General features: G+C 45.9%; 48 protein-coding genes and 1 pseudogene (1 of these 49 cut by a window edge). 34 read left to right on the top strand and 15 right to left on the bottom strand.

The annotated features are described in order from the left end of the window. Positions 1-453, bottom strand: the 5' portion of a protein-coding gene (locus KCO92_RS00285) for a spermine/spermidine synthase domain-containing protein (RefSeq protein ID WP_104695031.1). Its footprint begins 267 nt before the window's first position; the window shows 453 of its 720 coding nt (coding positions 1-453); its start codon is at positions 451-453; the stop codon falls past the left edge of the window. Next, the gene (ggt, locus tag KCO92_RS00290) at positions 453-2,126 is read right to left on the bottom strand and encodes a gamma-glutamyltransferase (RefSeq protein ID WP_411709977.1); all 1,674 of its coding nucleotides are present in this window, start codon (positions 2,124-2,126) and stop codon (positions 453-455) included. The genes KCO92_RS00285 and ggt overlap by 1 nt, the downstream gene beginning before the upstream one ends. 106 nt (positions 2,127-2,232) lie before the next feature. Here ggt and KCO92_RS00295 point away from each other — a divergent pair, with 106 nt between their 5' ends. The 6 genes from KCO92_RS00295 to KCO92_RS00320 are packed head-to-tail and all read left to right on the top strand — an operon-like array spanning position 2,233 to position 6,968. Beyond that, positions 2,233-3,678 carry a DNA polymerase III subunit gamma/tau gene (locus KCO92_RS00295; protein ID WP_104695029.1) on the top strand — a complete coding sequence of 482 codons (1,446 nt, stop codon included), beginning with the start codon at positions 2,233-2,235 and terminating at the stop codon, positions 3,676-3,678. After that, a complete protein-coding gene (gene tsaE, locus KCO92_RS00300) occupies positions 3,675-4,100 on the top strand; it encodes a tRNA (adenosine(37)-N6)-threonylcarbamoyltransferase complex ATPase subunit type 1 TsaE (protein ID WP_104695028.1) in 426 nt (141 codons plus the stop codon). Before KCO92_RS00295 ends, tsaE begins: the two co-directional genes overlap by 4 nt. After that, positions 4,093-4,815 (top strand): LPS export ABC transporter ATP-binding protein, encoded by a 723-nt coding sequence (gene lptB / locus KCO92_RS00305; RefSeq protein ID WP_104695027.1) that lies wholly within the window; start codon positions 4,093-4,095, stop codon positions 4,813-4,815. Before tsaE ends, lptB begins: the two co-directional genes overlap by 8 nt. Continuing rightward, a complete protein-coding gene (locus KCO92_RS00310; protein ID WP_104695026.1) occupies positions 4,815-6,098 on the top strand; it encodes an RNA polymerase factor sigma-54 in 1,284 nt (427 codons plus the stop codon). The genes lptB and KCO92_RS00310 overlap by 1 nt, the downstream gene beginning before the upstream one ends. A 39-nt stretch (positions 6,099-6,137) precedes the next feature. Then, complete coding sequence (locus tag KCO92_RS00315; RefSeq protein ID WP_104695025.1) at positions 6,138-6,632, top strand: tetratricopeptide repeat protein; 495 nt, start codon at positions 6,138-6,140, stop codon at positions 6,630-6,632. Positions 6,633-6,641: 9 nt separating this feature from the next. After that, positions 6,642-6,968 (top strand): SEL1-like repeat protein, encoded by a 327-nt coding sequence (locus KCO92_RS00320; RefSeq protein ID WP_104695024.1) that lies wholly within the window; start codon positions 6,642-6,644, stop codon positions 6,966-6,968. Here KCO92_RS00320 and KCO92_RS00325 read toward each other — a convergent pair. After that, entirely contained in the window at positions 6,951-7,304 is a 354-nt protein-coding gene (locus KCO92_RS00325; RefSeq protein WP_104695023.1) for a hypothetical protein, read from the bottom strand. The genes KCO92_RS00320 and KCO92_RS00325 overlap by 18 nt on opposite strands. Positions 7,305-7,431: 127 nt before the next feature. On the opposite strand from KCO92_RS00325, the gene alaS reads away from it, so the two are divergent. From alaS to KCO92_RS00380, 11 genes are all read left to right on the top strand, one after another. Continuing rightward, entirely contained in the window at positions 7,432-10,050 is a 2,619-nt protein-coding gene (gene alaS / locus KCO92_RS00330) for an alanine--tRNA ligase (protein WP_104695091.1), read from the top strand. Continuing rightward, on the top strand, positions 10,050-10,247 hold the full coding sequence (ccoS, locus tag KCO92_RS00335; RefSeq protein ID WP_104695022.1) for a cbb3-type cytochrome oxidase assembly protein CcoS: 198 nt from the start codon (positions 10,050-10,052) through the stop codon (positions 10,245-10,247). The genes alaS and ccoS overlap by 1 nt, the downstream gene beginning before the upstream one ends. Before the next feature lies 1 nt (position 10,248). Further along, entirely contained in the window at positions 10,249-11,205 is a 957-nt protein-coding gene (locus tag KCO92_RS00340) for an NAD(P)-binding domain-containing protein (RefSeq protein WP_104695021.1), read from the top strand. Positions 11,206-11,269: 64 nt separating this feature from the next. Continuing rightward, positions 11,270-11,842 (top strand): YbhB/YbcL family Raf kinase inhibitor-like protein, encoded by a 573-nt coding sequence (locus tag KCO92_RS00345; protein ID WP_199766066.1) that lies wholly within the window; start codon positions 11,270-11,272, stop codon positions 11,840-11,842. A gap of 67 nt (positions 11,843-11,909) precedes the next feature. Beyond that, positions 11,910-12,407: a 3-hydroxyacyl-ACP dehydratase FabZ gene (gene fabZ / locus KCO92_RS00350; protein WP_104695019.1), complete on the top strand. Its 498-nt coding sequence runs from the start codon at positions 11,910-11,912 to the stop codon at positions 12,405-12,407. Further along, complete coding sequence (gene lpxA, locus KCO92_RS00355; RefSeq protein ID WP_104695018.1) at positions 12,404-13,204, top strand: acyl-ACP--UDP-N-acetylglucosamine O-acyltransferase; 801 nt, start codon at positions 12,404-12,406, stop codon at positions 13,202-13,204. Before fabZ ends, lpxA begins: the two co-directional genes overlap by 4 nt. Beyond that, entirely contained in the window at positions 13,201-14,553 is a 1,353-nt protein-coding gene (gene clpX / locus KCO92_RS00360) for an ATP-dependent protease ATP-binding subunit ClpX (protein WP_104695017.1), read from the top strand. Before lpxA ends, clpX begins: the two co-directional genes overlap by 4 nt. A 13-nt stretch (positions 14,554-14,566) precedes the next feature. After that, positions 14,567-15,604, top strand: a complete 1,038-nt coding sequence (locus KCO92_RS00365) for a rod shape-determining protein (RefSeq protein WP_104695016.1) — start codon at positions 14,567-14,569, stop codon at positions 15,602-15,604. Between the two features lie 7 nt (positions 15,605-15,611). Next, positions 15,612-16,472, top strand: coding sequence for a rod shape-determining protein MreC (locus KCO92_RS00370; protein ID WP_199766148.1), 861 nt, complete (start codon positions 15,612-15,614; stop codon positions 16,470-16,472). A gap of 149 nt (positions 16,473-16,621) precedes the next feature. Then, the gene (locus tag KCO92_RS07710) at positions 16,622-17,944 is read left to right on the top strand and encodes a methyl-accepting chemotaxis protein (protein WP_104695015.1); all 1,323 of its coding nucleotides are present in this window, start codon (positions 16,622-16,624) and stop codon (positions 17,942-17,944) included. After that, the gene (locus KCO92_RS00380; protein WP_104695014.1) at positions 17,945-19,063 is read left to right on the top strand and encodes an aminotransferase class I/II-fold pyridoxal phosphate-dependent enzyme; all 1,119 of its coding nucleotides are present in this window, start codon (positions 17,945-17,947) and stop codon (positions 19,061-19,063) included. 97 nt (positions 19,064-19,160) lie between these two features. Here KCO92_RS00380 and KCO92_RS00385 read toward each other — a convergent pair whose 3' ends face one another. Further along, complete coding sequence (locus KCO92_RS00385; protein WP_104695013.1) at positions 19,161-20,264, bottom strand: HP0729 family protein; 1,104 nt, start codon at positions 20,262-20,264, stop codon at positions 19,161-19,163. 167 nt (positions 20,265-20,431) lie between these two features. Beyond that, entirely contained in the window at positions 20,432-20,635 is a 204-nt protein-coding gene (locus KCO92_RS00390; protein ID WP_104695012.1) for a 2-hydroxymuconate tautomerase family protein, read from the bottom strand. Between the two features lie 153 nt (positions 20,636-20,788). Between KCO92_RS00390 and KCO92_RS00395 the strand changes: the two genes are divergently transcribed. The 4 genes from KCO92_RS00395 to radA all read left to right on the top strand — a co-directional run bounded on the left by KCO92_RS00395 (position 20,789) and on the right by radA (position 24,175). Beyond that, positions 20,789-21,418, top strand: coding sequence for an NAD(P)H-dependent oxidoreductase (locus KCO92_RS00395; protein WP_104695011.1), 630 nt, complete (start codon positions 20,789-20,791; stop codon positions 21,416-21,418). A gap of 95 nt (positions 21,419-21,513) precedes the next feature. After that, complete coding sequence (locus KCO92_RS00400; RefSeq protein WP_233710421.1) at positions 21,514-21,969, top strand: hypothetical protein; 456 nt, start codon at positions 21,514-21,516, stop codon at positions 21,967-21,969. A gap of 3 nt (positions 21,970-21,972) precedes the next feature. Then, positions 21,973-22,842 (top strand): signal recognition particle-docking protein FtsY, encoded by an 870-nt coding sequence (ftsY, locus tag KCO92_RS00405; protein WP_104695010.1) that lies wholly within the window; start codon positions 21,973-21,975, stop codon positions 22,840-22,842. Further along, positions 22,835-24,175: a DNA repair protein RadA gene (radA, locus tag KCO92_RS00410; RefSeq protein WP_104695009.1), complete on the top strand. Its 1,341-nt coding sequence runs from the start codon at positions 22,835-22,837 to the stop codon at positions 24,173-24,175. The genes ftsY and radA overlap by 8 nt, the downstream gene beginning before the upstream one ends. Positions 24,176-24,217: 42 nt before the next feature. Here the strand turns inward: radA and KCO92_RS00415 are convergent, their stop codons facing one another. The 6 genes from KCO92_RS00415 to KCO92_RS00440 all read right to left on the bottom strand — a co-directional run bounded on the left by KCO92_RS00415 (position 24,218) and on the right by KCO92_RS00440 (position 30,166). Beyond that, positions 24,218-24,724, bottom strand: coding sequence for an isochorismatase family protein (locus tag KCO92_RS00415; RefSeq protein ID WP_104695088.1), 507 nt, complete (start codon positions 24,722-24,724; stop codon positions 24,218-24,220). A 23-nt stretch (positions 24,725-24,747) separates the two neighbouring features. After that, positions 24,748-26,472 carry an OmpP1/FadL family transporter gene (locus KCO92_RS00420; protein WP_233709784.1) on the bottom strand — a complete coding sequence of 575 codons (1,725 nt, stop codon included), beginning with the start codon at positions 26,470-26,472 and terminating at the stop codon, positions 24,748-24,750. An 11-nt stretch (positions 26,473-26,483) separates the two neighbouring features. Next, a complete protein-coding gene (locus KCO92_RS00425; protein WP_104695086.1) occupies positions 26,484-27,053 on the bottom strand; it encodes an HP0838 family lipoprotein in 570 nt (189 codons plus the stop codon). Positions 27,054-27,101: 48 nt separating this feature from the next. Further along, positions 27,102-27,662, bottom strand: coding sequence for an LPP20 family lipoprotein (locus KCO92_RS00430; RefSeq protein ID WP_233710425.1), 561 nt, complete (start codon positions 27,660-27,662; stop codon positions 27,102-27,104). A 150-nt stretch (positions 27,663-27,812) separates the two neighbouring features. Continuing rightward, positions 27,813-29,180, bottom strand: a complete 1,368-nt coding sequence (locus KCO92_RS00435; RefSeq protein WP_104695007.1) for a Na+/H+ antiporter NhaC family protein — start codon at positions 29,178-29,180, stop codon at positions 27,813-27,815. 428 nt (positions 29,181-29,608) lie between these two features. Further along, positions 29,609-30,166, bottom strand: coding sequence for a nucleoside phosphorylase-I family protein (locus KCO92_RS00440; RefSeq protein WP_104695006.1), 558 nt, complete (start codon positions 30,164-30,166; stop codon positions 29,609-29,611). 52 nt (positions 30,167-30,218) lie between these two features. Here KCO92_RS00440 and KCO92_RS00445 point away from each other — a divergent pair, with 52 nt between their 5' ends. The 8 genes from KCO92_RS00445 to KCO92_RS00480 all read left to right on the top strand — a co-directional run bounded on the left by KCO92_RS00445 (position 30,219) and on the right by KCO92_RS00480 (position 38,833). Then, entirely contained in the window at positions 30,219-31,826 is a 1,608-nt protein-coding gene (locus KCO92_RS00445) for an inorganic phosphate transporter (RefSeq protein WP_104695005.1), read from the top strand. Between the two features lie 76 nt (positions 31,827-31,902). Then, positions 31,903-33,192 (top strand): hemolysin family protein, encoded by a 1,290-nt coding sequence (locus KCO92_RS00450; protein WP_104695004.1) that lies wholly within the window; start codon positions 31,903-31,905, stop codon positions 33,190-33,192. Positions 33,193-33,247: 55 nt separating this feature from the next. Continuing rightward, positions 33,248-34,675 carry a TolC family protein gene (locus KCO92_RS00455; RefSeq protein ID WP_104695085.1) on the top strand — a complete coding sequence of 476 codons (1,428 nt, stop codon included), beginning with the start codon at positions 33,248-33,250 and terminating at the stop codon, positions 34,673-34,675. Positions 34,676-34,683: 8 nt separating this feature from the next. Continuing rightward, positions 34,684-35,673 (top strand): HlyD family secretion protein, encoded by a 990-nt coding sequence (locus KCO92_RS00460; protein ID WP_104695003.1) that lies wholly within the window; start codon positions 34,684-34,686, stop codon positions 35,671-35,673. A gap of 44 nt (positions 35,674-35,717) precedes the next feature. Then, entirely contained in the window at positions 35,718-36,743 is a 1,026-nt protein-coding gene (locus KCO92_RS00465; protein ID WP_233710418.1) for an ABC transporter permease, read from the top strand. Then, complete coding sequence (locus KCO92_RS00470) at positions 36,644-37,840, top strand: ABC transporter permease (RefSeq protein WP_247598866.1); 1,197 nt, start codon at positions 36,644-36,646, stop codon at positions 37,838-37,840. The genes KCO92_RS00465 and KCO92_RS00470 overlap by 100 nt, the downstream gene beginning before the upstream one ends. Continuing rightward, positions 37,824-38,495 (top strand): AzlC family ABC transporter permease, encoded by a 672-nt coding sequence (locus KCO92_RS00475; protein ID WP_199766147.1) that lies wholly within the window; start codon positions 37,824-37,826, stop codon positions 38,493-38,495. The genes KCO92_RS00470 and KCO92_RS00475 overlap by 17 nt, the downstream gene beginning before the upstream one ends. After that, positions 38,492-38,833, top strand: coding sequence for a branched-chain amino acid transporter permease (locus KCO92_RS00480; protein ID WP_104694999.1), 342 nt, complete (start codon positions 38,492-38,494; stop codon positions 38,831-38,833). Before KCO92_RS00475 ends, KCO92_RS00480 begins: the two co-directional genes overlap by 4 nt. On the opposite strand, the gene KCO92_RS00485 is transcribed toward KCO92_RS00480, so the two are convergent. Next, positions 38,830-39,495, bottom strand: coding sequence for an outer membrane beta-barrel protein (locus KCO92_RS00485; RefSeq protein ID WP_233709787.1), 666 nt, complete (start codon positions 39,493-39,495; stop codon positions 38,830-38,832). The genes KCO92_RS00480 and KCO92_RS00485 overlap by 4 nt on opposite strands. Positions 39,496-39,574: 79 nt before the next feature. Between KCO92_RS00485 and KCO92_RS00490 the strand changes: the two genes are divergently transcribed. Genes KCO92_RS00490 through KCO92_RS00510 form a run of 5 tightly spaced genes read left to right on the top strand, consistent with a single transcriptional unit; the run spans position 39,575 to position 44,619 of the window. Beyond that, the gene (locus tag KCO92_RS00490; RefSeq protein WP_233709788.1) at positions 39,575-40,684 is read left to right on the top strand and encodes an MlaE family lipid ABC transporter permease subunit; all 1,110 of its coding nucleotides are present in this window, start codon (positions 39,575-39,577) and stop codon (positions 40,682-40,684) included. Positions 40,685-40,691: 7 nt separating this feature from the next. Next, positions 40,692-41,474: an ABC transporter ATP-binding protein gene (locus KCO92_RS00495; protein ID WP_104694997.1), complete on the top strand. Its 783-nt coding sequence runs from the start codon at positions 40,692-40,694 to the stop codon at positions 41,472-41,474. Beyond that, a complete protein-coding gene (locus tag KCO92_RS00500) occupies positions 41,459-42,334 on the top strand; it encodes an MlaD family protein (RefSeq protein ID WP_104694996.1) in 876 nt (291 codons plus the stop codon). The genes KCO92_RS00495 and KCO92_RS00500 overlap by 16 nt, the downstream gene beginning before the upstream one ends. Next, positions 42,331-42,909, top strand: a complete 579-nt coding sequence (locus KCO92_RS00505) for a hypothetical protein (RefSeq protein ID WP_104694995.1) — start codon at positions 42,331-42,333, stop codon at positions 42,907-42,909. The genes KCO92_RS00500 and KCO92_RS00505 overlap by 4 nt, the downstream gene beginning before the upstream one ends. A 9-nt stretch (positions 42,910-42,918) precedes the next feature. Then, complete coding sequence (locus KCO92_RS00510) at positions 42,919-44,619, top strand: tetratricopeptide repeat protein (RefSeq protein ID WP_104694994.1); 1,701 nt, start codon at positions 42,919-42,921, stop codon at positions 44,617-44,619. On the opposite strand, the gene waaF is transcribed toward KCO92_RS00510, so the two are convergent. The 3 genes and pseudogenes from waaF to KCO92_RS00525 all read right to left on the bottom strand — a co-directional run. After that, on the bottom strand, positions 44,602-45,597 hold the full coding sequence (waaF, locus tag KCO92_RS00515) for a lipopolysaccharide heptosyltransferase II (protein WP_104694993.1): 996 nt from the start codon (positions 45,595-45,597) through the stop codon (positions 44,602-44,604). The genes KCO92_RS00510 and waaF overlap by 18 nt on opposite strands. A 91-nt stretch (positions 45,598-45,688) precedes the next feature. Next, positions 45,689-46,543, bottom strand: a complete 855-nt coding sequence (locus KCO92_RS00520; protein ID WP_233710417.1) for a glycosyltransferase — start codon at positions 46,541-46,543, stop codon at positions 45,689-45,691. A gap of 23 nt (positions 46,544-46,566) precedes the next feature. Then, positions 46,567-46,890 (bottom strand): annotated as a pseudogene (locus KCO92_RS00525) (glycosyltransferase family 4 protein); the annotation flags it as partial.

The raw sequence follows: 46,890 nt of genomic DNA on the forward strand, positions 1-46,890 counted from the left end.
ACTGGGGGCTGTGGAAACCATAAAACCTTTGGGAGCTAGCATGCGCTGCAGCCCATCCACTTGATGAGCCGTGGGAGTGCTCAATAAAATGATGATATCATAGGGTTGCAAGTCTAAATCGAGGATTTTACTATAGAGCTTGAAGCGGGCATGGGTTTTGGTCTCTTTAAACTGAGGTAGAAAAGCGTGCAAATTCTCCAGCATTGCATGGTCTTCCTGCACAAAATCCACATGTATGTCTTCATGTTTGAGCAATTCAAAGGCGATTTGCGTATCAAACCCCCCAGTAATGAGCACGCGCTTTGGGTTAGGGTGCACACACGCACTCCCATGCGCTAACAACTCACTCTGGATAAAGGGGTAACTTTGAAAAAACATCCACTCTTGCGTGTTATTGCGCACAATCCCCACCTGCGCACAATCCGTTCCAACGATTTCTAACTGGTGTGCCATTAGAACTCTTTACGGGGGTCTTGCGCCCCATACATCACACGACTTTTCTGATCGACAACAATCGCATTCACATCACCCATCACGGGTTTTACCACAATTTTATAACCCATCTTCTCCAAATTCTCTTGTACATCTTTGACCATGCCAAAGGGCTCCGTGCGGATTTCATCAGGCAACCACTGCATGTGAAAGCGCGGAGCACTCACCGCTTGAGAGATATTCATTCCATGGTCGATCACATTGCTAATCACCTGTAAGACCGTGGTAATAATGCGCGCTCCCCCAGGACTGCCCACCACCATAAAGACCTTATTGTGTTTGAGCACAATGGTAGGCGACATGGAGCTAAGGGGGCGTTTGCCCGGCTCAATAGCGTTGGCATCGCCCCCGATTAATCCGTAGAGATTGGGTACACCGGGTTTAATGGAGAAATCATCCATTTCATTATTGAGCAAAAAGCCCGCTCCATTGATCGCAGCCGCACTGCCGTAGTAGTCGTTCACGGTGTAGGTGATGCTCACCGCATTGCCCCATTTATCTGCGACAGAATAGTGCGTGGTATTCTTGCCCTCATGGATCTGTCCTAACCCTGGTTGTACTTTGGCACTATCAGTAGCCTTGTTGGGTAAAATATCCTCATAGATTTTCTTCGCATAAGCCTTGCTAGTGAGCTTTTCGGTGGGAACGGTGGTGAAATCTGGATCGCCCATAAAAACCGAACGATCTGCGTAGGCTTGGCGCATGGCTTCTGCCATGACATGGATTGTTTGGCTGGAGCCAAAACCTAACGCGCTAATATCAGCGTTTTCCATCGTATTGAGAATTTGAATAATGTGCGTACCCCCTGAACTGGGAGGAGCCATAGAGATGATTTTATAGCCTCTATAGCTGCCTTCAATGGGTTTACGCCACACCACTTTGTATTGGGCCAAATCCTCTTTAGTGATAATCCCCCCATTCTTCTTCATGTCTGTTGCAATCAAATCTGCGATTGCACCCTTATAAAATGCCTTTGCGCCCTCATTCTTGATGAGAGTGAGGGTTTTAGCTAAATCCTTTTGCACCAAGAGATCTCCAGCACTATAGGCAACTGAACCCTTTTTGAGGAAGTACTTGCGACTACTAGCATACTTGGCAAAGCGAGGCTTGGCATCTAACATAGTTTCCCCCTGCCGTTGCGTGAGTCTAAAACCCTTTTGAGCCAAGTCAATGGCGGGTTGAATCAAGGTTGCTAGTTTACGCGTGCCGTATTTCTTTAGCATGGCATCCATGCCAGCTACGGTGCCAGGCACTCCTGCAGCCAAATAGCCATCGGTACTTAATTTGGGAATTACATTGCCTTCTTTGTCTAAATACATATTTCTAGTTGCTTTGAGTGGAGCTTTTTCTCTAAAATCTAAAGTGATATTCTCCCCATTGGCTAGATGAATCACCGCAAAGCCCCCACCCCCTAAGTTACCCGCTGCTGGATGCACCACCGCCAACGCATAGCCCATTGCTACTGCTGCATCGATCGCGTTCCCCCCCTCATCTAAGACGCGTTGGGCAATTTTATCAGCCAGAGGATGACTAGAGAGAGCTAATGCCTTGCCCTTAATAGGAGGCAAGCTCGCCGCAAGCGCGCTGGAGCTAAGCCCGATGCCCACACAAAGCACCGCCAACACACGCCACATTTTAACCATATAAAAACTCCTGATATCTAAATGCGCTATCCTAACATGACTAGACTTACAGCCAGCACAATTAGGTTATAATAGCCCAAATTGATAAAGGACGCTTGTGGTCTTGGCTCTTAAATACCGCCCTCGGCATTTCAAAGATTTAGTCGGGCAAGAAAGCGTGTCTCAAACCCTGAGCTTGGCTTTAGAGCAGGGGCATTTAGCGCATGCTTATCTCTTTAGCGGACTCAGAGGCTCTGGTAAGACCTCCAGTGCGCGCATTTTTGCCCGTGCCTTGCAATGTGAAAAAGCTCCCACCAGTGTTCCCTGCGATGTTTGCACAAATTGCATCGACGCGTTACAAAATAGACATGTAGATATTATCGAGATGGATGGCGCATCTAATCGCCGCATTGAAGATATCCGTGATGTGATTGAACAAACCAAGTATAAGCCTAGCATGGGGGCTTATAAAATCTTCATCATCGATGAAGCCCACATGCTCACTAAGGAGGCATTCAATGCACTCCTAAAGACCTTAGAAGAACCTCCCGCGCATGTCAAATTCATTTTAGCTACCACAGATGCCCTCAAATTACCCGCGACGATTTTAAGCCGCACCCAACATTTCCGCTTCAGAAAAATCCCTCTCAAAGCCATTGTAACGCACTTACAAAGAGTCTTAGAGGTTGAGGGTGTGAATTATCAGGAAGGGGTATTAGAGATGTTGGCTAGAAGTGCACAGGGGAGTTTGCGCGATACTCTCACTCTCACGGAGCAGGCCATCAATTACTGCAACGCTAGCTTGACCATAGAAGCTACCGCGCGGATGCTGGGCATGGTGGATAGCAAGGTATTAGGAGATTTTTTTGAGGCGCTTCTCAATGAGTCTGCGCGCGTGCACACCCTCCTACAAACCTTTAATAGCTACGATCCTCATACGGTCTTAGATGAGATGGCGCTCTTTCTTAAAGACGCACTCTTAGAGGAGAAATTCCCCCTTGTCTTGTTAGATCGCTGGATGGGTATTTTAGCCCAAGCCAAAAGTCTCTTGCATATGGGTGCAGATGGGGATTTTGTGCTGACCCTAAGCGCACTCAAAATGCAAGCTACCCACAATCCTCCCAGCACTCAGGCTATGTCTGCTCCTACAGCCTCTAAAGTAGTAACACCTCCTCCTGCTCCAAGAGTAACTCTTGCCCCGCAGGCAGCCCAACAGCCGCCCTCCGCCCCCAAAGAGTTATTTCATCAGCTCGTCGCTAAACTTTACGCGCATGATCAAGAGTTAGGCACACTCTTTCAAAGACATATACATTTCTGTAGTTTTCAAAATAAAACCCTACAATGGCAATCGGATGCACCCCCGCATGTAAGGGAGGTGTTTAAGAAACACTATGATGCGATGAGGCAAAAGGTACAAGAGGTTTATGGCAGTGGTGTGGAGATTCAAGCGGTTAGAACAGCCTCCACACCCCCCTATGCACCTTTAAACTCACCCCACCAGGATATTATAGGGGCGGTGCGTGAACACTTGGGCGTTATAGAGGTTAAGGTGGAGGATTCGTGAATATCCAAGCCAATTTAGCACAACTAGATTCTGTGTTAGTGCGTCTTGACTCCTGGATCGAACGCCACGCTCTGCCCGTGATTATTCTTTTACAAGGCACGCTAGGGAGTGGTAAAACCACTTTGGTGCAACACTTCTGCCAAACCCACCACGCCCCGCAAGCTACCTCACCTACCTTCAGCCTTATGCATACCTACCCCGCTGAGGATTTTTGCATTTACCATTACGATTTTTATCTCAAGGAAATCCATGAGCTCTTGGAGATGGGGGTGTTGGAAAACTTGGAATGTGAGGGGGTACACTTTGTGGAGTGGGGTTCTGAGGCACTTAAAGAGATGTTGGTCAAGTTGGGTTTTAGTGTGCTCACACTGAAGCTACAAACCCATCAAGAAATGCGCACTTATAGGTTTAGTGATGGATAAACTCAGCGCGATTCACTTGAGCAAACAGATCAAAAAGACCATGATCGTGCATGATGTTTCCTTAGAAGTAGAGAGCGGGCAGGTAGTGGGTTTGCTAGGACCTAATGGAGCAGGCAAAACCACCACCTTTTATATGATCTGCGGGTTATTGCGTCCTAGTGGGGGGAGTGTGGCGCTCAATGATATTGATCTCTCCAACTACCCTCTGCACAAACGATCCAATTTAGGTATTGGTTACCTGCCCCAAGAGTCGAGTATTTTTAAAGATTTAAGCGTGTTAGACAATTTGATGCTAGCTGCCCAAACCACTTTTAAAAGCGCTAAAGAAGCGATGCAGCGCATTGAAGAGATGTTAGAAGCATTCAATATCCAAGCGATTCAAAAGCGCAAGGGCATGTCTTTGAGTGGGGGGGAGCGCCGACGCGTGGAGATTGCGCGCGCACTTATTAAAAGTCCTAAATTTATTCTGCTCGATGAACCCTTCGCAGGAGTTGATCCCATTGCGGTGTTAGATATTCAAAAGATTATCGAACGCCTTGTAGAGATGAATATCGGAGTGCTCATCACCGATCACAATGTGCGCGAAACCTTGAGTGTATGCCACCACGCCTATGTGATCAAGAGCGGCACTTTGCTGGCCAGTGGTAGTAGCGATCAAATTTATGAAAATGAATTGGTCAGAAAGCACTATTTGGGCGAGCATTTTAAAGCATGATGGCAGTCCTACGCCCCAAACTCGCGCCTAAGAATAAACTATCTGCTACTCTGAAAAGTTGGCTACCCATTTTACAGAGTGGACCACTCGAAATAGAAGAGACTTTGCAAGCTTATGCAAAAGATAATCCTTGCGTGCAAGTGCAAAGTGCTTTGAGTGCGGATTTTAGCACATGCCAAATGCATAAAGTCGCCCGCTCCAATACTCCCAGTCTTAAAAATACGATGAGTGATAAGATTGAGAGCTTGAGCGTGCGCGAATCTACGCTTTATGAAACTTTAAACCAACAGCTCTTACCTCCCCTCTTTCCTACAGAGATTTCTGTGCAAATTGCTCAAGACATCATCGACAACATCAATCAAGAGGGTTATTTTGAAGGCGATGTGTGCGATTTAGCTTTGGCTTTAGGTGTTTGCGTAGAAGATTACGAAAAGGTACGCCAACGCTTTGCCTACCTAGACCCTCCGGGCGTGGGCGCGCGCGATCTGCAAGAGAGTTTTTTCTTCCAACTAAGCCAACATAGCGAATTGGACGCGCCTATTTACGAATTATGCACTCAAATTTTGGACGATCTAGCACAACATAGAGAATACAGCCATGTTGCTGGCTATGCGCAAGCCATGAAGATCATCACCTCTTTTAAAAACCCTCCCGCCCTAGATTTCCACGACCCCTCACCCTTGGTAATCCCTGATATTTTGGTGCTCGAAGAACAAGGGGAAATTTCCGTGCAACTCAACGATAGTTACTACCCTAAAGTGGTCATTGAAGAACCTAAAATTAAAGAATCCCATGACTATCTCAAGGAAAAACTCAAAGAAGCACGGGATTTAATTGACGCCTTGCAGATGCGCCAACAGACTATTTTAAAAATTGGCTTGATGCTGGTGGAATACCAATACGATTTTTTCAAGGGCAAAGAGATCAAACCCATGCGTTTGGTGGACATTGCTAATGAGTTCGGCTATTCCCCTAGCACGATTTCCAGAGCCATCTCCAACAAATATTTAGAGTGCACGCGCGGGATTTTCCCCATTAAGAGTTTCTTTACAACGGCTCTGGAGGGCGATATTTCCAATGCCTCAATCAAGGATTTTATCTTAGAGCGTATCAAAACCGAAGATCCTTTGAAACCCTTGAGCGATCTGAAGATTTTAGAGCTCGTAGAGGCTAAGTTTAATCTTAAGATGGTGCGGCGCACCATTACCAAGTACCGCAAGCTTTTGAATATTGCCAGCTCTTCAGAGCGTAAAAAACTCTATGGCATGCGCGCCAAGCATTAAGCCTAAGCGTGCTAGAATACTCCTTCCAAAAGGAGGCGCATGGTACCCATTCAGCGTAACACTAGAACGCGTGCAAACCACCATTCTTTGAGCGATGATGCACTGCTGGAGATGTTCCATCTTTACAATGCCACCTCCCAGGATCAGCTTGCTCCGCACCGGCTCCACAACTATTTGAAAGCCTTCAAGCTCTATAAGCAAATTATTCTAGGAAAAATCGCGCATGGAAAGGTCTTTTATCATTTAGCACAGATGTATGAAAAAGGGGAAGGCGTGCCTCAAAATGAGAAGAAAGCTTTGGATTGCTACAAAGGGGTTGTACAACATAGTCCTACAACCCAATGGATTTACATCAATGCGCTTAACAAGCTCATCTATGCCTACGAGACGGGTTGTGGAGTGCCTCAGGACACACAAAAAGCCCTAGAATACAAGAGCAAACTACAGACCAGTAAGTCTGAAGTGATGGGTACTCTATTGCGCCTCTACCTTAAAAAGGGTGCACCCAAAACCCCCAAGAAGATTTCATATTAAAGGACACGCATGCCAAATAACTTGAAACAACTCAGCGACGACGCACTGCTCGCTCTCTTCAACCGCTACAACCAAAATGCGCAGTTGGGCGCGCCCCACCAAGTACATGCCTACCTCAACGCTTTTGGGTATTTTAAGTGTATCGCACTGGGCGAGACGGACTTTGGTTACGAGTTTTACGCACTGGGCAAAGCCTACGAAGAGGGCCTGGGCGTACCTCAAGACCCCTCCAAAGCCCAAGCCCTCTACACCGAAGCCATCAAGCACTACCAAGTCTACGAGGGCGACGAGGACAAGCACTTAGAGGTCATTCGCCTCCTAGAGAAATGGCTCTGAAGTGCCGTCATGACCTTGACCTTTCTTATGGCGGTGTGTACGCCCGTGCTCATGTCCATGTTCGTTGTGTGTCCTATGATCCCGCTGATGCGTATTGAGGGGATCGTAGTGGGAGTTACACATTCTACTAGGTTGCCTGTGGTGGCCACTGGACTCTAGCCTTGCACCTTCTTGTGGGACGGGTGTCGCGCCATCAGTAGGCGTGTTAGCAAAGACTTCCAAATGATCGCATGGTGTGTGTGCGACCAATACCTCCAAAGAACCCTCCAACCTCTCCGCGAGTTCCTGAAAGGCTTTGAGGTCTTCTTGTTTGATGTTTTGGATCAAAATATCCATACAACCTCCTTGATGGACTGGAGTTTAGCTCCAGTTACACTGAATATTAGTCTATAAAAAATAATTAATCCTTAACCACACCAGCCCTAAACATGCTATAATGCGCGCATACGATCGCGGAGAAAATATGGATATCAAGAGTGCCTTTCTGCAACATTTTGAGCATTTAAACCATGTGCGTGTGCCTAGCTCTAGCCTTGTGCCCGATGATTCCAGCTTGCTTTTTACCAATGCAGGCATGGTACAGTTTAAAGATATTTTCCTAGGCAAGGTCGCGCCTTTTACCCCGCGCGCCACCAGTGCCCAGCTGTGTATGCGCGCTGGGGGCAAACATAATGACTTAGAAAATGTGGGCTATACCAACCGCCACCATACTCTCTTTGAGATGTTGGGAAATTTCTCCTTTTTTGATTATTTTAAAGAAGAGGCAATCGCTTATGCCTATGATTTTGTGCATAAAACTCTAGGCTTTCAAAATAAAGATATTTACATTAGTGTGCATGAAAAGGACACGCAAGCTTATAAGTTGTGGCAAAAATTCGTGCCTGAGAGTCATATCAAGACAATGGGGGATAAAGACAATTTTTGGCAGATGGCAGATACAGGGCCTTGTGGGTATTGCAGTGAGATTTACATCGATCAGGGCGCGCAGGCTTTCCATTCTGATCAGGATTATTTCGGGGGCGAGGGGGATCGCTTTTTAGAAATATGGAACTTAGTGTTCATGCAATACGATCGCTCTAAAGAGGGTGGGCTCACCCCTTTAAGTCAACCTTGTATTGACACGGGCATGGGATTAGAGAGGGTGCAAGCTCTGCTAGAGGGCGTGCAAAATAATTTTGACAGCTCTTTATTCAAGCCCTTGATGGCGTGCATTGGAGAGGTCTTTGAGTTGCCCTACAGCGCGCATAAGGAATCCTTTAGAGTGCTGGCCGATCACGCTAGAAGCGTGGCGTTTTTATTAGCTATGGGGGTGTATTTTGACAACACGGGGCGGGGCTATGTCTTACGCCGTATTTTACGCCGTGCACTAAGGCATGGCTATTTGCTCGAACATGCCAAGGGGCGCGAACTAAACGAGCCCTTTTTCTATAAAATCTTGGGGAGTGTGTGCGCGTCCATGCGCGATTATTCCATTCTCCAGGAACAGCAAGAGAGCTTGCAAGCCGAATGCAAGGCAGAAGAAGAGTTGTTTTTAAGCACCTTAGAAAAGGGCATGCACCTTTTTGAAAGCGCGCTGGCAGAAAGCAATGAGATTTTCAGCGGAGCAGTGGCATTTAAACTCTATGACACTTATGGATTTCCCCTAGATTTGACCATGGACATGCTTAGAGATAAGGGAATCGAGGTCGATTTAGCCGGCTATGAGGCGTGTATGCAGGAGCAAAGAGCGCGTTCACAATTTAAACAGAGTGGAGTAAAAGACGGCTTAAAAACTTTGGATTTGAGCAAATTAGAGCCAAATGCTTTTGAGGGTTACCACCACGAGAGCTTGAAAGCGAGCATCCGCGCGCTGTATGCGCCCGATGTGCAAGGGGGGTTAGTTTCTGTGCAAAGTGTGACACAAGATACAAAAGCCTATGTCGTGCTGGACAAAACCCCTTTTTATCCTCAAGGTGGGGGGCCCATTGGAGATAAGGGCGTGTTGTTAGACTTGGAGCACAACCCCATCGCACATGTACTAGACACCCAAAAGGTGGGTGCGATCAATATTAGTCTTGTGGAGTTTAAAAGGGAGGTGCGTGTGGGAGATTATGTGGTCGCGCAGGTGATTGATCGCGCTGAGATTGCCAAACACCACAGCGCGACCCATCTATTACACCTAGCCCTTAAGGAAGTTTTGGGCAAAGCAGCACAAGCTGAGGGTAAAAACGCCCAGATTCAGCAAAAGGGGAGTCATATAGAAGCCACGCGCCTACGCTTTGACTTTAGTTTCTACCGCGCCTTGAGCGATGCGGAGATAGAGGCGGTGGAAGAGTTTGTAAATACCCAAATTAGCATGGGGGCTGGCACTGATATTGAGCACATGGGAGCAGAAGCTGCTAAACAGAGCGGGGCAGTGATGTTGTTTGAAGATAAATATTTAGAAGAAGTGCGGGTGGTGCGTATTGCCGATAGTTTGGAGGCATGCGGAGGGGTGCATGTGCGTGATAGCGCACATATTGGAGGCTTTGCCATTACCAAGAGCTCGAGCGTGAGCGCGGGGGTAAGACGCATTGAGGCGGTGTGTGGGAAGGCGTATTACCAATTCATCGCTCAAGAGCGCGCCACCCTCAGACAAGCGCGCCAAAAGTTAAAAACCTCTGATCTGCTCAAGGCTTTAGATGTTAAAGCGCAATCTGTTACACCCAAACCAAATTGTGCGCACTTGGTGCAATGGCATTCTATCCACGATAAACAGCTTGCCCTTTTACACGCCCAAAAAGAGCATCTTAAGGAGTTTTTCGCGCTTGTGGATGAGCATAAAAAGCAGCAAAAGAACTTGGTCGCGCTTTTTCTTTATCCTAATTTACAAAAACAGGGCTTGGAGTTGTCGCTTAAATCTGTCGGGAATGAGGATATGTTAGCTCTGTTGACTCTCTTGAAAAGTCAGCTAGAAACTCTAGGTTATGGACATAAAGGAGGAGGCAAACGCGATTATGTGTCTTTGCTCATTCAAAAGCAAGAGGGTGCGCTCACCTCTGAGGAAATTGACCATTTAGTCCAAACACTCAAACAAAGCACTTTGGAGTTTATGGCAGGCTGATGCATACTAACACGCTCTTTTTGATGCTCTTTGTCTCGCTCATCTTGGGATTGGTTGGGTTGCTCATCTTTTTATGGGGGCTCAAAGGCAAGCAGTTTAATGATGAAAAGAAGATGTTAGAAGTCTTGCTTTATGATGGCCCTAGCGATCTGCGCACTGCCAAACAAGAGGAAGTTAAGTCTAGAAAGAAAGGATAACATGGGCGAGTTGTATGATGTAGTGGTAGTGGGGGCAGGCCCTAGCGGAATTGCCACAGCTGTGGAGTGCAAACTCAATGGAATCCCTAAGGTACTCTTATGTGAAAAAGAGGTACAGAGTTGTGGCATGATACGCAAGTATTACAAGGCCAACAAGCGCGTGGACAAGGATTATCGCAAGCAAGTTGTAGACATTAAAGGACATATCCCCTTTAGCGACACTGACAAGGAAGGTGCGCTAGAGGTCATGGAAAAGGCTCTACACGAGCATGCCATTGAAGTGGCCTACCAAACCAGTATTGAGGGCGTGGTCAGAAAAGACGGTCACTTTGAGGTGGTGAGTGGATCTAATCAGGTTTTCAAGGCTAAAAGTGTGGTGATCGCCATTGGTAAGATGGGGCAACCCAACCGCCCCTCTTATCCCATCCCCGTAGAGGTGATGCGCCAAGTGGTTTATACGATCAATGATTGCAGAGAAAAAGAAGATGTTTTAGTAGTGGGTGGAGGCAATTCGGCCGTGGAATACGCCATCGCGCTCTCCAATACCAATAACACCACCCTCAACTACCGCCAGACCACTTTTAGCCGTGTGAATGAGGACAATTTGAGGAATTTAGAGGAAGCCTTTGAGAGGAATTTGAATCAAAAATTGGGCGTAGATATTGAAGGCTTGAGTGGACTCGAGGGAAAAGTGCAGGTGCATTTTAAAGATGGAACACAAGCCCTCTTTGATCGTGTTCTCTTTGCCATTGGAGGCTCAACTCCCCTAGAATTTCTCAAAAAATGTAAAGTTGCCTTGAGCGAGAGCAATTTACCCCTTGTGAGCCCTGAACATGAAAGCAGCATTGCTAATTTGTACATTGTAGGCGACATTGTCTACAAATCAGGGGCGAGCATTGGGATCGGACTGAATGCGGGCTTTGAAGTGGCACAGGTGCTCAAAGAGCGCTTGATTTAGTTTGCTCAAAGCTCTTTTTTTGGCCTGCGCTTTAATAGGGGCTGCGAGCTCTCAGTCGCGTGCCATGACGACACAATACAAAGGAGAACGGATGCAATTTTTTAAAGTTTTTGTCAAAACAGATGCGCAGGGTTTTTTGGACCTCAAATTCGGAGGCAATGCGAGCGCAGAATTTTTAGATCAGGGCTTACCTAAACGATCGCCTGAGATTAGCTGGGAAGCCGTGCCTGGAGCTAAGAGTTATGCCCTAGAAATTGTGGACGATGATGCCACTCCCGTGGTGGGTAAACCCTTTATCCACTGGGTGGTGGGCAATATCACAGGCACTAAGTTAGCTGAAAATGCCTCTTTAGAAAATAAACAGATCGTTCAAGGGATCAATTCGCTCACGGAAGGGTATTTGCGCTCTTCCTTGAGTCCAGAGGAAAAACGCGCCTCCAATTTGGCCAATAGCACCTATATTGGACCCATGCCCCCCAATGCCGATCATCACTATTTAATCCAAGTTTACGCTTTGGACATTGTGCATGTTGATTTAACCCCTCCCTTTTTTATTAACGATCTGCACGATGCAATTCGCGGACATATCCTCGGCTTGGGACGCGTAGAGTTCAAATACCCTCAAATGCGTCGCTAATGGAGTTTTAAACTTGGACATGTTAAAGTCGGGGCTTTATCCGAGTTCCATGCAAAGGCCCTAAGACATGCAAGATTGTGTGTTAGAGATGGATATTCATGCCATCGCTCAGATCCTCCCCCACCGCTACCCATTTTTGTTGGTGGATCGGGTGGTGTGCCTGCAAACCTATAAGCAGGTGCATGCTTATAAAAATATCACTTATAACGAAGAAGTGTTCACCGGGCATTTCCCTAGCAAGCCCATTTACCCTGGTGTGCTCATTGTAGAGGGCATGGCGCAGGCGGGTGGGCTTTTAGCATTTGTGAGTCTTTTTGGAGTCGATCCAGAAGTGGCGTGCACAAAGCTCGTGTATTTCATGACCATCGATCGGGTAAAATTTAGAAATCCTGTTGCACCCGGCGATCAACTCCATTACCATTTAGAAGTGCTCAAATACAAGGGTATGATCTGGCAGGTAGGGGGTGTAGCTAAAGTGGATGACAAGGTCGTGGCAGAAGCGGAGCTAAAGGCCATGATTGTAGATAAAGAGAGTGGCAAACGGGGTGTGGGGGAGGCGCAATGATTGCATCCACAGCTGTTATCGATCCTAAGGCCTGCATTGCCCCTTCTGTACGCATTGGGCATTTTTGCGTGATAGGACCCAATGTAACCTTAGGAGAGGGCGTAGAGCTTTACAATAATGTAACCATATTAGGGCACACTACGATCAAGAGAGATAGCAGAATTTTTCCCTACACCACTTTGGGCACAATCCCTCAGGATCTGAAATATAGCGGAGAAGAGACACAACTTGTCATCGGAGAACGTAACCTGATTCGAGAGTATTGCATGATCAATCCGGGCACTCAGGGCGGGGGGGGTGTTACGTGTATAGGTGATGATAATCTCTTGATGGCATATGTGCATGTGGCCCATGACTGCCAAATTGGCAGTCATTGCATTTTGGCTAATGGCGTAACTCTAGCAGGGCATGTTGAAGTGGGGGATTATGTCAACATCGGTGGACTTACAGCCATCCACCAATTTGTGCACATCGCCAAGGGTTGCATGGTGGCTGGAGCCAGCGCGCTAGGTAAGGATGTGCCCCCCTATTGTATTGTAGAGGGGAATCGTGCCTTCATCAAGGGGATCAACCGCCACCGCATGCGCAAACTCTTACAGGGAAATGAAATCGATTTTATCAATGCACTTTACAAGCAGCTTTTTATGTGTACGAACACCTCGATTCGCGATAACGCCACCAAATTACTTGAGATGTATGCAGACAATCCCCATGCGCAGGAAATCTGTGGCTTTATTTTAAAAAGTGAACGCGGCGTGGCTTTCAAGGCTGCATATTTGACCCAGGAGGATATATGAATACCCGTTATTGTAGCTTTTGTAATAAACCTGAGAGCACTTTGGGTTACCAGCGTCGCCTCGTGTTTTCCTCTAAGAAATCTGGTAAGGATACCCATGTGTGTGAGTATTGCATCGAATATCTTTACAAGGAGCTCCACACCGATTTGCACCCCAATGTGTTAGATAATCAGAGATTAGAGCTTATCGAGAGTGCGCTTCCCAAAGTCAATAAGAGTGTGAGTGCGACTCTCGTGCCCTCTCCAAGTGTGCTCAAGGAGTATTTAGACAATTATGTAGTGGGACAGGAGGAAGCAAAGAAGGTCTTTAGCGTCGCTGTTTATAATCACTATAAACGTCTTAGTCATCAGGAAAAACAAAAACAAAAACAGAGTAACAGAAGTGCTGATTTTATTGAGAGTCATTCCCTCGAGGATGTGGAGATTTCTAAATCTAACATTTTATTGGTGGGTCCGACAGGAAGTGGTAAAACCTTGATGGCCCAGACTCTAGCGCGTTTTTTGAATATTCCCATTGCTATTAGCGATGCAACTAGTCTTACAGAAGCAGGTTATGTGGGCGAAGATGTGGAAAATATCTTAACGCGTTTGTTGCAAGCTAGCGATGGGGATGTAGAACGCGCTCAAAGGGGAATCGTTTTTATTGATGAGATCGATAAGATTGCACGCCTCTCAGAAAATCGCTCTATCACACGCGATGTCTCCGGTGAAGGGGTGCAACAAGCCCTCTTAAAGATTATTGAAGGGAGTGTCGTAAATGTCAGCCCTAAGGGTGGGCGCAAACACCCCAATGAAAACTTCGTCCAAATTGACACGACCAATATCCTCTTCATATGCGGAGGGGCTTTTGACGGGATTGTTGACATTATCAAGCGGCGGATCCATAGCAATGTTCTAGGCTTTGGGAATGAGAAAAAGACCAAGGAACAATTAGAGGACATTTTGCACTTGGTGGGCCCAGAAGATTTGATCGGTTATGGTCTCATTCCTGAACTCATTGGTCGTTTGCCCGTTATCTCCACGCTCAAGCCTATTTCTAAAGAAGCTATGGTGGACATTTTGCTCAAACCCAAGAATGCACTGATCAAACAATATCAACAGCTCTTCAGGATGGACGGGGTGGAGCTGATCTTTGAACCTAGCGCGATTGAAGAGATTGCTAATCTCGCCATCAAACGCAAGGTGGGCGCGCGAGGCTTGCGTTCCATCATCGAGAGCTTTAGCATGGATGTGATGTTTGATTTGCCTAATCTTAAAGATTACCAGGTAATCATCACTAAAGAGTGCGTTTTACAACAAGAGAAGCCTCTTTACATTAAGAAGAATAAACCTCTGCCCATGCCATCTTAACAGAAAGAAGTCTATGATACTGGATAAACTAATCGGCGTTTTCTCGCATGATGTTGCCATCGATTTGGGAACAGCTAACACGGTGGTGTCCGTTAAGGGACAAGGGATCATCATTAATGAACCCTCCATTGTAGCGGTTAAACTGAACAAATACGATCGCATGGAGGAAGTGCTCGCGGTGGGGAGTGAAGCTAAGGAGATGATTGGCAAAACCCCAGCCGGAGTGCAGGCGATCCGTCCCATGAAAGACGGGGTGATCGCCGATTTTGACATCACTGAGAAAATGATTCGCTATTTCATTGAAAAAGCCCATCAACGCAAGACTTTGATTCGTCCGCGTATCATGGTCTGTGTGCCCTATGGTCTGACAAGCGTGGAGCGCAAAGCAGTCAAAGAGAGTGCAATGAGTGCGGGTGCGCGTGAAGTTTTTTTGATTGAAGAACCTATGGCAGCAGCCATAGGGGCGGGTCTACCCGTTAAAGACCCGCAGGGAAGCTTGATTGTAGATATTGGGGGAGGTACGACGGAAATTGGCGTGATCAGTCTTGGCGGGCTTGTGGTGAGCAAGAGTATCAGAGTGGCAGGCAATAAATTAGATGCAAGCATTGTGGATTATGTGCGTAAAACCTACAATCTTCAAATTGGCGAGCGCACCGGTGAGGAGATTAAAATTGCCATTGGTTCGGCGATCGAGCTCAACCCTCCTTTGACAATGGAGGTGAGTGGACGCGATCAGGTAAGTGGAATTTTAAATACTATTACTCTGAGCAGTGAAGATGTGCGTGAGGCTATTAAAGAACAAATCCGCGAAATTAGCAATGCGCTCAAGGCGGTCCTAGAAGAGGTCAAGCCTGATTTAGCAGGAGATATTGTCGAAAATGGGGTGGTGCTCACGGGTGGAGGTGCGCTTATCCGAGGTTTGGATAAGTATTTGAGTAATATCGTCAAACTCCCCGTCTTTGTAGGCGAAGAACCCCTTTTAGCCGTAGCACGAGGCACGAGTCGTGCCATTGAAGATTTAGATTTATTGAGCAGTTTAGGGGACTTATAAATTCAGAATGATTAGCAAGCGCACGGTGCTGATCCTAGTTGTATTGGTGTGTGCGCTGTGGGTGCTAGATATCAGGGGCTCGCGCAGTTTTGTGAGCGATAAGGTTAAGATTGCGTTTTTAAATCTCAAGGGCGCGATAGTTTCCGCCTATCAACGCCATTTTGATCAAGCCGATACCATCGCGCGTTACCAGAGACAACTAGAGGCCTACCAATATTTGCAGTTTTCTTATGCTGACTTGGATGCGCGTAACCAGGCTTTAGCCCTAGAAGTACAGGACTTAGCCACCCTTCAAGCTGCTACGCCCGCACCCATCCAAACTCCAGATGCCATGTCCCTTTTCTCCAGCTATACTCCTGCCACTTGTGCACCCGATCCCAAACTAAGCACACTCTATACCCCGCCCAAATTTACCCTCACACGAGTCTATGGTTTTGCTCAACTCAATAATACCCACGAGGTGCTTTTAGATGTTCAAAAACCCTATCCGCAGGATAAAATTTTAGGAATGGTGGCTTTTGAGCGCGCAATTGGAATTGCGGTGCAAAAAGAAGGTCGTTTTATCGGGCTTTTACACGGCGATGCGCGCGCGAGCTACAGCGTCATGATTAAGAGCGGGGGTAAAGTGTACTATGGCTTTATCACTAATCAAAACTTTAAAACCTATGTTAACTTTTTACCTGCTTACGCCCCCATTAAAGCCGGAGATACAGTGTTAACCAGCGGTTTAGATGGAATCTTTAGCGCGGGCATTTATGTGGGCACGATTGCCGATGTGGAAAATCACTACACCTATAAAAAGGCCCTGCTTAATTTAGAAGAGCTCAAGAGCATGCTCTTTTACACCATCTTGGTCTCAGTGCCCTAGTTTGTTTAGTGTATCAGTCCTCTCATGAATAAGATTGCTCTAATAAACCTAATGTCTTGAGCATTTGGACACCTTGCTAATGCGAATCCCTATCAAAAAATTAAGTTAAACTGCTATATAATGAGGATGATAAAATATAAAGGATTGGTATGTTTTTTTCTAAAGAGAAAAACAGGCAAATGGATGATAAAGACGCGCAAATTCGCTCCTTGCAGAAGAAATTAGATATTTACAAACAGCTCGTGGAATTATGCGCTTACGAAGGGTTGATCGGAGTTAAGGATGGTAAAGTCGTATTCAAGAGTGGGGCTGTGGCTGGGGCAGAGGATTTGGAGCAGAGGGCGGGCGCTCTGACACAGGTTGATAAGGATTTTAATTTCAATAACCGCCTTTATAAACTCAGGAGTAAATGTGTTGAGGACACATTCTACTATGCTTTAAGTCGGGATTTTGAAACTCTGGTGGAATTTGGAAAGGATAACATCTTTAACATCTATTACAATAGCATGAAATCTGGCGTGGAAGGAATCCAGCAAACTTTACAGAGTATTCTCGAGGACTCCAATACTCTAGTAGAAGGGGCCAGCAATGGTAGTAAGCACTCTCAAGAGACTTTAAAGCAGGTGGCTAAGACGAGCGAGAAGATTGATACTCTCTATGATAAAATGCAAAACGCCATCGTGCTTGCTGATTCCCTCAACCAGCGCAGTAGCGAAATTACCCAAGTTATTTCTCTTATCGATGATATTGCTGAACAAACGAATTTATTAGCCTTGAACGCTGCCATTGAAGCTGCGCGCGCAGGTGAACATGGAAGAGGTTTTGCTGTGGTAGCTGATGAAGTACGTAAATTGGCCGAAAAAACCCAAAAGGCTACCAAGGAGATTGCCGTGGTAGTTAAATCCATGCAACAAGAAGCTAGTGATATCCAAAGCAACACACATGACACCAATGGTATCGTGGGAAGTATTAAAGACGATGTGAGCAATATACAAGTTTTTGCACATAATAATAAGATCGTGGCCAATGCGGCATTGTTTTCCATTGAAAATTCTAACAACCGCGCTTTTTGTGGATTGGCCAAAGTGGATCATATTGTCTACAAAAGTAATCTTTATGGTTTGGTTTTTGGAGTGCCCAATGCCTTTAAGGTCATCAATGGTAGCGAGTGCCGTCTGGGTAAGTGGTACCATGAAGGCAAGGGTAAGGAGCATTTTTCTAACACGCCTAGCTATCGCGCGCTGGAATCTTGCCATAATGGGGTGCATAACGAGGCCAATGCCTTGGCTAGTCTGCTCAAAGAATCTGATAAGGCCACTCCTAGTAATATTGAACATGGAATCCGTGCAGTGGAGCAGCACGCTCAGGTTGTGCGCGACACCATTGATAAAATGTTTCATGAAAAACAAGATGAGCTCAATCAGAAGGTTGCTGCGCTGCTTGCAGAGATTAAAGAAGTTTCCGAGCACTGATTGGCGCCTTATACATCTGCGCTGCGCGCGCTTGAGCGTGCGCACCTATATCGAAAACGCCATCTCTACTCCCCTCATTTGATTGACTTTGCCTCCAATGACTATTTAGGTTTGAGTGCGCATGCTCAGCTCCTGGAACAGACTTTTGAAAAAGTGCGCACACACACATGCCATGCCCCCAAAGCCTCCATGTTGCTCAATGGCTACCATCCCTTGCATGTAGAGCTTGAAGAGTTTTTACGCGCGCATTTAGGTTATGAAGCTTGCTTATTGGTGGGTAGTGGCTTTTTGGGCAATATTGCTTTGATCGATGCGTTAGTGCGTAAGCAAGATGCGCTTTTCATGGACGCACACTATCATGCCAGTGGGCAATTCTTGGCCAAAAAAATGCCCAATGCCTACTTTTTTACCCATAATGATGTGCAGAATCTGTCTCAACAACTTCAAAAATACCGCAAACAGCATGCCAAGGGACGGATTTTTATCGCCATTGAGGGGGTGTACTCAATGGAAGGACAAGTTGCCCCCAAGGAATTTTACCACCTAGCCCAAGAGTATGAGGCCTACTTGATTTTAGATGAAGCCCATAGCTTGGGTGTCCTAGGGCAGGATTTAGGAGGGTACTTGAGCTATTATCATTTAAAACCATTTCCTCGTCTCATTGTCCTAGGCACTTTATCGAAGGCCTATGGGAGTTATGGGGCTTTCATTGGAGCGGATATACAAGTGGTAGAATTTTTATGCAACCGAGCCAAGAGTGTCATCTATACAACGAGTCTATCCTTGTTGGATAGTGCACTGGCTTTAGTGCATCTGCAATATCTCTATGCGCATTTGTCTAATTATGTTGCCATGCTAGATCGCATGCGCGCCCTGTGTGCGCAAGTGTTGGGCTTTAGCACGCCTAGCAATATCTTAACACTTTCCTTTTCAGATGTACAATCCCTCCTAAAGGTGCATGCAAAGTTGCTCGAGCAAGGTTTTCTATGCGCCCCTATCCGTCCCCCGACCACTCCAAAACCTCTCCTGCGGGTATCTTTGAATATACAGCCTCAAAACACCTTAGCAAAACTAGATGCCTTGTGTACTTCTTTAGAAAGCGCATTGCACGACGCGTGATTAACCACCAGTGGACGGACTTAGTGACGCACTCCTCACAGCTGAAAGCTTGTGGGCTTTAGCACGCCGGTAACAATATTGCAGATATGGAAAGCAATCAGTGTGAAGGGGCGTTATTAGCCAGCTGAACGCGTTGGATAAGGAGGTTTTTGACTAAACTGGGCTGATCTACACCTAAGATAATGTTGCGCGCTAAGCAGGCTTCTTCAAGCGTGGTCGGACATTCCCCATGAACTCCATCGTTACGGATTTTTCTAAATTTATTCAGCAATTCACCCATGCGGGTGAAATGAAAATGAGAGAAATAATCTTCGTATTGGGTGAGCTTGTGAGTCAACAGAATTTGATAGGAGAATAAGGTAGGCTTGTGCTTATCTAGATCAGCCAGCGTACACGTATTCCTGTGTGAAAGGGGATAATTTACACTTAACACTTCAGGGTGGTCTATACAGATGCGTGCCACCACACTTTGGATAAATAAAAAGAGCTCCTGTTCCAACATCTTGGAGTATTTAGCAACGACACTGCCAAAGTCATAAAGGGGGTCCTGCTTGTTATGTTGGTATTCCAGCTCGGCGTATACAATATTCTCTAAACTCATATGGTGCATCGCATGGGTGAGTTGTTGGCCGAAGACAAATTGAATTAAATACTTGCGGGTGTCAATGAACTCGTCCTCTTTAAACACATTGGGGTAGTGAAGTTGTCCATCGTCAAAGTGATCAATCTCGTTTTTCATATCGATGATCAGAGGGTAAACATAGTTGCTGCCATAGATAGCAAAAGTATGGGAGCCGTAATTAGGGGTGGTAAAATTTGGAAGGTAGTGCCTGCGCACCTCTTCAAAATCATTTCTAACCAATTCCCTAAGGTCAGCAAGAATAAACCAATGTTCCACTTCAATCCGATCATTTTTGTAATAGTATTCTGGGGCTCTAGCTTGGGTGAGCGTGGTTTCTACTCCAACCACTTTAGCGACAAACAAGTTGGCATAATCGCTCAAAAAAAGTTGTAAGGTATGGTTGGGGTTGGTTTGTGCATAGATAGCCTCCAGCATTGGGGTGTACTGATTCACAATGTTTTTAGATTTTGGCTTGAGCTTGCCAAAGGCAACTTTCTTGTCTTCTTTCAGAATCGCCAAATGATCCTTGATCACACTTTCATTGTAGTAGGGATTATAGAGAATGAGTAAATGGGACATGGAAAACCTCTCCTTGTGATTTTTCAGTCTTATCTTTCAATGAAAACTAGTCATGAGCAGAGTAACATACCTGTCTATCAAAGTCCACAAGAGGTGGAACTCCAGTGCAAGCACAGATTAGACCCGCAGAAACAAAGTGCGCCGCACGCTTCGCGCAGATCAATGTGTTACGCTTGCTTACGCACTTCTGTAATACTCTTGCCTCCCAAGCCGTAATTATCCGTATCAACTTCTTCGATGATCACCACCGTAGACGCTCTATTTCTATGCGCCACTCGGGCCAACAAGTCTGTAACTCCCGCAATCAACGCTTCCTTTTGCTCTTTAGTAGGCCCATTTTCTTTCGTGATCTTAATATTGACAAAGGGCATGGAAACCTCCATTGTAAAGATTACAAGTAATCCGAAGCATAATCCGTTCCTGCAAGCTGATCCGTTCAGGTTCGCAAGCTTTGGCACATAGGTGGCAAAAATGGCATTTTTGTATTATAATGTGCCCTTCATATACGAACATAAGGAGTTCTTGTGAGTCATGCATTCTTGAGTTTGGATTCTGTGCACGCGCTCTTGCACCGCCGTTTTTCTTCTAAGAAATTTGACCCCCATTACCACCTACCCAAAGAGCTGTTGGAGGAAATCCTCGAAGCGGGTAGACTAGCCCCCAGCTCTTATAATACACAGCCTTGGGAATTCTTGGTCTTACAGGGTGCGCTAAAAAATCAACTCGTACCTCATGTTTACTACAATGATCAACTAGTGCAAGATGCCAGTGCTCTAGTCGTCGTAGGTTATATGCATCCTAGCGCACTCAACGCGCATTATCTGACAAGTTTTTGCAAACCTCAATACCACGAACGGGTGGTCAATGGCCTCAACGCTCTTTTTAAAACCAAGTTTCGGGGTGATGAAAAACTGATTGATGCCTATCTCAAAGAACAATGTTATATTGCCGTGGGGCAAATGTGCTTGAGCGCTACCTTATTGGGAGTGGATACATGTATTTTAGAAGGGTTTGAACCTGAGGCAGTCAAGCGCGTGCTCAGTGCACATTGCAATCCACCTAAAATTGCCTGTCTGATTGCTCTTGGCAAAACAGCTATGACTATTACCCGCAAGGCGCGTAAGTCTAAAGAGAGCACCATTAAGTGGCTTTGACAAAATACATTGGATTTTTTGTTTTTTTGTTGCTGCTAGGTTGTTCAGATCAGAAACATAAAGATGATCAGGGGCAAGCTCCTCAGAAAGCTGACATGTCTGCTCCAAAAGTCCCTAAAGTCTGGGAGTTTTTAGACCAAAAAAGCGGGCATATCCATCTTGAGCACACGCCAAAGGGTTTGAGTATCCAATCCTTAACCCCTGCACCCATGTTAGTAGCATTTTTAAGTCTAGACTCTCAGTTTGCGCCCTATAGTGCACTACTTAATCACTTGGAGAGCATGTTCAAGGGAATGCGGTTTGTGGCCGTGTTAGATAAACCCTATCCTCAGGAACAATTTGAAAGCTATGTGAAAGCGCATGCACCCAAGTTTATCTTGCTCAATCCCACCAGCGATCTTGGGACTTTAAGCATGGTGTTGCAAACAAGTACTTGGACACTACCCTACTTTTTACTTTATAGCCAAAATGGTGTTCTGCAGCAAAGCTATCGCGGTGCAATTGTAGAGGAAATGCTGACCAAAGACATTCAAGACTTGCTAAAGAGGTGAGTTGTGTTTAACTTTTTCAAGAAAACTGTGCAAAATGTCGCCTCTTTGTTAAAAAGTAAGAGTGTTGTCTTCAACAAGGAGGAGCTGGAGGAAATCTTGATTGCCTTTGATGTGCAATACGATCTAGTGGAGAGCTTATTACTCCATCTCCCCGAACAAGTCAAGCGTAATCACTTGGAGGTTGCGTTGATGCGCTTCTTGCGTAAAGAAAGTTACTATGACAAAGTGACTCTCAAGAGTATAGAAACGCGTCCCCTTGTAGAGTTAATCGTGGGTGTAAATGGCGCAGGTAAAACAACTACCATCGCTAAACTTGCACAGCAATACCTACGCCAGAAGCAAAGTGTGATCTTAGGAGCGGGCGATACCTTTAGAGCTGCGGCCACCAAGCAATTACAATTGTGGGGGGAAAAGTTGGCACTGGAGGTGATCAGCGCTGCTCCTAATAGCGATCCTAGCGCGCTGGCCTATAACACTATTCAGGCAGGAATTGCGCGCCGTGTCGATCATATTCTTATCGACACGGCGGGGCGTTTGCACAACCAAACCAATCTCAAAAATGAATTGATTAAAATTAGTAAGGTTTGTAGTAAGGCTCTTAATGGAGCACCCTACTACAAGTTGTTAATTTTAGATGGTACCCAGGGAAGTTCAGCCTTAGAGCAAGCTCGGGTATTTCATGAAAGTCTTGATCTAGATGGAGTGATTGTAACTAAGTTAGATGGCACAAGCAAGGGGGGGTGTATTTTGAGCATTCTCTACGAGTTGCAATTACCCATTTTGTATTTAGGGCTGGGTGAAAAAGCCTCCGATTTAGTTGTCTTTGATGAACAAGCGTATGTGCAAAACTTACTAGATGCCATCTATGGCTAAACGCACGCGTGTCTTTGAGTGCCAACATTGTGGTTTTAGTAGCCCCAAATGGATGGGCAAGTGTAGTAATTGCCAAAGCTGGGAGAGCTTTGTAGAGCTCGCTTCTGATGCGCAGGTGCGTTTTAAAAACGCTAATAGCGTGCCTGAAAATGCGGCCGTGCGCATTACAGAGGTGGAATATGAAAGCGTGGTGCGCTTTAGCTCCACGCAAAGGGAATTAGACATTGTTTTAGGGGGGGGAATTGTCCCGGGGGGATTGTATCTTGTGGGCGGAAGTCCGGGCGTGGGGAAGTCCACTCTGCTCTTAAAGGTTGGGGGAGGGTTGGCTTTGCAGGGGCATAGAGTGTTATATGTGAGCGGAGAAGAGAGCGCGGGACAAATTCGCCTGCGTGCAGAACGCTTAGATTGTATGCAAGAGGATTTGTTTTTACTCAACACCATCGACCTAGAACAGATCAAGGCACATCTATGCACACAAACCTATGGTGTGTGTGTCATCGACTCGATTCAAACACTCTATTCTAGCAATATCGGCGCAGCTCCAGGCTCAATCTCGCAGGTACGCGAAAGCACCTTTGAACTCATGCGCCTAGCCAAACAGCAAAATCTAGCGATCTTTATCATCGGACACATCACCAAAGAGGGTTCTATCGCGGGACCTAGAGTGTTAGAACACATGGTAGATAGCGTGCTCTACTTTGAAGGGGACCCTAGTAAAGAATTGCGTATCCTGCGTAGTTTTAAAAATCGCTTTGGGGCAACTAGCGAGGTGGGGATTTTCCAAATGCGCTCAGAGGGTTTAGTGAGTGCTAAAGAGGCTTCTAAACTTTTTTTCTCGCAACAAGAGAGTTTAGCAGGCAGCGCTTTAAGCGTAGTGTTAGAGGGGTCCAGGGCATTGATTTTAGAAATCCAAGCCTTGGTGTGTGAGAGTAATCTCAATAATCCTAAGCGTTTAGCTACGAGCTTTGATACTAATCGCTTGCACATGCTCTTAGCTTTGCTAGAGAAAAAACTAGAAATCCCCTTGAATCGCTACGATGTCTTCATCAATGTTGCAGGTGGCATTAAAATTACTGAAACAAGTGCGGATTTAGCGGTGATTGCGAGCATTCTTTCCAGCTTAAGAGAACGCCCCATTAGCAATAAAACCGCCTTTATTGGAGAAGTGAGCTTGAGTGGTTCGGTGCAGGAAGTGCCTGATATCAATATGCGTATCAAAGAAATGGAAAACTATGGTTTTCTCAAGGCGATTGTGCCCAAAAAACCTACATTGGCAACGACCATCACATGTTATGAAACAGCAGAAGTGTCCAAAATTTTGGAGTGGATGTAGCGCTGTTTGGGACTAGCAGAACTTTAATTACAAGGCAATAGACTACTTAATGATTTGTGAGATTGTCTTAAAGTTAGGGTGTGTGTAGGTTTGCATGCACTCAAAGGCAACCATCTCTATGCTCACAATATGCACCCCGCGATTTTGTAAATCTGTCAGGGCAAGCTTCTTATTGTGCGTATCGCGAGAGCTAGTGCAATCTTCTAAAACACTCACGGTAAAACCTGCTTGCAAAAAATCCTTAGCGCTTTGGTAGACGCATACATGTGCCTCAATGCCCAGCAACACCAAGTGGGCTTGGGGTGGCAACATGGATATAAGCACAGGAGCTGCGCTAAAGTGTTCTTTGACATAGGGACTACCAAAAAAAGCTCGTAGAGGTGTTATGCTTGAACCCAGCTTAATCGGATTTTGTTCGGTAGCGTGGATGGGCAGTTTTAAAATTTGAGCAATGCGCAGAAACTTCAGACAATTAGCCAATAGTATATCAGACTCTGCCATGGCGGGGAGCAATTTTTCTTGTATATCAATCACAATAACATGAGGCATGCGCAATCCTTTTTGAGCCAATTCTACCATCGATACCCTAATGAGGCTGAAAAAATACGCAATTGCCCAATATTTTTGGATTGGTAGTAGCTATCACGATTGCTTTTAAAGGTGAATGTGCCTCCCCAACCAATGTCAAAACCCCTAAAATTGTATTTGGCTCCAAAAGCAATAGAGTAGCCATTGGAATCGGGGATTCCAATGGCATCTTGGGGGCTGGGAGCTTGATCGAAGCTCAATGCGCCCATTAGGCGCAAACTTCTACCCATGTAGGTTGTGCCAATCCTAAAGGTATTGGTATCGCGCCACCCATTGCCCATGTTCATCACTCCGCTAAAATCTGCCAAACCCACCATTTCTTTAAGCGTAGACGCGCTCAAAAACTGCACCGTGCCCCCTATGCCTTGATAAGATGCGTTGGCAAAGTCAGGGGTTACTAAAAACTTATTCCCCTGGGACCAAAAAGTGCGCTCATACACACCCTCCACCCGCAGGCGGTGCTTGAAAAACTCGTGCGCGTAAGCGATGTTGATCACCTGGGGTAGAGAAACATTGATATTTAAGTGTCCCCTAGTGAGCACATTCCCTAGACTTGGTCCTAGCTTAGTGAGCGCAGTTAATCCCCCCCGCATATTAAAGGTCACACTGCTGTTATAGACGACAGAAAACATGCCGCTCTCAAACACGCGCATGCTCGCCCCGATCTTATACCCCCCTCCCCACGAACTTCCATTACTTTCTTGAACGACTTGGGAAGTGCCATAGAGGTCTGAAACTGCTTTTTCTAATCCGCTATAGCGCATAATCTGTTTGAGGCCGTTGTAGTAGGTTTCGCACACTGGGCTATTTTGATCCATAGTAGCGGTGCATTGTTCAGCAGGACGATAACCGATGCTGGCTAATTGGTCGCGCATGGAACTGGGCACTTGCTGGCTAAAAACATTATTGGGCAAGCCTACAATCTGGCTGCCTTTGAGCGTAGATGCGCCATGCAGGGGCACATAGACGGTGTTATTAAATTTGCCTGTCGCATAGAGCCCACGCCCACTCACTCCTACAGAAAAGCGATCGCTAATGGTATAACTCACACTAGGGGCAAGCTCGACCATCATGATAAAGACATTTTGTAAAAACTCTCCCCCCTGCCCATTCCACTTCATTCCCAAGCCAGAGGGAGCGGTAAAACTCCCCCCGAAGGTGAAGCCATTATGGTTGCGTGTCTTGTAAAAGAATTTAGGTAGTACGAAATTAGTCGTGCCCGTCCACCCGCTTACTACCTGCGCGCTGGGCATGGAGGCCACTGTCGTCACCTTTTTGCTAGTCAGTCCTTCCAGACTATTGATCAGCTCTTTGAGAGCGGGAATGCCTCCATCAATGAGTTTCTGGGCTGCAGAGGTGGCGACCCCTCCTAGGCCTAGAATATTGATGATGGCTGCATTATTGCGCTGACCACCCATCACTAAACTGGTCGTGGAATATAGGCCTTGGTTGGTGCTAGGAACCATGAACTTAAAAGCAGGGATATTGATCACGGTGCTGGTCACTTCAAACTCGCTCTCATTCTCGCCCCAATCATTGTCAAAACCCATGTTAGCGGGGTTATAATAGGCTGCATCCGCGCCCCGTGCTCCAGCAATATAAGCAGAATTGAGCGCAGTGCCGTTCAAACTTTGCTCAGAAATCTTAAAACCATTGGCCTGTGCCAGCACAGGTGCCAAAACTACCAGTGATCGCCACCACAAATGCACACGAGCCTCACTTAAGGATGGTATTGTTGAATCACAATTGCCGTGCCCGTGCTCATGTTTTGGAAGAGGATTTTATCGGGTTTACGCTCATAGAAGATCAGTTCACCATTTTGCATAAAACGCTGGATAACAGCACCACTGGGTTCAATGCGTTTGCCAACACCCTGGAAAATATCGCGCCCCAGCACAATATCATCAAAAAGGTCGCCATAACTCACTTTCCCGAAGAGATCCCTAGCCGCACTCCACTTCGCCGAACAAATGCCAGAAAAGCAGAGGTAATTTTTCTTAATCAAAATCTCCCCTGCCTTCTTGCTCAGCTGGTAGAGCACAATCCGCAGATCGCCCTCTTTAGTGTGCTCAATCGTCCCATAATCGTAAAAACGCAACACGGGTGTATAGATGTAGATAAGTTTAAATTGTTCCAAAGCTTTTTTACGCGCGGCCTCCGCCTCTTGTTTGCGTTGCGCCGCGCTCTTGGCGATAAACAATTTCTTGTGAGTACTCTTAGGCTCGGGAGTTTTTGGCTTTTTGTGTCCACAAGAAACTAAAAAAAAACCTAGAAAAAGCACCCCCAAAATCTGCAGGGTGCGCTGCCACTTAACTAGCAAAGCGATCACGCAACAAGGCTATCCTCTTGCCTGGTTGAAGACACTGTACCAAATGCGCCCATCTAACTTGAGCTCCATGCTCACTTGACATAGCCCATCTTTATAGATGGTCTCGGTAATCTCCGCATTGCGAATCAAGGCATTGACCTTGGTTTTAATCACGGAATTTTGCAAGATCATATCTTTCACCGTATCGGTGGCATTCACTCTAATCCCATACATTTTTTCGCCTAATTGGCGGTAACCGTCCACGATTGCCGCGCGCTTAGCTAGAGCCAAAGCCTGAGAAGGAGAAATTGTAGACTCTGGAGCCACTCCCATACCCACTGCACTCAGTTCGATCACATTGGTAGGCGTGAGAATAGGAGTATTGGGCACCATGGCCGGTGTCCCCCCTCCACTAGAGAGATTCCCCTGAGAAGAATTATCAAAGCGCGTCTCAATCTGAGGTTGAGGCTTAGGGAAAGCGGGCATGGGCGGCTTGCTGGTGCTGTTAAAGGTAGTTGGAGGATAGATGGGAGCCTGCAACCCTGTAGCGGAGGGGGGGATGAGCTGAGTCGTGCCCGCTCGTTTGAACATCCCACAACCCGCCACTGCAAGGGCTAACCCTATAGATGCACATAGGGGGACGATTCTCAAACTCTCAGCACCGCCACCCACACACGCCTTTCTCTTCATCCTGATAACCTTTAAGTAATTTAGCCCGCCAGTATAGCATAAAAACCCTAACTACGCCTGAACGCTTTTGGCTTTGGGCTTTAAACTCCTTAGTACCCATGTGCTATAAGTCCCTGAAAAGATATAGAGCAGAGTGAAGACTCCCAACAAACCCTGATACCATAACAAAGGTAGCACAGCCAAGAAATCCACGCTACCTTTGGCAAAACCTAGCAAAATGAGCATCTGCGCACCATAAGGAATTAGGCCCTGAAAAATGCAAGAGAAAATATCTAAAATCACCGCCCCCTCGCGTCGATCCACTCCAAATTTTATGCTGATCTTTTTAGCGATTTCCCCCACGATCACGATTGCCACCGTGTTATTAGCCACCGCTAAATCTACCACACTGACTAGACCCGCAATGCCCACTTTCGCGCTTTTAGGACCTATGATCAATTTTTCTATCTTGGAAATCACCCATGCTACCCCACCTTCTCTAGTAACCATGAAAGCAATTCCGCCTGTTAGCATGGAGAGGAGGAAAATCTCTTGCATGCCAGAAAAACCATTGTAAATTTCCTTGCCAAAGCCCAAGAGTGTGAAATTGCCATAGTAAAGCCCGATTGTTCCAGAGAGCAAAATCCCTACAAAGAGCACTAGAAAGACATTAAGACCTAGAAGAGCTAATACTAAAACACAAACATAGGGTAGGGTCTTGACAAACTGGAAATCATGGGTACCCAGCTGCGCTACATTCTCTGGCCGTCCATAGATCAAGAGTAAAACAATGGTCAGTAAACTTGCTGGCAGAGCGATGTAGAGATTGATTTTGAATTTATCCTGCATCTCCACGCTCTGGGTGCGCGTACTTGCAATCGTCGTGTCTGAGATGATGGAAAGATTATCCCCAAACATCGCCCCTCCCATCACGGCTGCTAGGGCTAATGCCATAGAGAGCCCGCTCTGTTCAGCCAAACCTACAGCAATGGGTCCAAGAGCAACAATGGCACCCACACTGGTGCCTATGGCTGTGGAAATAAAAGAGGCGATCACAAACAAACCAGCTGCTAAATACTCTACGGGAATATAGGTAAGTCCTAGATTGACCGTGGAATCCACCCCGCCCATCGCCTTGCTCACCACGGCAAACGCCCCAGCTAACAGGTAGATCACGCACATGGTCATGATGTTCTTATCTCCACAGCCGGCTAAAAAGTCATCAAATTTCTGATTGAGATCACTCTTGAAGAGCAAAAACGCTGTGGCGACTCCTACACTCGCGGCAACAGGCCCTGGGAGCTGGTAAAAGCCCATTTTAGTCCCGGTCAACTCTAAATAAATACCCGCGCCCAAATAGACAACGATAAAAACTAAAAAGGGAACAAGACCTAGCGCGCTAGGTTGGGGGTTGTAAGTATCCTGTTTAAACTCCTGCATGTATATCCTTTGTGCGTGAAATGGGTGTAAAAGAAAAGGTCACCCATGCACATCAGATCGCTAAGGTGCAAAGAAAAACGCCTAGCTCTCTGTGCCACGACAAAAGACACCATGAAAACCCTTTCGCAAGTTGGGATTGACGGCGAAATCCTAACACAAAGAAACTTTAATTAAGCTGGGATAAAAACCATCCCCCACGCGCGTGGGGGACAACAACCCTTAGTCTTGGTTGTTACTATTTTGGCTATTGTTGCTGTTCTGGCTATTTTGGCTGTTTTGATTCTGACTATTGTTGCTGCTACCACAGCCACAGCCACCGCTATAGCTGCTGTTATTGGTGTCACAGCTATTATTGTTGTTGTTCATAGCACTCTCCTTACTTTGTATTTGGAGAACTTTATATCTCCATGCTCGCATTATAGTCAAATTTATTTTAAATTATTCTCCACAAATGTCTGGCTCCATGCATTTAGTTGTGTTTTGACCTGTGCATGGTGGTCTGCAAATTCTTGATGCGCATGGGGTCCCACATAATTACTGACACAAAACACCCCCATACTAGGGATTTGAAATGCCTGTCCTACACTGAGGACGCTGAAAAATTCCATATTCTCCAGTAAAATGCCCGCGTTTTGCATCTGTTGTGCAAAGGCGCAATCTGTATGGATGTAATTACTGGAGTTGACTTTAGCGCTGGGTAAAATTATCGATTCAAAAAGCGCACTCTGCACCTCTAAGCAATTATCCAGGGGTGTATAGCTACGACCTTGTGCAAAACTCTGCTCAATTTGGTAGGCCTCCTGGCTCTTAAAAAAACTCAGGAGAGGGGTTTCTTTAGAATACGCCCCTGCGCTGCCTATGAAGATTAGTTCTGCAGGTCTTTCGAGTAGACACAATCTAGTGAGAGAGATGGCGCTTTGCACAAGTCCCACTCCAATGCTCCTAACCCCTAGTAAACTTTCACTCTTGCCTGCACACACAAGCATGGTCGCCCTTTTTAAGCAGTTATTAGACTATTTTATACTAAAGTTGCCCACAATGAAAGCCAAAGACGCTTCGCCGTTTAAAAAAGCCTTTAGAGACCTCCAGAGAGACAATGTCAAGATCACCTTGGCGGTCGTATTTGTCGTTTGTATTGCAGGGATGGCTCTTGTTCTAGGGCATGCCAAGATTCATCTCCCCTTACTTGCGTTGGCCACTGTGGTGGGAGGGTACATGGCGATGAATATCGGAGCCAACGATGTCGCCAATAATGTGGGGCCTTTGGTGGGTTCCCAAGCAATCACTTTGGGTATGGCCATCTTGTTGGCGGCTATCTGCGAGGTTCTAGGCGCAGTGCTAGCGGGCGCAGATGTGGTGCAAAGCATCAAGGGCAAGATCATCAACCCTGCTCATATCCAGGATAGCGTCGTATTTGTTGGCATGATGCTCTCAGCTCTACTTTCTGGGGCACTGTGGTTGCACTTAGCTACAGCGATTGGTGCGCCTGTTTCTACCACGCATTCCATTGTAGGTGGAGTGCTGGGGGCAGGCTTGATGGCTGGGGGTATGAAGGTTGTGGAATGGCGTTTTTTGGGGGGTATTGTGGCTAGCTGGGTCATTTCTCCCCTGATGGGAGGAGGCATCGCGATGGGCTTGCTAGCTGTTATCAAACATGTATTGAGCGATAAAGAGGATAAGAAGCAAGCGGCTCTGTATGCCATGCCTGTGCTGGTTGCGCTGATGGGTGCGGCGTTTTGTTGGTACATGCTTGCCAAGGTTTTGAATAAGCACATGTCCTTGCTTGCGTGGCAAGAAGTCGCCTTGAGTGGCGTGCTAGGGTTATTCACTTGGAAACTCTTTAAGACTTATGTGCATAATAGGCTTCCTCATTTGGAGAATACCCGTGAAAGTGTGCACACCCTCTTCACCTATCCTCTGATCTTTGGGGCGGCCTTGTTGAGTTTTGCCCATGGAGCTAATGATGTTGCCAATGCTGTGGGGCCTCTGGCAGCCATCGTGCAAAGTCTGCAAGAATGGGGCAACCATACCATTCCCACTAAAGCTTATGCCCCCACATGGATTATGTTTGTGGGAGGCATGGGGATTGCGCTTGGGTTGAGTTTATACGGCCCCAAACTCATCAAAACCGTGGGGAGTGAGATCACCGAGTTGGACAAGATGCAGGCTTTTTGTATTGCGATGGCAACTGTAATCACCGTGCTCTTTGCCTCTAAATTGGGCTTGCCTGTGAGCTCGACACATATTACCATCGGAGCGGTTTTTGGAGTGGGTTTTTTACGCGAATTCTTGCAAAGACGCACTTTGCAAACCCGTCAAATGATTTTAGATGCGCATGTCGGGGAGGATGCTAGCGTAATTAAGAATTTCTTAGAGCGGTTCGAGAAGGCCAACCCTAAGCAGAAAAAAGAAATGTTAGCCTATCTAAAAGCCCTCAAAAAGGATAATAACACGCTAGAGTATTCCATTGGATTAAGCAAGAAGGAACGCAAGACATTGAAAAAAGCTTATAAAAGTGAGTTGGTCCAACGCTCTGTCATCAAGAAAATTATCACGGCGTGGCTAGTAACTGTGCCTATTTCTGCCCTCTTGGGGGCATTGGGCTATTATCTAATTGATCTCTTTAATATTGTAGAACGGCTTTAAAATGGGTGTTAGTCGCACACTCACTCGAGTTTTCCATCTCTAAGGAGAGCCCTTGGGGCTTTACGAACCGCTTTTAATGTTCACGCTAGCATTGTTGTTGGTGTTACTCAATGCGTTTTTTGTGCTCTCGGAATTTGCCATTGTCAAGGTGCGCCGCTCCAAGCTTGAAGAACTGAGTTTGCATAATAACCAGAATGCTGTCTTGGCTCTCAAAATCAACGCTTCTTTGAACACCTATTTGAGCGCAACCCAATTGGGAGTCACACTCTCTTCCTTAGGTCTTGGCTGGTTAGGAGAGCCTGCTATCGCGCACTTTATCACGCTATTTTTGCAAAAATGGGTACATTTTGAGAGCCTATACATCGTGGTGCATAGTCTGAGTGTGGCAATCGCCTTTAGTTTCATCACTCTTTTGCATGTGATCTTGGGAGAAATCGTGCCTAAATCTATCGCCATCGTGCGCTCGGAGAGTGTGGTGCTTTGGATCGCACGCCCCCTGCACGCCTTTTGGCTTATCTCCTACCCCATTGTAAATCTCTTTGACTTCTTAGCCAAGATTGTGCTCAAACTCTTTGGGATCGAACCCCAGCACGATAGTACGCATTCTGAAGAAGAGTTGAAGATCATCGTAGGAGAAAGCCTGAAGGGGGGGGTGATTGATTTTGTCGAAGAAGAAATTATCAAAAATGCCGTGGACTTTTCTGACACGAGCGCCAAAGAAGTCATGACTCCTAGAAAAGACATGGTGTGCATTGACTTGAAGTGCTCTTATAAGGACAATATTCAAATCATGCTCAAAAACCCTTTTACGCGCTACCCGTGCTGTGAGGGCAATAAGGACAATATTTTGGGTCTTGTCCACATTAAGGATGTGCTTTCGGCTTCTCTACTCGATTCGGAAGATATGCAAAATTTTAGGCATTTGCTCAAAGAGATGCTCATCGTGCCTGAGAGTGCGTCTATTTCTCAAATCTTACTTAAAATGAATAATAAACGGGTCTACACCGCCTTGGTTGTAGATGAATATGGAGGTACTTCCGGCCTACTCACAATGGACGACATCATTAAGGAGATCATGGGTAATATCTCAGACGCGCATGACTTGAGTAAAGAGGGCATTAAACGCCTAGATGAGAATACTTTTGAGTGCGATGGCATGGTGGATTTGGAAAACATGGCAGAGTTGCTTAAGATCAAATTCGATCCTGATTACGAGCAGGTAACCTTGGGGGGGTATGTTTTTAGTTTGCTGGAGCGCTTGCCCGAAGTGGGCGATGTAGTGGGCGATGCACATTGTATCTTTGAGGTGTTGGACATGGACAAGGCGCGTATCAAAAAACTCAAGCTAATGAAGAAGAATCTTTGATAAGGTGGGCAAAGTGAAACAGAGGATCATCACATACCTGGCTTGCGTGCTTTGCATGGGGGGTTTACAGGCTCAGGAGTTAACACTCTCTGAAATGCGCCCTTCTGGGGTTTCTCTTAGACAAGCATGGAACATGGTCTTGGCTAATTACGATGGGATTAAAGCGCAGGACTATGCAGAACAAAAGGCTAAAAAACTCAACACAGCGGCCAAACTCTCTTTTTTGCCCCAAATTGACTTGAGCGCCTTTTATGTCCATTTGGCTAAACCCATCGAAATGAACCCCATCAGTAGTGGCAACCATGCTAAAATCCAGGAATTTGTCGGGGGGCTTAAGCATGTTTTAAACCAACCTCCCTTGCAGGCACTAGGAGGAGGTGCACTCGCTCAGGGAGCTTCTAGCATGCTGGGAGCTTTGGGTCAACCTCTGCTTTTTTCTAAAGAGAATGTCGTTTTGGGAGCATTGAGTATCGTTTATCCCCTTTACATGGGTGGGGCCCGTTTCTACATGAATAAACTTGCTTCTTTAGCACATAAAGAATCTGTGGAAGTTTCGCGCCTCAAGCGGCTTTCCACTTTCCAAGAGTTGGTAAAAGTTTACTATGGCTTGGTGCTAAATAGGGAAGTGCTAGCCGTGCTCCAAGATGTAGAACAGGGGCATTTAAAACACTATCAAAATGCCCTGAAACGCCAGCAAGCAGGGCAAATCGCGCGTGTAGAAGTGCTTAGTGCCTCCGTTGCCTATGAAAAAAGCAAGATCAAAACCATGCAGGCTAGAGATGCCCTTGAAGTTTCTACACTAGCATTTAGCACCATTTTGTCTAAACAAGATGCTACAAAAGTGCATTTCACCCCCACAGCTAATCTAAACATCCGTCCCAAGAATTTACCCCATCTCAATTTTTTTATACAAGAGACCTTGAGTTCTTATCCAGCGCTTAGAAGTCTTGCCCTCAAACAAAAAAGTGCACATGAAATGGTCAAACTCGAGGTTTCTAAATTTCTCCCTCATTTTAATTTCTTTGGGGCCTATCTGATGAAACAAAATAATTCTACCCTGACGGACATGGTCCCCGAATGGTTTGTGGGTGTGGGGGCGCGCTTGCCCATTTTAACCCCCACAGGGCGCATCATGCACTACCAAGCTGCTAAGATCGATGAGCTTCAAACCAATGCGCTCCAAAGTCAAGCCAAAAAGGACATGGAGCTCTTGGTGCACAAAACCTATCTACAATGCCAGTCTTACCTAAGAGAGTATCAAAGTCTTAATATCAGTATTGAGCTGGCTAAAGAGAACCTTAAGTTACAAGAAGAGGCGTTTAATCAGGGCATGGGCACAAATGTTTTAGTGATTGATGCGCGCAATTCGCTCTCAGGGATTTTAGTCGAACAAAAAACGAGTGCGTTTAAATACTTGAGTGCGTTGGTGGACTTGATGGCTCTTGGGGATCACATCGATCTCTTCTACGATTACGCGCATTAGGAATCAGCATGGTAACCTCGCAAAGACGATCTTTAACTCTCTTTATTGCTCTTCTGTTTATTTTAGGCATTCTAGGGTGGCTAGGCACCCTCTACTACCAAGCCTATAGCCATAGAGTCGAACGCTTGCAGGGGTTCATTGAGGCGCGAGAATACAGCGTGAGCTCTAAACTGGCTGGGCGCATTGAGAGCGTGGCAGTTAAAAAAGGGGATCAAATTAAAAAGGGCGATCTAGTTTTTAGCATCCACAGCCCCGAAGCCGAGGCTAAACTTTTACAAGCCAGCTCAAGCCATAAGGCAGCCCAAGCCCTGCGCGATGAGGTCTTAAAGGGAAGCCGTAGCCAGACCATTAAAAGTGCGCGCGATGTCTACCAAGCTGCCAAAGCCCAAAGTAATTTAGCTGAGGAAACCTATAGACGCGTGCAGGAACTCTATGACAAAGGTGTAGCAAGCCTGCAAAAACGCGATGAAGCCTATGCCGCATTTCAAAGTGCAAACTACCACAAACAGGCTGCTTTTGAGCAGTACCAGCTTGCGCGCGAGGGGGCTAGTCATGAGAGCAAAATTGCCGCCAAAGAAAAGGAACAGGCTGCTCTAGGACAACTTAATGAGGTGCAGGTATTTTTGCGCGATAAAAACGCGTATAGTCCCATTGATGGGGAAGTGAGCAATGTGTTGCTCTATAGTGGAGAATTAAGCCCTAAAGGATTTCCCGTTGTCTTAGTAACCGACACCGCACACGCGTGGCTCAACCTCAGCGTGCCTGAAAAATATTTGAGCAAATTTAGCGTAGGCTCTGTATTTAAGGGTTATGTGCCTGCTTTAGATCAGACTTTGGACTTCAAAGTTACCTATGTAAGTGTGATGGGGGATTTTGCTACATGGAAGAGCACAAGCGCGAGCAAGAGTTATGACATGCGCTCCTTTAGCATTGAAGCAACCCCTTTAAGTGAGATAGCACGCTTACGGGTGGGCATGAGCGTGTTGGTCAACCCCTAATGTGGCAGACATTAAGAGAAGACAAATTTACATGGATTTTGTGCTTGGGCGCACCCTTTTTCTTATGGGCGATCATGGTGGGAGTGTTTTATAGAGAACTCCCTACCAAGCTACCTATTGGGATCGTGGATTTGGATCACAGCCATTTGAGTCAAGAGATTATCAGTGCTCTCAATGCAAGCAGTTATCTTGACCTGCAACATTTTTACCCCTCTTTGAGCGATGCCAAAGCAGATTTAGATCGTAAAAAAATTTATGGGGCTGTGGTGTTCTCTAAAGGTTTAGAACGCCACATCAAGCTACGCATTAAAACCCCCGTTGTGCTGTATTACAATGCCGAGTTTGTGTTGGTGGGTAAGGCGATAGCTAGCGCGTTCACCCAAACCCTCATGACCTTGAATGTAAAAAATGATGTTGCCACCAATTTAGGCACGCAGGGCGATCTCAACACCGCCAAAGCTCTAGCCTTCCCCCTACATGCCAATATTCACCCTCTCTATAACGAAACTAATAACTACGCGCAATTCTTGCTAGGGGTGATCTTGCCCTGCATGTGGCAAATCTTAGCGGCGTTGGGCATGCTCAATCTGCTAGGGCATGCCCAAAGTCTTAAACAAGCTCTCAGCGTGTTGTGGCTGAATACGCTGATTTTTAGTCTCTGGGGTGCACTGATGCTGGGATTTTTAAAGCCCTATTACGCACATTTATGGGTGCTCTTGGGCGGGGTAGTGCTCATGGTACTGAGTGTTTCCAGTGTAGTTTTAGCCCTGTATGCCTTGCTGGGCGATCCCATTAAAAGTGCTTCAGCCATTGCCGCCTATACCGCTCCCTCGCTCGCCTTTGTGGGAGTTACCTACCCGGTGAGCAATATGGGCGTGTTAGGAGAATTTTGGGGTTCTTTATTGCCAGTGAGTTATTTTATCAAGGTTTTAATTGCCCTATCCACTTACAGCGATAGCCTAGTGCTGGCATGGCAATCTCTGCTCAAAATGGGCTTCTTTCTTCTATTTTTACCTTTGGGGTTGTGTCTGTGGTCTTTGAAAGAGAAAAGAGCATGCACGCGTTTTTAGAAGAATTTAGAACCATTTTCGCCCACGCGGGAGTGCGCTTTATCATTATTGTAGGCCCTCTCTTCTATGCTTTTCTCTACCCCCTACCCTACAAAAACGACATTGTAACGCGCCAAAGCGTGGCACTGGTGGACATGGATCAGAGCACTCTCTCAAGGCGTTTGATTGCTATGTTAGAGAGCGCACCGGGTATTCACATTGCTCATTTTCCTAAATCCCTACAAGATGCCAAAAAATTACTCGAAGAAGAGAAAGTCTTTGGGATTATTTTAGTGCCCGCTTTTTTTGAGCGCGCCATTTATACCAGCACCCCCGTGCATGTAGAACTCTACGCCAACGCCAATTATTTCTTAATCTATGGTGCGATTGCCAATGCAAGCATAGATGTGCTTAACGCTTTAAGCGACGCGATCAAAACCCATAAAAGCCTTTTTGAAGCCCAGATTGCCAAAGAACATAATTTACTTTCCTTACAAACTATTCCCTTGTATAACCCCTCAGTGGGTTACCTCAACTATGCGATTGCCAATGTATTTATCTTTATTTTACATCAAACTTTGCTCATCGGGGCGAGCATGCTTACCTGTGCGCAAGCGCGTTTTATTCCCCATTTTTTCGGGGCTCTCAGTCTTGTTTGGGTGCGTTGCCTCTGCTTTAGCGTAATCTATATCTTTTTAGCCCTGCTTTATTTTGGGGTGCTCTTCCCCTATTATGGTATCCATATCCATGCTAACCCCTCCGCTTTATTGGGGTTTACATCCCTATTTCTCATGGCTACGGCAAGCTGCGGAGTAGTTTTAGGCACTTTTTTAAGAAAGCCCATGCAAGCGACTCAAATTATTTTACTCTCCTCCTTGCCCCTAGTATTTATGGTGGGTTTTATTTGGCCCTTAGAACTTTTGCCATCCTTTCTACATGCGCTTTTGCAAATCGTGCCTGCCTACCATGGCATTTCTGCAATGGTCATGTTCAACCAACTAGGTGCGCCCCTGCAAACCACTTTACCCCATTGCATTGCCTTAGTGGGGATTTTAATCTGCGCCTCTCTGCTAGGAGCATGGCGACTCTCTAGAAATAATCATGAAACTCGCACTTAAAGAAGCCTTCCCCCATACCATACCCATGCTATTGGGTTTTATTTTGGTGGGAGCAACCTTTGGGGTGTTGGTGCAGCAGGAGGGGTATGGCTTTTGGGTAGCCATGTTTATGAGCCTTTTTATCTATGCGGGGGCGGTGCAATTCTTAGTGGTGGGACTCTTAAGTGTGCACGCAAGCCTACTCAATATCTTTCTGTTGGTGGCTTTACTCAATGCTCGTCAGATTTGCTATGCCATCTCTATGCTTGAACCCTTTAGTAAAACAGGGGGGCGCATTTACTACCTAGCCCACACGCTTACGGACGAAACTTTCATGCTTTTAAGTTTTGCCAAGCCTAAGCAGAGCACGCAGGAGGATTTTACGCTTGCCATTGCCCTGCTCAATCAAATTTATTGGGTCGCGGGTACAGCACTAGGAGCGATCTTAGGAGATGGGTTTAGCCTCAATGTGGAGGGCATCTCTTTCATTGTTGTGGGGACCTTTTTGGTAATCTTTATTGAGCAATGGAAGAGCACCAAACGCCATGCCCCTGCTCTCATCGGATTTTTCAGCGCGTTGGGCTGCTTTATCCTCTTTGGTAAGGTGCATTTTCTCTTGCCCACTTTAATTCTCATGGTAGGTCTTTTTATCATGTTTAAAAGGCGTTTAGAATGAGCGATTTGTATGTTTGGGGAGCGTTGATCATCGCAATGGGGACAACCTACTTGATCCGTGTTTCTCCCTTTTTACTTTTTAATGCCAAACGCCCAGCACCTAAAATGTTACTCTATTTGGGGCGTGTGTTAAGTTTGGGGGTGGTAGGCATGCTCATTGTCTATAGCCTTAAGGATACGCCCTTTTCTAGTTCACCTTATGGCCTTAATGAGGTGTTAGCAGCGGGAAGTGTCGTGATCTTGCATCTGATGTTTCGCGTGTTTGCACTCAGTGTGATAGGGGGCACAGCACTCTACATGGGATTGGTGCAAAGCAAAATACTCAATGGTCTATTTTAGAATTTGTAAAGATACATGCAATTGAACATTAAAGAGGTTTCAAAGCGCTCAGAGGCGAGCAAGGTTTTGTTTGTGGGCAAGAGTTTGACTCCTAGTTCAATGCGGTGTTTGGTATAAAGGGTGAGTGTGATGCCTCCCTGGGCGATTAGGCCTGCGGTGTAGATAAAGTGTTTATCTTTGAGGCTAAAATTAGCGTTATCGGCATAAAGCACAGCCCCCATCCCCACTCCCCCATAAAGGCCCAAAAAGTGTTTATATGAGTGTGATAGACTGATTTCTAGGGGTATTTCCAGTCCTATACTCACCACTCCGTAGAAAGAATTGGAAGGATTGTACTTGGAACGCCAGTTAACCCTGGAGGTGGCCAAATCAAGCGCTAAAAAGCCCCGCAAGCCGATATAATTCCTGAAAAAAGTTTGCAATCCCCCTTTAACACTCAAAATAGCCGGAAAACTCTCTAATTTAGTATTTTTATAGTCCTTTTTGATGTTGATGACTCCAAAACCCATGCCAAAATACCCCCCATTTTTCATTTTCAGCTGCTGGTACTGATTGTAAAGACGCGCGTAAGTATCTTGTTCTTGTAGCCATCTTTCCTGTGCGCCCAAAGCGATCTCTAAACTCCAGCTCAACAAGACAACCCGCACACACCTCAAATCCACTACCCATTATGCTTTTATTGTATAATAGCACACAGACCCCATGATTTAAATGTGGATTATTTTCGCGTTAAGGGACCTTGTGATTGCACCTGTAGGTTATGTGAAATCTGACACGCTTTTTTTATGCGGCAATTGGGATTTTAAAACCCCCGCAGATGCACTAAAGCAATTAGAGCATGTGATCAAAAATGCTCCTCCCATCAAGGCCATTGACTTTAAGGAAGTGGAAAGTTTAGATTTTGTCTTTTTAATGTTACTCTACGATCTTTTAGGGCGTAGAAAACCCGTCTTTGTAAATGCCAATATCTACAATGGGCGTGTGTTGGAAGTGGTGGAGAGCTGGGTTAGAGAAGATCCAAGCATTTTGCGCAGAGAACAGGCATTGCGCCCTAAGCGCAATCCTTTAAACAAATTGGGCAAGAGTGTAGTGGCGTTTGTCAATACCATGCTCAATACCTTTAATTTTTGCGGAATGGTGCTCTATTTTCTAGGGCATGCAATCATCAAGCCTAAAACCTTGTGTTTCACCCCCTTGATACACCACATCTATGAGAGTGGGTTTAAGGTCCTCCCTGTGAGTATTCTCACCGTTTTTGTTGTAGGTTTTGCAATCGCGCTGCAAGGGGCAATTCAACTCCAAGAGCTAGGCTTCCCCTTGATGAGTATTGAAATGACAGCCAAGCTGGCCTTAAGAGAGATGGGGCCCTTTATTTTAACCCTTGTGGTCGCAGGGCGCAGTGCCTCTAGTTTCACTGCCCAAATTGGGGTAATGAAGATCACAGAAGAACTCGATGCCATGCACACCATGGGGCTTAACCCCTTTGCGTGGTTGGTGTTGCCCCGTGTTTTAGCCCTAGTGATTGTGATGCCCTTGATGGTCTTCATTGCCGATGCGTTTGCACTACTGGGAGCCATGGTGGCCATTAAATACCAGTTGGGAGTTACTTTTAGCCACTATGTAGCACGCCTGCATGAAAATGTAGGGTTGACACATTTCTTTGTGGGACTTATCAAGGCGCCTTTTTGGGGCTTTGCCATCGCTTTAGTGGGGTGTATGCGTGGCTTTGAAGTGAAGGGTGATACGGAATCTATAGGCACCTTCACCACCATCAGTGTTGTGAATGCACTCTTTTGGATTATTTTCTTAAACGCCCTCTTTTCTGTTATCTTTAGCAGACTTGATATGTAGGCCTGCCATGATCCACCATATTCCCCGTTTAATCGAAGTCAAAGACCTCTACACTGCCTATGGCAACCATACTATCCACAGAGGAGTGAGTTTCTCAGTCTATAAGGGGGAAGTCTTAGCGATTCTGGGAGGGAGTGGGAGCGGGAAGAGTACGCTCTTGAGAAGCATGATCTTGCTCAACAAGCCCACCAAAGGCATAATTCGTATTTTTGATATGGATATTTGGAAGCTTAAGGATTCAGAGCGTCACAAACTCTTTCATCGCATCGGAATGCTCTTTCAATTTGGAGCACTCTACAGCTCCTTGAGTGTGCTAGAGAATGTGGGCATTATGCTTGAGGAACACAGCGCTTATCCCAAGAGCAATATTATCGAAATTTCTAAGATGTGGCTGGATCGTGTGGGGTTGAGCAAGAAAGTTTATCATCTCTACCCCTATGAGTTGAGCGGGGGGATGAAAAAGCGCGTGGGGTTAGCGCGCGCCATGGCGACCAACCCAGACATTTTATTCTTAGACGAACCCACGAGTGGACTCGATCCCTACTCCGCCGATAAATTTGATGCTCTCATTCTTTCACTTAAGGAAGCCTTGAAACTTACCGTGGTCATGATCACACACGATTTAGACTCAATCAAAAACGCCGTAGACCGTTTTATTATGCTCAAAGATGGTTTGATCAGCTTTGATGGGAATTTGGAGGAGTTTGTGCAAAGAACTAAGGAGATCCCTCTTGAAGAGGGGAATTTATTCAATTCGACACGAGGAGAAAAATTTTGGAAAGACATGTAAATTACACATTAATTGGGGGAATTTTTTTAGCATGCATGGTTTGTATGGTTATCTTTATTCTATGGTTAGGGCATGTCAACTTTAAAGAAGAAGATTATTTGCGTTATGTGGTCTACACAGACAAGGATTTAGGCGGCATTGGAGCTAACACGCCCATCAACTACAAAGGAATTCAAATAGGCACGATTAGAAGTGTAGGATTTGACCCCCAACACTTGGGAATTGTCAAGATTGCCATTGACATTAAAAGCAAGGTGCCCGTGAGCAAAGATGCCACTCTCAAGGTGGAATCTCAGAGCTTAGTTGGGCTGAAATACCTGAGCTTAATTCAGGGTAAATCTAAGGAGTTTTACAGCAAAAACGACTCTGAGCGCATTTTACACTACGAACAGAGTTTTTTAGAAAGGCTTAGCGATAGTGCAGGGCATATCTCTAATGAGGTGTTAGGGATTATTAAAAGTATCGATCGCATTCTAAGCCCTGAAAATATCAATAATTTTGGCAAGATCATTGCTTCTGTGCAACAAATGGCACAAGGTTTAGACACAACCAAGGCAGATTTAGATCGATTACTGGTCAAGGCCCGCCAAACTTTAGATAGGACAGATACGCTTTTTGCTAAGGGCGATACTCTCTTGGCTAAAGGTAATCAGTTGATCCAGCATAGCGATCAATTGATTTTGGATGTGGATCACAAAGTCCAAAAGGGGCAGTTTGATTTGAAAACTATCTTGACACCTTTATTGATGCAGGCAGAGTTGAGCCTGCGTAACATTGATCAATTTGTGCAAAAGGGCTCCTTGTTCATGGATAAATTCGATGCCAACCCTTATAAAACTCTCTTTGGGGAGCACAAATGAAAACCAAATGGAGTTGGATTCTAGTGCCTTTCTTGGGTGGTTGTTTGAATCTCAATCTCAAACAGACCCTGCCTGAAATCAGCTACTACGATCTCAACACGCAAGAAATTCCCTCTGTATGTGCAAACCCTAAAAGTCTAGCATTAATAGGGGTTTTGGGTGCAGACCTTGTGAATACTAAGGATATTTTGCTCAAGCGCGCCAATGGACAAATTGAACGCAGTGTGAAAGAAAAATTTGCAGACCTACCTGCCAATATGCTTAAAAACATGCTAACCTTAGAAGCGATGCGTCAATGTGTGATTCTGAGTGTACCCCCTAACAGCGCTCATGTGAGTTTGAAGCTCAATGTCCTTTTTCTAGGAATTGTTGAGCACGAGGGGGCTTACAGCGCACAGATTGTACTCTCTGCAGACATGAATAACCAAAGCTTTATGGCCCTTGAAAGCCAAAAGGTGAGCCTCACATCTAAGGACAAGGAATTGGACATTCCCCCTGAAGCACTCCAGGCATTGCAACAGATCAGTGCACAAGCCATTGCTAAAATCATCACGCAAGTTAAAGCTAACCTATAAGGATCGTGGATGCAAGAAGACGAACGAATAGTCACTCATACGCAGGACCTCTTCGAAGAGGCTCTACAGGAGGATTTAGAGTCAAAGGACGAAGAAGATCAGTCCGGTCTCTATAATGAATTCCTTGTCATGGCTCATCAAGCTTATCAGGCGCGCCACTACGAAGAAGCCTTAGCCGGCTACCAACATGCCGCCGAGTTGGGTAGCTCCAGAGCACTGATTTATTTAGGTGTGATGCATGCCAATGGACGGGGGGTGCCCCAAGATAATGCGAAGGCCCTAGATTATTTTCATCAAGCCGCAAATTTAGGAGATAGTCAGGGGTTTGTAAACTTAGGCGTGATGTATAACCTAGGCAAAGGAGTTAGAAAAGACTATCAGAAAGCTTTAGATTACTTCAAGCACGGGGCAAGCTTGGAAGATGTCAATGCGCTTAATTACATGGGTTTGATGTATCGCACTGGGAATGGAGTGGGAGTGGATTATGCCAAAGCCCTGGAATTTTATCAACACGCTATGGAGCGCGGGAGTACCAAAGCTTTAGTGAGTTTGGGAAGCATGTACTATGCTGGACAAGGTGTCGTCAAAGACTATGCTAAGGCCCTTGAGTATTTCCGAAAAGCTGCAGATTTAGGGAATGCACGGGCTTGTTACAATTTGGCAATCATGTATGAAAATGGAGAGGGGGTGGAAAAGGACATCGAGAAATCCCTCAAGCTTTTTAAAGAATCCGCACAAGCTGGTTTTACCAAGGCCACCTACACCTTAGCCAGCATGTATGAGAGAGGAGAGGGAGTAGAAAAGGACATCGATAAGGCCATCGCGCTTTATCAGGAGGCAGGCGAAATGGGGGATGTCGATGCGCTCTCCAGCTTAGCCACCCTCTATCGCACCGGCAAGGGTGTAGAGCAGGACAAATACACGGCAATTGCCTACTATAAAGAAGCGGCTGATTTAGGCGACACCCACGCGTTTGCCAATCTAAATGCCATGAATACCCAGGTGAGTGAGCAAAAAGCACAAACCCTATACAATTTGGGCGTGGTCTATGTTAATGGGCAGGGGATGCCCAAAGACGAACAAAAGGCACTCGACTACTTCCAGCAAGCTGCTAAACTCGGACATGCTAAGGCAAATTACAATTTGGGAGTGATTTATAACAGGGGTGTGGGGGTGGATAGGGATGCTGCACTGGCCTTTTCTTATTTTCAAGAGGCCGCTAAATTGGGCGATAGCAAGGCCTACTATAGCTTGGGAATCATGTGCGAATATGGCAAGGGAACTGAGCGAGACATTCTGCAAGCTATCTTTTATTATCAGGAAGCAGCTAAAATGGACAATGCGAGCGCATTGCATCATCTAGGATCACTCTACCATGTAGGCAAGGAAGTAGAGAAAGATGTTCCCAAGGCGTTTTCTTACTTTCACCGCGCCGCCCAGTTGGGAAGCATTAAGGATTGTTACAATGTAGGGGTCATGTATAGCAAGGGCGAGGGGGTAGAGCGCAATATCCAACAGGCCATCATTTTTTTTCAAAAAGCAGCTGAAGAGGGCAATTCCAATGCTTTGTATAATATGGGGGTGATCTATTACCAAGGGGAGGGCGTGGCACAAGATATCCCCAAAGCTCTAGAATGTTTTAAGCGTGCAGCCAGTCTAGGGAATAAAAGAGCCAAAGGGGCTCTAGTATCTCTAAAGGAACTCAGCTAGGAGTTTCTGTGCTTGTTCAATGACCTCTTCAGGGGTGATATCTTCCATACAGGCGTGGGGTTTTATGGGACCTCCACTTTTAAGCGGACAGACACGCTTTTTACAGGGAGCACAGGGCAGGTTTTTGGAGATTAAGCGTGCGTGTGGATGTTGCCATGGATGCGTTTCTTGCATGTCAGTGGGGCCAAAGAGGGCAATTAGGGGGACTTGCAGGGCTGTAGCGATGTGCATGGGCCCGCTGTCATTGGTGATCAAGAGTGCAAGGGTAGCTAGAGTGTCAATGAGTTGTTGCAGGGTGGTTTGGTTGCATAGGTTATGTAAATGCTGATTTGGAGGGATTGAGCGCACAATCTCCTCCACCACTTCTAAATCTTTTTGTGTGCCAAAGAGATAGACCTCATAGCCTTTCTCAAGAAAATATGTCCCCACCAGGGCAAAGTACTCAGGCTTCCAACGCTTCGCACGCCCATAAGCGGCTCCAGGATTCAAACCGATACGCTTACAAGACTTTTTAGATGTGGAGGCATGGAGTTTAAGGGGAGGTGGAGTTGGATCAAGATGGGGTAAGCAGACAGAGAGTAAGTGATAGTAGCGCTGCACTTGATGGGCGTGCAAGAGGGTTGGGAGGGCATGGGTGAGCAGAAATGTACGCCCAAATTGGGCATACCCAATGCGCAGAGGGCTCCTGGTCCAGTAGAGCAACAACGCGCCATAAAAGTGATTGGTGAGCGTGATGGCTAGATCACAAGGGCCAATGCGCCTGGCAAGCTGGTAGGTAGCCCAGGCACGGCTTTTGGCATGCTTGGTCGTGTCAGGAATGCTCAGCGTGTTTTCATCTTGCTCAAAAAGCGCACAAGCAACTGCAGAACCTACCATAATAAATGAAGCATCCCTATAATGAGACCTCAAGGTCTCAACTAAAGGCGTCGCCATCACGCAATCCCCTAACCAATTAGGTAAACGCAGCAGAATCCTCACCCTAAGCCTCTCTTATTTCAATGATAATCCAATGCGCGTAAAAATCACGGGCAGCCCTTTATAACTATCTTTTGCAATAACACCGCCATGTTCAGGGCTCTTGTACCACAGCTTCTATTATTTTGACAATATTTTCATATGTATATTCCTTGATCTTACCGTGCAATTTCTGAGAGATTTGATTATAGTAATGAGGATTGCCCAAGAGTGCATCGATTTTATGCGCCATTTCCAAGGGCGTGTTAACCACTAATTCTGCGCATAAATCCCTAATGACACCCACATCAGTGCAAACAAAGGGGGTGCCAAACTGCATGCTTTCCAGAATAACTAAACCAAAGGACTCATAGGGAGCTCGACTCCCATGTACAAACAGAGTGGCTTTTTTAAAACAATCCAACACCTGATTTCTTTCCAAGTTATAAAAAAAACGCACATCTTTGAATTCATGTTCTTGGTCTAATTGGGTTTTGAGACTTTGAAGGCTCTCTAAAGTGCGATCGGCGTTCAAAGAACCTATAAACACTAAAGGAATGTTTGCTTGACTAAGATAGTAGGCCTTGAGCACAAAATCTTGCCCTTTTTCCTTGTAGTAGTTAGAAACATTGAGCAGATAGGGCTCACTGACAAGACATTCTAATGATTTGTTGTGTTGCTGTGTTGTTGTGTTGTGCAAACAGCTTTTCAGCAATGTCTTGGGTGGGTGAATATCCTTTTCAAACACCCCATTGGGCAAAATATTCACGCTGGTACAATAAGGTTTGAGGTAATCATACCCATGGCTGTGCCGGCTCAAGAGGAAGACGCAATCGTAATACTTAAGAAACTTTTGAAGTCGATAACGAAGCCACCATGGATAAGTACCCTGGGGCATTAGGCGCAAGTGCACCAACATAAACTTCAGCGCATCTTTGAAAAAACGCTTCCATCCAAAGCAAATGCTCATGAAAGGCTGTTCTCCATGTGATCTCAGGATTTTTTCTTGGCCATGAGTTTGGGGAGTTTGTCGTAAATAAAATCTGTGTTCCAGGTGAGTAAAGAGACATTGACGAGCAGATCGCATGGAAAGGAAACAACAAAGTTTTGATAATCTTCTAGCTCACCATCCCATCCATTCCCATGAAAGTTGATCGCAAATTCAATCACAAAGAGATTGGGGGCTATTTCTATAGCAATTTTATTCAAATCACCACTGGACACGGAGTGAGTGGGGCCCCCTCTGGCCAATTGTTGTTGATTAAACAAGTTGCTTGTGATGACATAAACCTGGTGGCCAGCTCTTGAGAGAGCTAG

It is taken from the genome of Helicobacter salomonis, assembly GCF_017979425.1.
Taxonomy (GTDB): Bacteria; Campylobacterota; Campylobacteria; order Campylobacterales; family Helicobacteraceae; genus Helicobacter; species Helicobacter salomonis.

Excerpts from the sequence above, each read along its gene's own strand:
- KCO92_RS00345 (WP_199766066.1), top strand. The coding sequence starts at position 11,270 with ATGACGACACAATACAAAGGAGAACGGATGCAATTTTTTAAAGTTTTT.
- KCO92_RS00315 (WP_104695025.1), top strand. The coding sequence starts at position 6,138 with ATGGTACCCATTCAGCGTAACACTAGAACGCGTGCAAACCACCATTCT.
- KCO92_RS00390 (WP_104695012.1), bottom strand. The coding sequence starts at position 20,635 with ATGCCCTTTGTCAATATTAAGATCACGAAAGAAAATGGGCCTACTAAA.
- radA (WP_104695009.1), top strand. The coding sequence starts at position 22,835 with ATGGCTAAACGCACGCGTGTCTTTGAGTGCCAACATTGTGGTTTTAGT.
- KCO92_RS00495 (WP_104694997.1), top strand. The coding sequence starts at position 40,692 with ATGATCCACCATATTCCCCGTTTAATCGAAGTCAAAGACCTCTACACT.
- clpX (WP_104695017.1), top strand. The coding sequence starts at position 13,201 with ATGAATACCCGTTATTGTAGCTTTTGTAATAAACCTGAGAGCACTTTG.
- KCO92_RS00460 (WP_104695003.1), top strand. The coding sequence starts at position 34,684 with ATGGTAACCTCGCAAAGACGATCTTTAACTCTCTTTATTGCTCTTCTG.
- alaS (WP_104695091.1), top strand. The coding sequence starts at position 7,432 with ATGGATATCAAGAGTGCCTTTCTGCAACATTTTGAGCATTTAAACCAT.
- KCO92_RS00365 (WP_104695016.1), top strand. The coding sequence starts at position 14,567 with ATGATACTGGATAAACTAATCGGCGTTTTCTCGCATGATGTTGCCATC.
- KCO92_RS00370 (WP_199766148.1), top strand. The coding sequence starts at position 15,612 with ATGATTAGCAAGCGCACGGTGCTGATCCTAGTTGTATTGGTGTGTGCG.
- lpxA (WP_104695018.1), top strand. The coding sequence starts at position 12,404 with ATGATTGCATCCACAGCTGTTATCGATCCTAAGGCCTGCATTGCCCCT.
- KCO92_RS00325 (WP_104695023.1), bottom strand. The coding sequence starts at position 7,304 with ATGGATATTTTGATCCAAAACATCAAACAAGAAGACCTCAAAGCCTTT.
- KCO92_RS00505 (WP_104694995.1), top strand. The coding sequence starts at position 42,331 with ATGAAAACCAAATGGAGTTGGATTCTAGTGCCTTTCTTGGGTGGTTGT.
- KCO92_RS00475 (WP_199766147.1), top strand. The coding sequence starts at position 37,824 with ATGAAACTCGCACTTAAAGAAGCCTTCCCCCATACCATACCCATGCTA.
- KCO92_RS00510 (WP_104694994.1), top strand. The coding sequence starts at position 42,919 with ATGCAAGAAGACGAACGAATAGTCACTCATACGCAGGACCTCTTCGAA.
- KCO92_RS00455 (WP_104695085.1), top strand. The coding sequence starts at position 33,248 with ATGGGGGGTTTACAGGCTCAGGAGTTAACACTCTCTGAAATGCGCCCT.
- ggt (WP_411709977.1), bottom strand. The coding sequence starts at position 2,126 with ATGTGGCGTGTGTTGGCGGTGCTTTGTGTGGGCATCGGGCTTAGCTCC.
- KCO92_RS00340 (WP_104695021.1), top strand. The coding sequence starts at position 10,249 with ATGGGCGAGTTGTATGATGTAGTGGTAGTGGGGGCAGGCCCTAGCGGA.
- KCO92_RS00470 (WP_247598866.1), top strand. The coding sequence starts at position 36,644 with ATGGCAATCTCTGCTCAAAATGGGCTTCTTTCTTCTATTTTTACCTTT.
- KCO92_RS00480 (WP_104694999.1), top strand. The coding sequence starts at position 38,492 with ATGAGCGATTTGTATGTTTGGGGAGCGTTGATCATCGCAATGGGGACA.
- ccoS (WP_104695022.1), top strand. The coding sequence starts at position 10,050 with ATGCATACTAACACGCTCTTTTTGATGCTCTTTGTCTCGCTCATCTTG.
- KCO92_RS00520 (WP_233710417.1), bottom strand. The coding sequence starts at position 46,543 with ATGAGCATTTGCTTTGGATGGAAGCGTTTTTTCAAAGATGCGCTGAAG.
- KCO92_RS00385 (WP_104695013.1), bottom strand. The coding sequence starts at position 20,264 with ATGTCCCATTTACTCATTCTCTATAATCCCTACTACAATGAAAGTGTG.
- KCO92_RS00440 (WP_104695006.1), bottom strand. The coding sequence starts at position 30,166 with ATGCTTGTGTGTGCAGGCAAGAGTGAAAGTTTACTAGGGGTTAGGAGC.
- KCO92_RS00450 (WP_104695004.1), top strand. The coding sequence starts at position 31,903 with ATGTTCACGCTAGCATTGTTGTTGGTGTTACTCAATGCGTTTTTTGTG.
- fabZ (WP_104695019.1), top strand. The coding sequence starts at position 11,910 with ATGCAAGATTGTGTGTTAGAGATGGATATTCATGCCATCGCTCAGATC.
- KCO92_RS00310 (WP_104695026.1), top strand. The coding sequence starts at position 4,815 with ATGGCAGTCCTACGCCCCAAACTCGCGCCTAAGAATAAACTATCTGCT.
- KCO92_RS00400 (WP_233710421.1), top strand. The coding sequence starts at position 21,514 with ATGTCTGCTCCAAAAGTCCCTAAAGTCTGGGAGTTTTTAGACCAAAAA.
- KCO92_RS00445 (WP_104695005.1), top strand. The coding sequence starts at position 30,219 with ATGAAAGCCAAAGACGCTTCGCCGTTTAAAAAAGCCTTTAGAGACCTC.
- KCO92_RS00430 (WP_233710425.1), bottom strand. The coding sequence starts at position 27,662 with ATGTTCAAACGAGCGGGCACGACTCAGCTCATCCCCCCCTCCGCTACA.
- KCO92_RS00415 (WP_104695088.1), bottom strand. The coding sequence starts at position 24,724 with ATGCCTCATGTTATTGTGATTGATATACAAGAAAAATTGCTCCCCGCC.
- KCO92_RS00320 (WP_104695024.1), top strand. The coding sequence starts at position 6,642 with ATGCCAAATAACTTGAAACAACTCAGCGACGACGCACTGCTCGCTCTC.
- KCO92_RS07710 (WP_104695015.1), top strand. The coding sequence starts at position 16,622 with ATGTTTTTTTCTAAAGAGAAAAACAGGCAAATGGATGATAAAGACGCG.
- lptB (WP_104695027.1), top strand. The coding sequence starts at position 4,093 with ATGGATAAACTCAGCGCGATTCACTTGAGCAAACAGATCAAAAAGACC.
- KCO92_RS00435 (WP_104695007.1), bottom strand. The coding sequence starts at position 29,180 with ATGCAGGAGTTTAAACAGGATACTTACAACCCCCAACCTAGCGCGCTA.